At 65.1% G+C, this 50,373-nt stretch carries 49 protein-coding genes and 1 pseudogene; 18 read left to right on the plus strand and 32 right to left on the minus strand.

The window, feature by feature from the left end; translation table 11 throughout:
• Positions 1 to 597: 597 nt before the first annotated feature.
• From BJ122_RS14555 to BJ122_RS14565, 3 genes are read right to left on the minus strand one after another with little or no spacing between them, the layout of a single operon-like run.
• A complete protein-coding gene (locus tag BJ122_RS14555; RefSeq protein ID WP_110781884.1) occupies positions 598 to 1,455 on the minus strand; it encodes an MlaD family protein in 858 nt (285 codons plus the stop codon).
• Between the two features lie 15 nt (positions 1,456 to 1,470).
• Positions 1,471 to 2,247, minus strand: coding sequence for an ABC transporter ATP-binding protein (locus BJ122_RS14560; RefSeq protein WP_110781885.1), 777 nt, complete (start codon positions 2,245 to 2,247; stop codon positions 1,471 to 1,473).
• 15 nt (positions 2,248 to 2,262) lie between these two features.
• Positions 2,263 to 3,393 (minus strand): ABC transporter permease, encoded by a 1,131-nt coding sequence (locus tag BJ122_RS14565; protein ID WP_110781887.1) that lies wholly within the window; start codon positions 3,391 to 3,393, stop codon positions 2,263 to 2,265.
• A gap of 139 nt (positions 3,394 to 3,532) precedes the next feature.
• On the opposite strand from BJ122_RS14565, the gene dgcA reads away from it, so the two are divergent.
• Positions 3,533 to 4,528 (plus strand): N-acetyl-D-Glu racemase DgcA, encoded by a 996-nt coding sequence (dgcA, locus tag BJ122_RS14570; RefSeq protein ID WP_110781888.1) that lies wholly within the window; start codon positions 3,533 to 3,535, stop codon positions 4,526 to 4,528.
• A 4-nt stretch (positions 4,529 to 4,532) separates the two neighbouring features.
• Here dgcA and BJ122_RS14575 read toward each other — a convergent pair whose 3' ends face one another.
• The gene (locus BJ122_RS14575) at positions 4,533 to 5,726 is read right to left on the minus strand and encodes an MFS transporter (protein ID WP_110781890.1); all 1,194 of its coding nucleotides are present in this window, start codon (positions 5,724 to 5,726) and stop codon (positions 4,533 to 4,535) included.
• 75 nt (positions 5,727 to 5,801) lie between these two features.
• Between BJ122_RS14575 and BJ122_RS14580 the strand changes: the two genes are divergently transcribed.
• On the plus strand, positions 5,802 to 7,130 hold the full coding sequence (locus BJ122_RS14580; RefSeq protein ID WP_110781955.1) for a hypothetical protein: 1,329 nt from the start codon (positions 5,802 to 5,804) through the stop codon (positions 7,128 to 7,130).
• Here the strand turns inward: BJ122_RS14580 and BJ122_RS14585 are convergent.
• The 5 genes from BJ122_RS14585 to thiD form a co-directional block, all read right to left on the minus strand.
• Complete coding sequence (locus tag BJ122_RS14585; protein WP_110781892.1) at positions 7,100 to 8,155, minus strand: threonine ammonia-lyase; 1,056 nt, start codon at positions 8,153 to 8,155, stop codon at positions 7,100 to 7,102. The two genes, BJ122_RS14580 and BJ122_RS14585, sit on opposite strands and share 31 nt — an antisense overlap.
• A 124-nt stretch (positions 8,156 to 8,279) precedes the next feature.
• Positions 8,280 to 9,335 (minus strand): glycosyltransferase family 4 protein, encoded by a 1,056-nt coding sequence (locus tag BJ122_RS14590; RefSeq protein WP_110781894.1) that lies wholly within the window; start codon positions 9,333 to 9,335, stop codon positions 8,280 to 8,282.
• A complete protein-coding gene (locus BJ122_RS14595; protein WP_110781895.1) occupies positions 9,335 to 10,132 on the minus strand; it encodes a UDP-2,3-diacylglucosamine diphosphatase in 798 nt (265 codons plus the stop codon). Before BJ122_RS14595 ends, BJ122_RS14590 begins: the two co-directional genes overlap by 1 nt.
• Before the next feature lie 53 nt (positions 10,133 to 10,185).
• Positions 10,186 to 10,842: a class I SAM-dependent methyltransferase gene (locus BJ122_RS14600; protein WP_110781897.1), complete on the minus strand. Its 657-nt coding sequence runs from the start codon at positions 10,840 to 10,842 to the stop codon at positions 10,186 to 10,188.
• A gap of 112 nt (positions 10,843 to 10,954) precedes the next feature.
• Positions 10,955 to 11,761, minus strand: coding sequence for a bifunctional hydroxymethylpyrimidine kinase/phosphomethylpyrimidine kinase (gene thiD / locus BJ122_RS14605; protein WP_110781899.1), 807 nt, complete (start codon positions 11,759 to 11,761; stop codon positions 10,955 to 10,957).
• 125 nt (positions 11,762 to 11,886) lie between these two features.
• On the opposite strand from thiD, the gene BJ122_RS14610 reads away from it, so the two are divergent.
• Positions 11,887 to 12,141 carry an Lrp/AsnC ligand binding domain-containing protein gene (locus tag BJ122_RS14610; protein ID WP_110781900.1) on the plus strand — a complete coding sequence of 85 codons (255 nt, stop codon included), beginning with the start codon at positions 11,887 to 11,889 and terminating at the stop codon, positions 12,139 to 12,141.
• 83 nt (positions 12,142 to 12,224) lie between these two features.
• Here BJ122_RS14610 and BJ122_RS14615 read toward each other — a convergent pair whose 3' ends face one another.
• The 4 genes from BJ122_RS14615 to BJ122_RS14630 all read right to left on the minus strand — a co-directional run bounded on the left by BJ122_RS14615 (position 12,225) and on the right by BJ122_RS14630 (position 16,802).
• A complete protein-coding gene (locus tag BJ122_RS14615; protein ID WP_110781902.1) occupies positions 12,225 to 13,145 on the minus strand; it encodes a cytochrome c in 921 nt (306 codons plus the stop codon).
• Between the two features lie 132 nt (positions 13,146 to 13,277).
• Positions 13,278 to 13,727, minus strand: a complete 450-nt coding sequence (locus BJ122_RS14620; RefSeq protein ID WP_110781903.1) for a c-type cytochrome — start codon at positions 13,725 to 13,727, stop codon at positions 13,278 to 13,280.
• 189 nt (positions 13,728 to 13,916) lie between these two features.
• Positions 13,917 to 16,220, minus strand: a complete 2,304-nt coding sequence (locus BJ122_RS14625; protein ID WP_110781905.1) for a xanthine dehydrogenase family protein molybdopterin-binding subunit — start codon at positions 16,218 to 16,220, stop codon at positions 13,917 to 13,919.
• 273 nt (positions 16,221 to 16,493) lie between these two features.
• On the minus strand, positions 16,494 to 16,802 hold the full coding sequence (locus tag BJ122_RS14630; RefSeq protein ID WP_110781907.1) for a hypothetical protein: 309 nt from the start codon (positions 16,800 to 16,802) through the stop codon (positions 16,494 to 16,496).
• Between the two features lie 436 nt (positions 16,803 to 17,238).
• Between BJ122_RS14630 and BJ122_RS14635 the strand changes: the two genes are divergently transcribed.
• Positions 17,239 to 19,056 carry a carbamoyltransferase family protein gene (locus BJ122_RS14635; RefSeq protein WP_110781908.1) on the plus strand — a complete coding sequence of 606 codons (1,818 nt, stop codon included), beginning with the start codon at positions 17,239 to 17,241 and terminating at the stop codon, positions 19,054 to 19,056.
• Here the strand turns inward: BJ122_RS14635 and murJ are convergent.
• The 6 genes from murJ to rfaD all read right to left on the minus strand — a co-directional run bounded on the left by murJ (position 19,053) and on the right by rfaD (position 26,567).
• Positions 19,053 to 20,582 carry a murein biosynthesis integral membrane protein MurJ gene (murJ, locus tag BJ122_RS14640; protein ID WP_110781910.1) on the minus strand — a complete coding sequence of 510 codons (1,530 nt, stop codon included), beginning with the start codon at positions 20,580 to 20,582 and terminating at the stop codon, positions 19,053 to 19,055. The two genes, BJ122_RS14635 and murJ, sit on opposite strands and share 4 nt — an antisense overlap.
• Before the next feature lie 129 nt (positions 20,583 to 20,711).
• Positions 20,712 to 21,860, minus strand: coding sequence for a DegT/DnrJ/EryC1/StrS family aminotransferase (locus BJ122_RS14645; RefSeq protein WP_110781911.1), 1,149 nt, complete (start codon positions 21,858 to 21,860; stop codon positions 20,712 to 20,714).
• A gap of 71 nt (positions 21,861 to 21,931) precedes the next feature.
• Positions 21,932 to 22,936, minus strand: coding sequence for a Gfo/Idh/MocA family protein (locus BJ122_RS14650; RefSeq protein WP_110781913.1), 1,005 nt, complete (start codon positions 22,934 to 22,936; stop codon positions 21,932 to 21,934).
• A gap of 184 nt (positions 22,937 to 23,120) precedes the next feature.
• Complete coding sequence (locus tag BJ122_RS14655) at positions 23,121 to 24,104, minus strand: SDR family NAD(P)-dependent oxidoreductase (RefSeq protein WP_110781915.1); 984 nt, start codon at positions 24,102 to 24,104, stop codon at positions 23,121 to 23,123.
• Positions 24,101 to 25,573, minus strand: coding sequence for a D-glycero-beta-D-manno-heptose-7-phosphate kinase (rfaE1, locus tag BJ122_RS14660; protein ID WP_110781917.1), 1,473 nt, complete (start codon positions 25,571 to 25,573; stop codon positions 24,101 to 24,103). The genes BJ122_RS14655 and rfaE1 overlap by 4 nt, the downstream gene beginning before the upstream one ends.
• Before the next feature lie 13 nt (positions 25,574 to 25,586).
• Positions 25,587 to 26,567, minus strand: a complete 981-nt coding sequence (gene rfaD / locus BJ122_RS14665; protein WP_110781919.1) for an ADP-glyceromanno-heptose 6-epimerase — start codon at positions 26,565 to 26,567, stop codon at positions 25,587 to 25,589.
• A 174-nt stretch (positions 26,568 to 26,741) separates the two neighbouring features.
• On the opposite strand from rfaD, the gene waaF reads away from it, so the two are divergent.
• Both waaF and BJ122_RS14675 read left to right on the plus strand, forming a co-directional pair.
• Positions 26,742 to 27,830 carry a lipopolysaccharide heptosyltransferase II gene (gene waaF, locus BJ122_RS14670; RefSeq protein WP_110781920.1) on the plus strand — a complete coding sequence of 363 codons (1,089 nt, stop codon included), beginning with the start codon at positions 26,742 to 26,744 and terminating at the stop codon, positions 27,828 to 27,830.
• Positions 27,827 to 28,360, plus strand: a complete 534-nt coding sequence (locus BJ122_RS14675) for a D-glycero-alpha-D-manno-heptose-1,7-bisphosphate 7-phosphatase (RefSeq protein ID WP_110781922.1) — start codon at positions 27,827 to 27,829, stop codon at positions 28,358 to 28,360. The genes waaF and BJ122_RS14675 overlap by 4 nt, the downstream gene beginning before the upstream one ends.
• Here the strand turns inward: BJ122_RS14675 and waaC are convergent.
• Positions 28,347 to 29,297 (minus strand): lipopolysaccharide heptosyltransferase I, encoded by a 951-nt coding sequence (gene waaC / locus BJ122_RS14680; RefSeq protein ID WP_110781923.1) that lies wholly within the window; start codon positions 29,295 to 29,297, stop codon positions 28,347 to 28,349. The two genes, BJ122_RS14675 and waaC, sit on opposite strands and share 14 nt — an antisense overlap.
• 352 nt (positions 29,298 to 29,649) lie before the next feature.
• Between waaC and BJ122_RS14685 the strand changes: the two genes are divergently transcribed.
• The 3 genes from BJ122_RS14685 (at position 29,650) to BJ122_RS14695 (ending at position 32,800) form a co-directional block, all read left to right on the plus strand.
• Positions 29,650 to 31,452, plus strand: a complete 1,803-nt coding sequence (locus tag BJ122_RS14685) for an ABC transporter ATP-binding protein (protein ID WP_110781925.1) — start codon at positions 29,650 to 29,652, stop codon at positions 31,450 to 31,452.
• A 66-nt stretch (positions 31,453 to 31,518) separates the two neighbouring features.
• Entirely contained in the window at positions 31,519 to 32,220 is a 702-nt protein-coding gene (locus BJ122_RS14690; protein ID WP_110781926.1) for a fumarylacetoacetate hydrolase family protein, read from the plus strand.
• 166 nt (positions 32,221 to 32,386) lie between these two features.
• Positions 32,387 to 32,800 carry a hypothetical protein gene (locus tag BJ122_RS14695; protein WP_110781928.1) on the plus strand — a complete coding sequence of 138 codons (414 nt, stop codon included), beginning with the start codon at positions 32,387 to 32,389 and terminating at the stop codon, positions 32,798 to 32,800.
• Between the two features lie 295 nt (positions 32,801 to 33,095).
• On the opposite strand, the gene BJ122_RS19305 is transcribed toward BJ122_RS14695, so the two are convergent.
• The 3 genes from BJ122_RS19305 to BJ122_RS14705 form a co-directional block, all read right to left on the minus strand.
• A complete protein-coding gene (locus BJ122_RS19305; RefSeq protein ID WP_181418964.1) occupies positions 33,096 to 33,251 on the minus strand; it encodes a hypothetical protein in 156 nt (51 codons plus the stop codon).
• Positions 33,252 to 33,410: 159 nt separating this feature from the next.
• Complete coding sequence (locus tag BJ122_RS14700; RefSeq protein ID WP_027278133.1) at positions 33,411 to 33,890, minus strand: MaoC family dehydratase; 480 nt, start codon at positions 33,888 to 33,890, stop codon at positions 33,411 to 33,413.
• A gap of 9 nt (positions 33,891 to 33,899) precedes the next feature.
• On the minus strand, positions 33,900 to 34,355 hold the full coding sequence (locus BJ122_RS14705) for a MaoC family dehydratase (RefSeq protein ID WP_110781956.1): 456 nt from the start codon (positions 34,353 to 34,355) through the stop codon (positions 33,900 to 33,902).
• A 106-nt stretch (positions 34,356 to 34,461) separates the two neighbouring features.
• On the opposite strand from BJ122_RS14705, the gene BJ122_RS14710 reads away from it, so the two are divergent.
• Positions 34,462 to 34,755: a DUF4282 domain-containing protein gene (locus tag BJ122_RS14710; RefSeq protein ID WP_110781930.1), complete on the plus strand. Its 294-nt coding sequence runs from the start codon at positions 34,462 to 34,464 to the stop codon at positions 34,753 to 34,755.
• A gap of 254 nt (positions 34,756 to 35,009) precedes the next feature.
• Here BJ122_RS14710 and ychF read toward each other — a convergent pair whose 3' ends face one another.
• From ychF to BJ122_RS14730, 4 genes are all read right to left on the minus strand, one after another.
• Complete coding sequence (gene ychF / locus BJ122_RS14715; protein ID WP_027278136.1) at positions 35,010 to 36,107, minus strand: redox-regulated ATPase YchF; 1,098 nt, start codon at positions 36,105 to 36,107, stop codon at positions 35,010 to 35,012.
• Positions 36,108 to 36,138: 31 nt separating this feature from the next.
• A complete protein-coding gene (gene pth / locus BJ122_RS14720) occupies positions 36,139 to 36,744 on the minus strand; it encodes an aminoacyl-tRNA hydrolase (protein WP_027278137.1) in 606 nt (201 codons plus the stop codon).
• A gap of 21 nt (positions 36,745 to 36,765) precedes the next feature.
• Complete coding sequence (locus BJ122_RS14725) at positions 36,766 to 37,434, minus strand: 50S ribosomal protein L25/general stress protein Ctc (RefSeq protein WP_110781932.1); 669 nt, start codon at positions 37,432 to 37,434, stop codon at positions 36,766 to 36,768.
• Positions 37,435 to 37,912: 478 nt separating this feature from the next.
• Positions 37,913 to 38,176, minus strand: coding sequence for an accessory factor UbiK family protein (locus tag BJ122_RS14730; protein WP_110781933.1), 264 nt, complete (start codon positions 38,174 to 38,176; stop codon positions 37,913 to 37,915).
• A gap of 240 nt (positions 38,177 to 38,416) precedes the next feature.
• Between BJ122_RS14730 and lgt the strand changes: the two genes are divergently transcribed.
• From lgt to BJ122_RS14755, 5 genes are all read left to right on the plus strand, one after another.
• Positions 38,417 to 39,268: a prolipoprotein diacylglyceryl transferase gene (gene lgt / locus BJ122_RS14735; protein ID WP_110781935.1), complete on the plus strand. Its 852-nt coding sequence runs from the start codon at positions 38,417 to 38,419 to the stop codon at positions 39,266 to 39,268.
• A 71-nt stretch (positions 39,269 to 39,339) separates the two neighbouring features.
• Entirely contained in the window at positions 39,340 to 40,401 is a 1,062-nt protein-coding gene (locus BJ122_RS14740) for a class I SAM-dependent methyltransferase (protein WP_110781958.1), read from the plus strand.
• Positions 40,398 to 41,165: a peptidoglycan editing factor PgeF gene (gene pgeF / locus BJ122_RS14745; RefSeq protein WP_110781937.1), complete on the plus strand. Its 768-nt coding sequence runs from the start codon at positions 40,398 to 40,400 to the stop codon at positions 41,163 to 41,165. Before BJ122_RS14740 ends, pgeF begins: the two co-directional genes overlap by 4 nt.
• Positions 41,166 to 41,334: 169 nt before the next feature.
• Positions 41,335 to 42,042 (plus strand): hypothetical protein, encoded by a 708-nt coding sequence (locus BJ122_RS14750; protein WP_430694786.1) that lies wholly within the window; start codon positions 41,335 to 41,337, stop codon positions 42,040 to 42,042.
• A gap of 171 nt (positions 42,043 to 42,213) precedes the next feature.
• Positions 42,214 to 43,167, plus strand: coding sequence for a ribose-phosphate pyrophosphokinase (locus BJ122_RS14755; RefSeq protein ID WP_027278143.1), 954 nt, complete (start codon positions 42,214 to 42,216; stop codon positions 43,165 to 43,167).
• A gap of 235 nt (positions 43,168 to 43,402) precedes the next feature.
• Here BJ122_RS14755 and BJ122_RS14760 read toward each other — a convergent pair whose 3' ends face one another.
• A complete protein-coding gene (locus BJ122_RS14760; protein WP_181418965.1) occupies positions 43,403 to 43,918 on the minus strand; it encodes a 6,7-dimethyl-8-ribityllumazine synthase in 516 nt (171 codons plus the stop codon).
• A 418-nt stretch (positions 43,919 to 44,336) separates the two neighbouring features.
• Here BJ122_RS14760 and BJ122_RS14765 point away from each other — a divergent pair, with 418 nt between their 5' ends.
• Both BJ122_RS14765 and proC read left to right on the plus strand, forming a co-directional pair.
• Positions 44,337 to 44,837, plus strand: a complete 501-nt coding sequence (locus BJ122_RS14765; RefSeq protein ID WP_110781942.1) for a type III secretion system chaperone family protein — start codon at positions 44,337 to 44,339, stop codon at positions 44,835 to 44,837.
• Between the two features lie 106 nt (positions 44,838 to 44,943).
• Positions 44,944 to 45,780 carry a pyrroline-5-carboxylate reductase gene (gene proC / locus BJ122_RS14770; protein ID WP_181418966.1) on the plus strand — a complete coding sequence of 279 codons (837 nt, stop codon included), beginning with the start codon at positions 44,944 to 44,946 and terminating at the stop codon, positions 45,778 to 45,780.
• Positions 45,781 to 45,823: 43 nt separating this feature from the next.
• Here proC and BJ122_RS14775 read toward each other — a convergent pair whose 3' ends face one another.
• From BJ122_RS14775 to BJ122_RS14785, 3 genes are read right to left on the minus strand one after another with little or no spacing between them, the layout of a single operon-like run.
• Positions 45,824 to 47,212, minus strand: coding sequence for an ATP-binding protein (locus BJ122_RS14775; RefSeq protein WP_110781944.1), 1,389 nt, complete (start codon positions 47,210 to 47,212; stop codon positions 45,824 to 45,826).
• 7 nt (positions 47,213 to 47,219) lie between these two features.
• On the minus strand, positions 47,220 to 47,942 hold the full coding sequence (locus BJ122_RS14780; RefSeq protein ID WP_110781946.1) for a response regulator: 723 nt from the start codon (positions 47,940 to 47,942) through the stop codon (positions 47,220 to 47,222).
• Positions 47,939 to 48,505 carry a MarR family winged helix-turn-helix transcriptional regulator gene (locus BJ122_RS14785; protein WP_110781948.1) on the minus strand — a complete coding sequence of 189 codons (567 nt, stop codon included), beginning with the start codon at positions 48,503 to 48,505 and terminating at the stop codon, positions 47,939 to 47,941. Before BJ122_RS14785 ends, BJ122_RS14780 begins: the two co-directional genes overlap by 4 nt.
• Before the next feature lie 281 nt (positions 48,506 to 48,786).
• On the opposite strand from BJ122_RS14785, the gene BJ122_RS14790 reads away from it, so the two are divergent.
• Positions 48,787 to 49,899 carry a branched-chain amino acid aminotransferase gene (locus tag BJ122_RS14790; RefSeq protein WP_110781950.1) on the plus strand — a complete coding sequence of 371 codons (1,113 nt, stop codon included), beginning with the start codon at positions 48,787 to 48,789 and terminating at the stop codon, positions 49,897 to 49,899.
• Between the two features lie 306 nt (positions 49,900 to 50,205).
• Here BJ122_RS14790 and BJ122_RS19920 read toward each other — a convergent pair.
• Positions 50,206 to 50,373: pseudogene (locus BJ122_RS19920) on the minus strand (IS110 family transposase); the annotation flags it as partial.

Raw genomic sequence — 50,373 nt, forward strand, 5'->3', positions numbered from 1 at the left:
TATCCAGTTAGACGATGATGCCCTCCCTCACAGCCCCCCACCCGACCGGCCTGACGGCCGGCCACCCTCCCCGCGAGGGGGAGGGATGGGAGCGCGTGGCGCTGTCCGTAACGACGATGCGCGTCTGGCGGCAACTCACCGCGCGTTCGGCGACATGGCTGACAGGTGTTCGGCGACATCACCGACAGGTGCTCGGACACATCGCAGTGTTCGGGGACATGTCGGACGGATGTTCGGGGACATCACCGACACATCGGCGGACGGCATCTGACCGCTCAAGGCCAAGTCCATGCTCGGACGAGTCTTTCCCTCCCCCCGCGCAGCGGTGGGGAGGGTCGGCGCGCAGCGCCGGGGTGGGGGGGGCGTTGTGCCCCACCCGCTAAGCTCAAGGTTGATCGTTCGGCGTGAGCGCCAAGCGACGTTCATTCGCGCTTGGAGACGATCCAGTTAGACGATGATGCCCTCGCTCACAGCCCCCCACCCGACCGGCCTGACGGCCGGCCACCCTCCCCGCGAGGGGGAGGGATGGGTGCGCGTGGCGCTGGCCGTAGCGATTGAAGGCGTCGCGGGGCGTCGTCGTGAGTAAACGGCGTGCCGTTACTGCTGGCGGCGCGGCCCGGGCAGCCGCTGCTGCTGCTGAAGTTCGGGCGCCGAAGGCCCGAACAGAATCCGCGTCGGATTGCGGTCGAGATTGATCACCGCGCGGCTGATATCGGCCAAGGTGCGGCGGCCATCGAGGATCAGCGCCGCCGAGCGCTTGTCGAGATTGTCGGCCAGTTCCTTCACCGACTTCACCGCCTGCAGCAATTCACCGCCATCCTTGCCGCCGGCCAGCGCATCAAGGCCGATCATGATGTTGTCGGTGCGGCTGATCATGCTGTCGGTCTTGCGCATGATGCTGTCGATGTGCTCGGCGCTGCGCGCCAGGCCATCGGTAAAGGTCTGCACGTTCTGCAGCGAGCCCTTCACCGCGGATTCGTTGTCCGCGACCATGCGGTTGATGTTCTTCAGCGTGGCGCGGAATGCCTCGGCGACGTCCTGCAGCGAGTTCGGATCGGCGACCAGCATCGGCACGCCATCGTCATCGAGCGGCACCGGCGGCGCTGTTTCCTGGCCGCCCTTGAGCGACACCGCGGCAACACCGGTCAGGCCCTGGAATTCCAGCCCGACCAGAGTGTCCTTGCGGATCGGCGCGCTGCTCTCAACCATCGCCAGCGCCACCACGCGGCGCGGATTATCGAGCTTTACCGAAATCACTTCGCCGACGCGCACGCCGTTGAAATTGACATTGCCGCCATTGCGCAGACCGGAGGCCGAGCCTTCGAACACGATGCGCAGCGGCGTTCGCATCTTGGCGGTGTGCGCGCTCTGGAACCAGAGCACAAACCCCACCGCGCCCGCGATCACCGCAATCGTGAACAGGCCAATCAGAAAATAGTTCGCCCGGGTCTCCATTACATCACTCCGGTACTAGGCGCCGGCCACAGCGCGAGCGCGCTTGCCGTGAAAATATTGACGTAGCCAAGGGTGGCGAGAGGCTTTCATCTCGTCCATCGATCCGGCTGCGATGATCTTGCCGTCGCCGAGCACGGCGATCCGGTCGCAGGCGGTGTGCAGGCTGTCGAGGTCATGGGTGACCATGAACACCGTCAGCCCCAAAGTGCGCTGCAGAGTGCGCACCAGCTCATCGAACTCGCCGGCGCCGATCGGGTCGAGACCCGAGGTCGGCTCGTCCAAAAACACCAGTTCGGGATCGAGCGCCAGCGCCCGCGCCAGCGCGACGCGCTTAATCATGCCGCCCGACAATTCGGACGGCATGCGGTCGGCGACCTCCGGCCGCAGCCCGACCATCGCGAGCTTGGCAATGGTGATCTCGTCGAGCAGCCGCTGCGATAGTTTCAGATATTCGCGCACCGGGAATTGGATGTTCTGCCGCACCGTCAGCGACGAGAACAGCGCGCCCTGTTGAAACAAAATGCCCCAGCGCCGCTCCACCGAGCGCCGCTCGCGGGCATTGGCCTTGTCGAGATCGACGCCGAACACCTCGATGCTGCCGCTGATCTTCGGCACAAGACCGATGATGGTGCGGGTCAGCACCGATTTGCCAGCGCCGGACGGGCCGACGAAGCCAAGGATTTCGCCGCGCTGTACGTCGAGATCAAGGCTATCCAGCACCTTGGTGGCGCCGAACTGCACGGTGACATCGCGCACGCGGATGATCGGCTCGGCCGGTTTTTTCTTCGGCATTGATTTCGCCATTGATCACATCCCGATCGAGGCGAAGATGATGGCGAACAGCCCGTCCATCACGATCACAAAGAAGATGCTCTTGACCACCGACGAGGTGGTGTGGCGGCCAAGCGACTCCGCGCTGCCCTGCACCGCCATGCCCTCGACACAGGCCACCACTGCGATCACCAGCGCCATCACCGGCGCCTTGATCATGCCGACGATGAAATGGTCGATCGAAATCGAATCGCGCAGCCGCATCAGGAACGCATCGGGCTCGACGCCGCCATAGAGCCAGGCCACCAGCCCGCCGCCATAGAGCGCGGCGATCACGCCAAGGAAGGTCAGCATCGGCACGGCGAGCAGCAGCGCCACCAGGCGCGGCATCACCAGCACGTCGGTCGGGTCAAAGCCCATGGTGCGCAGCGCGTCGATTTCCTCGCGCATTTTCATCGAGCCGAGTTCGGCGGTGTAGGCGCTGCCGGAGCGGCCGGCGACCATGATCGCCACCAACAGCACGCCGAGTTCCCGCAGCACCAACACGCCCAGCATGTCGACCACGAACACGTCGGCGCCGAATTTGCGGAAATGGAAGATGCCCTGCTGGGCGACGATGCAGCCGATCAAAAAGGTGATCAGCACCACGATCGGCACCGCGCGCCAGCACACCTGCTCGAGATGATGCACGGTCGAGGTCAGCCGGAACGACAGCGGATGGCGCAGCACCCGCAGCGTCGACACCGTGACCGCGCCGGTCATCGCCACCAGATTGACCATCGTGTCGCCAAAGCCGACCACGCTGCGGCCGATCTGTTCTAGCGGCGCACGCAGCCGCAGCGGCGATGTCGTCGGCGCATCGGAGCTCTGCACCCGGCGCACTTCGTTGACCAGGCTGGCATAGGCCGCCGACAGCCCGGCGATCGGCGGCTCAACGCCGCCATTGGTCAGGCTGCGGCGCAGCCGCTCGATCAGCCAGGCGCCAAACGTGTCGAGCCGCGACACTTGCGAGACGTCGATCGAGATCGTGCCGCCGCCACCGCTGGCCTCAGCCTCGGCCACCATGCGTTCCAGCGCCGGCGCGAAAGGCGCGGTCCAGGGCCCGGCGGCGCACAGCGCCAGCGCATTGCCCTTGGCGACCTTTTCCAATGTCGGATTGCTGTCCAAAGTCGGCTCCTCTGGCGTTCCAGCCGGCGCGGCAGCGCTCGCTCGCAGCATCCAACCGTGCCTTGTGGGGGACGCGCCATACCAGCCATACTTGGCAGGCTGCGGCAACCACTGATTCGACAAATCGCCTGCTACATAAATGACTGAGCAACATCCGCCGCGCCTGTTGGCGCGGATTGAGCGTTGGCCGATCGCCGGCGCGTTCAATATCAGCCGCGGTTCCAAGACCGAAGCGGTGGTGGTGGTGGCCGAAATCCACCATCGCGGCCAGATCGGCCGCGGCGAATGCGTGCCCTATGCCCGCTATGGCGAGACGCCCGAGGCGACGCTGGCGGCGATCGAAGCGCACGCCGAAGCAGTCGCGGCCGGGCTGACGCCGCAGGCGCTGCGCCAGACCATGGCGCATGGCGCGGCCCGCAACGCGCTCGACTGCGCCCTGCTCGATCTCGCCGCCAAGCTCGCCGGGAAACGGATCTGGGACCTGCTCGGCCGCCCGGCGCCGGTGCCCTGCACCACGGCCTACACCATCTCGCTCGGCACGCCGGAGGCGATGGCCGCGGCGGCGGCGCAGGCCGCCCATCGGCCGCTGCTCAAGATCAAGCTCGGCAGCAGCAATGACGCCGCCCGGATCGCGGCGGTAAGGCGCGCGGCGCCAAGCAGCGAATTGATCGTCGATGCCAATGAAGGCTGGAGCGTGGCTTCGCTCGCCGCCAATCTCGCCGCCTGCGCCGAGGCCGGCGTCACCCTGGTCGAGCAGCCGCTGCCGGCCGGCCAGGACGGCGTGCTCGCGTCCCTGCAGCGCCCGATCCCGGTATGCGCCGACGAGAGCGTGCACGACCTCGCCTCGCTGGCCGGGCTGCGCGAGCGCTATGACGCCATCAACATCAAGCTCGACAAGGCCGGCGGCCTGACCGAAGCGCTGGCGATGGCCGATGCCGCGCAACAAGCCGGGCTCGCGATCATGGTCGGCTGCATGGTGGCGACCTCGCTGGCGATGGCGCCGGCGATGCTGCTGGCGCAAGCGGCGCGTTATGTCGATCTCGACGGCCCGCTGCTGCTGGCCAAGGATCGCGATCACGGCCTGCATTACGAGGGCAGCACGGTGCATCCGCCGCCCGCGGCGCTGTGGGGCTGAGCCGCTACGGCGCCACGCCCGGCTGCGCGGCGTGCAGCCGGCGCTGCGCCAGCGCGATCAGCACGCCGCCGCCGAGCGCCATGACCGCCATCATCAGATACACGCCCTGGCCATAGCGGGCGTAGAGCGCGCCGGCGGCAATCGACGCCACCGAGGTCACCAGCCCGGCGCAGGCAATCAGATAACCCTGGGCGCTGGCGCTGAACTGGTGCGGCACATGGCGCACCATCAACGTCATGATGCCGACCTGGGTGATGCCAAAACTGGCGCCGTGCAGCAGCTGCACCGCGGCCAGCAGCGGCAGCGGCAAATCCTGGGTCATGATCGACCAGCGCAGCACCGCGCTCGCCGCGCCGATCATCACCAAGGTCACCGGCGACCAGGTGAACCGCGGCGACAACGCGAACACCACGATCTCGGCGATCACGCCGAGCGCCCACAGACCGGCGATGGTCAGCCCAGCCAGGCCATCGGCCTGCCAGGCGATCGAGGCAAAGCTGTAATAGGCGGCGTGGCTGCCCTGGATCAGCGCTGAAGCGGCGATGATCGCCAGAAAGCCCGGATCGCGCAGCAGCCTGCTGGCGCGCGCCAGCGCGGCGGGCGGCTTGCCGGCCCCCTGCAGCGGCTGCAATCCGAAGCTGACCAGCGCGCCCAGCATCGCCACCGCCACGATCAGCCAGATCAGGCTGGCGACCGGAATACGATCGACCACCAGGCCGCAGCCGATCGCGCCGACGATGAACGCGCCCGAGCCCCACAGCCGCAGCGGCCCATAGTTCAAACCGTAGCGCACCACGCCCTTGAGCGCGTAGCCGTCGGTCAGTGGTACCAGCGGCGTCCAGACGCAGGCGGTCAGCGCAAAGGCAATCAGCAGCGCCAGCGGCTCACGCAGCGTACCGATCAGCGCAAACCCTAGGACGGTTACCAGGGACGCTAGGATCATCGCCGCGCGTAGCGCATGATAGCGCTCAGCAAGGCTGGTAATGAACGGCAGCACGGTGAATCGTGTCAGCGGCGGCGCCGCCAAAATCACGCCGATCCAGGCTGGTTCGATGCCGACGCCCTGCAGCCACACCGGGAAGAACGGCAGATAGACGCCGATCAGCCCGAACACCGCGCCGTAGAACAACGCCAGCCGCGCCGCGAATCGCCGGGATACCTCGTAGGAAGTGATGGGGATTTGTGATTCGCGGGGCATCAATTCAATTGCGATTCGGTGCGGTTCATGGTGATCGTTAACGGATTGCGTTTCAATTTGCGTCACGAGTTGGCCATGTCCGAAGAAGCTTTTGCCTTGTCGCCGATCGCGGCTCGTCCATCGCTGCCCAGCGAGGCCGATTATGACGCGATCCGCGAAGCGTTCATGGAGACTTCTCGCGGACGCTGGTTTCTCAGCGAATACGCCAAGCGCAACCGCAATGCCGACACCCGCATGGTGCTGGATGCGGTGGAACGCATCGAACAAAGCATCGCAGCGCAGAAGCAATCATCGCAAGGCGGGCTGATGGAGGCGCTGGGCCCGATCAGTTCGCTGATCGGCGAAACCCGCAATGCCGTCGCCAAGGCGCTGCCCGATCCGCTCGACGTGCTGGCGCCGGTGCGCGAAGGCGCCAGGGTCACGCGCGAGGTTGCCGTCGCGCTGCGCGACTGCGGCGCCGATGTGCGGATTTGCGATCTGCTCGACGCCCAGGTTGAAGCGATCGAGTCCGGCCACCGGCAGATGGTGATGTCGTCGGCGCGCGATGTGGTGCTGGCCGCATTCGACCGGCTGCTGCAGGACGTGATCGACCTCGCCAGCGCCGATGGCCAACCCAACGCGGGTTCTGACGACAACCCCACCGCCGCAGCGCCGCGCGCCGAACCGCCCTCGCCTCCTGCTCCGCCCGCGCCGCCCGCCGCTCCGGAAGCGGCCGTGGCCGTGCAGCCCGTGGCCGATGAGATCGTGGCGGAACAGATCGCGGCAGATGAAATCGCGGCAGTGGTCGAGCACGTGCCGGAGCCGCAGCCGGCAGCGGAGGCTGAAATCGCGGCCGCAGCCGTGATCGCGGCCACCCCGGCCATCGATCTCGACGACGAGCCGGAGGCCGATGACGATTCGTTGTTCGACGAGCCGGAGGTCAGCCCCCAGCCAGCCGCGCAGCTTGCGCCCGAGCTGCCGCAGGATGACGAACCGCCGGCGCCGACGCTGGAGCAGATCATCGCCGACGAAGCGGTGAGCGACGCCGCGTTCGCGCATGACATTGCGGTGCTCGATCTGGTGGCCCAGGAAATGGCCGCGCCGGACGACGATGATCTGTCCGACCTCGAATTCGCCGATCCGGAACCGGTGGACGACGATGAGCCGGTCGCGCAGGCGGATGGCGTGCCGGCCGTGGCCGTGGCCGCCGCCCCGGCGCAAGCGATCGCTGCCGAACCGGCTGCTACCGCGAACGCCAGCCGCGCGTCCGCGCAGGCCCCGCAGCAGATGCAGGCCGCGGCGCCGGCCTCGGTTGGAGCTGCCGTGCTGGCCCAGGGCGTGGTGCGCAAGCCGGTGCTGAGCAGCGATCCGTTCGCCGCGCTGCGCCGCATGACTCAGGCTGAAAAGCTGGCGTTCTTTTCCTGAGCGGCGCTGGCGCCGACCAGCGGCGCCATGGTGTCGTCTTCGATCAGCCGGGCGTACATGTCCGGGTCGACATTGCCGCCCGACAGCACCACCGCCACGGTCTTGCCACGCGCCTGAATGCGCCCGGCCAGCAGGGCCGCCAGCGCTACCGCGCCGCTTGGCTCGACCACCAGCCGCAATTCACGGAACACCAGCCCGACGGTCGCGGCCACCTCGGCGTCAGAAGCGGTGACGCCGCGCGCCAGCAGCCGCTGATTGATGGTGAAGGTGAGCTGGCCGGGGATCGGCGCCATCAGCGCATCGCAAATGGTGTGCTTGTCGGCATGATGCGGTTCGCGCTGGCCGGCACGCAGCGAGCGGGCGTGATCATCAAAACCATCGGGCTCGGCGCAGACGATCGCCGCTTGCGGGCGGCGCGATCGCACCGCCACCGCGATGCCGGCACAGAGCCCGCCGCCCGAGGCCGGCGCCATCACCAGATCGGGCGACAGCCCGATCTGCTCGAGATCATCGACGATCTCGCGGCCGATCGTGCCCTGCCCGGCAATGATCTTGGTGTCGTCATAAGGCGGCACCAGCGTCGCGCCACGCTCCTCGGCAATGCGGCGCGCAATCGCCTCGCGGTCTTCGCGCAGCCGGTCATACAGCACCAGCTCGGCGCCATAGGCTTTGGTGCGTTCGCGCTTGGAGGCCGGGGCATCGGCCGGCATGACGATGGTGGCACGCAGCCCGAGCAATTGCGCCGCGGCGGCGACGCCCTGGGCATGATTGCCGGACGAGAACGCCACCACGCCGCGCGGCCGGGCCTCCTCGGGGATCGACATCAGCTTGTTGAAGGCGCCGCGGAACTTGAACGAGCCGGTCCGCTGCAGCATCTCCGGCTTGAGCAGTACCCGGGCGCCGCTGAGCGCGTCGATCACCGGCGACGACACAAGCGGCGTGCGCACCGCATGGGGCGCCAACACCTGGGCCGCTTGCTCGATATCTGCGGCACTGACGGGCAGCGAAGTCAGACCCTCGTTCATGTCTGACTCATAGGCTCACCGCAACATGCGAGCAAGTGGCGGTGATCACGCCACTTGCCGCAGTGACTTGCTGCAGTGACTGACTTGGCGAATGATCTGCCCGCCTGATGTGCCGCAGCGGCGCTCAAATCGCCGCGTGCGGCGCTTCGGCCGATGGCAGAACAGTTGCGGCGCGAACTTCCTTGTGCTGCACGCCGGTGACATTGTCGATGAAGGCCTTGGCCGACGCTTCCCAGGTCTGGCGCGCGGCGAATTCCTGGCACGTCTGCCGCGACAGAGTCAGCGCCTGCAGGCAGGCGCTGCGCAGATCCTCGCTGAGCGCGCCGACCGGGGCGTCGCCGATCACGTCGCGCGGCCCGGTAACCGGGAACGCGGCAACCGGCACGCCGGTCGCAAGGGCCTCCAGCAGCACCAGCCCAAATGTGTCGGTGCGGCTCGGGAACACGAACACGTCGGCCATCGCATAGGCCTCGGCCAGCGCCGCGCCATGCATCGCGCCCAGAAACACCGCGTCGGGGAACCGGCGTTGCAGCTCGGCGCGCGCCGGGCCATCGCCGACCACCACCTTGGTGCCGGGCAGATCGAGCGCCAGGAAGGCGTCGAGATTCTTCTCGACCGCAACCCGGCCGACGCACAGAAAAATCGGCCGCGCCAGATCGGTCGACACCGAGCGCGGGTGGAACAGTTTGGTATCAACGCCGCGTGGCCACAGCACCACATTGCGGAACCCGCGACCGCGTAGTTCGTCGGCCAGCGCCGGCGTTGCCGCCATCACCGCCTGGCTCGGACCATGGAAGCGACGCAGCCAGGCCCACACCCAGGATTCCGGGATCGGCGCCCGCGCGGACACGTATTCCGGAAAGCGGGTGTGAAAACTGGTGGTAAAGCGCAGGCCATGCTTGCGGCAATAGCGCCGCACCAAGACGCCGATCGGCCCTTCGGTGGCGATGTGGATGCTGTCGGCGCGCGCCTGCTCGATCAGTTGCGCGATCTTGCCCGGCCCCGGCAGCGCCACCCGCAGATCGGGGTAGCTCGGCAGCGCCACGGTGCGGAACGATTGCGGCGTCAGGAACACGATTTCGACGCCGAGCGATTTGGCGGCGTCGGCCATCATATTGAGGGTGCGCACCACGCCGTTGACCTGCGGGTGCCACGCATCGGTTGCGATCAGAATACGCATCAGGCAGCCCGCGCGGCGATGGTGGGCAACGAAGCCGGCTGGTTGGCGACTTCGGTCCAGGTGATGATTTCAAAGCGGCCGTCTTCATGCTCGGCGAGCGCCGTGCAGCTTTCGACCCAGTCGCCGCAATTCATGTAGCGGATGCCATGCTCGTCGCGGATGGTGGCGTAGTGGATGTGGCCGCAGATCACGCCGTCGGCACCATGGCGGCGCGCTTCATTGGCGAGCGTTTCCTCAAAGGCGCCGATGTAATTGACGGCGTTCTTGACCTTCTGCTTGGCCCATTGCGACAGCGACCAATATGGAAAGCCGACCAGGCGGCGCAGCGCGTTCACCAGCCGGTTGGCCTTGATCGCGAAGTCATAGGCCTTGTCGCCGAGATGGGCGAGCCAGCGCGCGTGCTGCACCACGAGGTCGAACATGTCGCCGTGGATCACCAGATATTTGCGGCCGTCGACGCCGGTGTGCATCGCGTTTTCCACCACTTCGATGCCGCCGAAATGGGTGCCGTAGTAGTTGCGCAGAAACTCGTCATGATTGCCGGGCACATAGACCACGCGGGCGCCCTTGCGCGCCTTGCGCAGCAGTTTTTGCACGAAGTCGTTGTGCGCCTGCGGCCAGTACCAGTGTGACTTCAGCGCCCAGCCATCGACGATATCGCCGACCAGATAGATGGTGGCCGCGTCATGGACCCGCAGGAAATCGAGCAGCTTGTTGGCTTGGCAACCGCGCGCGCCAAGATGAACATCGGAGATGAACAACGTTCGGAAGCGCCGTTCGGGAATGTCGTCGCTCATTGCGTCATACCCCTTCTACAGCCGCCATCATCAATGATGATGGTCTTGTCGTCTCATGCCGCCAGCGGCGTGGGTGTCTTTTCAAAGCAAACCAATGTGTAAAGACCGAAGGGGCGGAGCTTGCGTCGCTCGATCAGCACCGCTTCCTTGGTGGATTGCGCCCAGGCCTGCAGCCGGGCGAATGGAAATTCCGGACGCAGCCCGAGATTGCGGGTGCGCTGCGCCGTCCAGCGCTCGACCGCTGCGGCGACGCCGACTTCTGAGTACAGATGATTGACGAGAATGATGCGGCCGCCGGGCTTCACCACGCGGTGGCATTCCGACAGCACCAGCTCGGGATTCTCGACCAGCGTGATCACGAATTGCGCCACCACGCAGTCGAAACTGGCGTCGGCAAAGCTCATGCGGTGCGCATCCATCTGCAACACCTGCTTGACCCAGGGATAGCGGCCGCTGTCCATCTTGGCGCGGGCCTTCTCCAGCATCGGCGCGCTAAGATCGATGCCGGTGACCTCGGTCGAGGCGTCGTAATCGTCGAACGACAGGCCGGTGCCGACGCCGACCTCCAGCACCTTGCCGCCGATCGCCCGGGCTTCCGCAGCGGCCGCGCGCCGCCCCTTCAGCATCACGGGTCCGCAGATCACGTCGTAAATGGGAGCCCAGCGGGCATAGGCGGTTTCAATAGTGGATCTGTCGAGGTCGGGTGTCATCAATTCAGCCGTCGAATCTCAACTTGCAACAGGACTGCGGATAGCAGCCCTGTGCGACGGCTAGACGACAGCGCCCTCATCCTTGCGGACGACAGCGCCGTCAGCAGCCGGTTCAGGCGGGATTGATGCCGTAGAAATGATGGATCGGGCCGTGGCCATGGCCGACCGTGACGCGGTCGGCGGCGGCAATGGCGCCGCTGATCCAGGTCTTGGCGTTGCGCGCGGCGGTTTCGATATCGGCGCCCTTGGCCAGTTCCGCGGCGATCGCCGAGGACAGCGAACAGCCGGTGCCGTGGGTGTTCTTGGTGGCGATCCGGGGTGCGGCCAACGCCAGCGTGCCGGCGGCGCTGACCAGATAATCGGTGCTGGACGGCCCCTGGCCGTGGCCACCCTTGATCAGCACCGCGCCGCAGCCAAGCTGCAGCAGCCGGCGGCCCTGCCCTTCGATCTCGCCGACGCTGGTGGCGACCTGCTCGCCGAGCAGCGCGGCGGCTTCCGGCAGATTGGGCGTAATCAACTGCACCTTCGGCACCAATCGCAGGCGCAGCGCGTCGATCGCATCCGGCGCCAGCAGCTTGTCGCCGGAGGTGGCGATCATCACCGGATCGAGCACCAGCTGCGCCGGCTGCCAACGCGCCAGCCCGGCGGCGATCGCCTCGATCGCCTCGCGCCGCGACACCATGCCGATCTTGACCGCGCCGACTGCGAGATCCGAGAACACCGCATCGATCTGCGCGGTGATGAACTCCGGCGGCACGTCATGAACGCCGGTCACGCCTTGGGTGTTTTGCGCCGTGAGCGCGGTGATCACCGAGGCGCCATAGACGCCGCGCGCCGCAAAACTCTTCAGGTCAGCCTGAATGCCGGCGCCGCCGCTGGAGTCGGAACCGGCGATGGTCAGAGCGATCGGTGTGGGCATCTGCGGCTCATGGGCGTGACAATGACTGGCTGGTGGTATCGTGCCTCCCGGCTGCCGGCAAGCCGGCTTGCCACGGCCTACGGTTTTGGGCTTGATGGCCGCAACAGACGTCCCGGAGAGATGCGATGATTCCCTTCTTTGTTCAGTTCAAATGCGAGCTCGGCAAATCCTACTCGGTTGCCAATGCGATTGCAGAAGCTGAGATCGCCTCCGAGATTTACTCGACCGCCGGCGACTATGATCTGCTGGTCAAATTCTACGTCGAGAAGGAAACCGATATCGGCCACTTCATTGCCGAGAAGGTGCAGACCATTCCCGGCATTCGCGACACCTACACCATCATTACCTTCAAGGCGTTCGGCACGCGGCGTCAGAGCTGACCGGCATCACGGCCGGCACTCCGCCGACCGTTGGTGGCTTCCCCGCCTGACGGCTCGATTTCAGCCAGCCGCGTTTGGCCGGCTCATTTCGCGCGCGGCGGCCGCGGCGGGCCGTCTACCGCCGGCAGCGATTTCAGATACAGCGCCATCGCCTTGCGATCCTCGGCGCTGAGCAGCGCGGTGTTGCGGATCACCCGCGCCATCGAGCCGCCCGCGGTGTCGCCTTCCGGGGTCTGTCCGGTCTCGAGGAAATAAGCGAGATCGTTCTCGCTCCAATCCGCCAGCCCCTTTTGGGTGATGTTCGGCACCCAGCCCTTGCCTTCCGGATTCGGCCCGCCGGCGAAGCGCTGCGCGGCGATGATGCCGCCGAGCGCATTGCGCGGGCTGTGGCATTCGGCGCAGTGGCCGAGCCCGTTGACCAGATAGGCGCCCCGGTTCCAGGCCGGCGACTGCGCCGGGTCCGGCGCAAAAGGCTGGTCGTTGAAGAACAGCAGCTTCCAGATGCCGATATTGCGGCGGATGTTGAACGGAAACGGCAGTTCATGATCGGGCGCCTTGCCGCTGACCGCGGGCAGCGTCTTCAGATAGGCGTACAGATCGCGGGCGTCGTCGAGCTTGACCAGGTGATAGGAGCCATAGGGAAACGCCGGATAGTAATGCGACGCCGCTGGCGAAGTGCCCTTCAGCACCGCGTCGAGAAAATCCCGCTCGCTCCATTTGCCGATGCCGTCGCGCGGATCGGATGAGATGTTGGGCACATGGAAGGTGCCGAACGGCGAAGTCAGCGCCAGGCCGCCGCCGAGGTGGGTGCGATCGGACTGCCCCGGCGAGGCGTGGCAGGAGGCACAGCCGCCGGCGTTGAACACGGTCTCGCCATTGCCAAGATCGGCGCTGCGCGCCGTCAGTTTGCTGGTGTCGATCATGGCCGGGGCGGTCGCGACCCAATAGAAGCCAAATCCCAGCAGGGCCGCCACAATGGCGATCGAGAGAATGCGTTTGGTCACGGCAGCTCCGAACTCAGTTGGCGCGGAGCGGTGCTTAATCAGCCCGCTCCGCCTCTTGCTCGCCTGCAGGGCCGGGGTGATCGCCGCGCCGCCTTGCACCTCGCCCGGCCGCGCGCCGTCACCCCGCTCGCGTTACAGGTTCTTCACGCGGAAACCCTCGTGGCAATTGCCGCATTGTTTCGTGATGGTCGGCAGCGTCGCCTTCAGGCTGTCGAGATCCTTGATCTTGCCGGTGGCATCGCTGACCGCCTTGGTGAAGCTGGCGATCTGCGCGTTGAACTCGGTGCGATTGGTCCAGATCTTCGGCGAGGCGCTATAGTCGCCATCGGTCTCGATGCCCTTGACGCTGTCGGGGAATTGATCCGGCAGTTTCTTGGCGAGATCACTCAGCTGGCTGAGCGCGCCATCGACGGCGGCTTGATCATACGGCTTGTCGCCCTTGACCATGGCGCCCAGCACGCCGCCGAGGCTCTTGCCGCTGTTCTTCATCAAGGTCTGGGTCTGCGCCACCACATTCTGCTGCGCGACGACAACGCTGGTACCAAGCAACAGGCTGCCTACAACGACGACGGTTCGCAACATTCGATCGCTCCCTGATGATGACGACAAGTTGGATGACGCAGCGCAGCGGACTGGATCATCCACCGCTGCGTAGCACGGCGCTTAGTCGGTAGCAGATAATCGCCGCTGTCAACAGTGTGGCAGATCGCGCCACGCAGCGCAGCCAGATGACGATACCACCGTCGCACGAGCGTCATGATGGCGAGCCTCCTACAGCCGATGCAGCCGCTGCTGGTCGCGGATCGCCATCCACACCCGCTCCGGCGTCGCCGGCATATCGATGTGGTCGATCCGATATTCCCGCCACAGCGCATCGATGATGGCGTTGATCAGCGCCGGGCAGGAGCCGATCGCGCCCGCTTCGCCGGCGCCTTTGACGCCGAGCGGATTGGTCTGGCACGGCACGTTCTGGGTCTCGAAGGTGATCGAGGGCGCATCGGCGGCGCGCGGCAGCGCGTAGTCCATCAAACTGCCGGTGACTAACTGGCCGTCCTCGTCATAGACCGCGCGCTCCATCAAGGCCTGGCCGATGCCCTGCACGGTGCCGCCATGCACCTGGCCGGCGAGCAGCAGCGGATTGAGCGTGACGCCGAAATCATCGACCACCACGTAATTGACCACCACCACCTGGCCGGTGTCCGGATCGATCTCGACTTCGACCAGATGGGTGCCGTTCGGAAAGGTGCCATCGGCGCTGGAGAATTTTTCGGATGCGGTCAATTTCGCCGGATCGACGCTTTTGCGCTGCGCCAGCTCGGCAAAGCTGATGATGCGATCCGTGCCGACGATGCGGATCGCGCCGTCCTCGATTTCAAGATCGCCGGCGCCGACTTCCAGCAGATCAGCCGCGATGTCGCGTAGTTGCGCGCCGAGCTTGTGGCTGGCGCGCGCGACACTGACGCCGCCCGAGGGGATCGAGGCCGAACCGCCAGTGCCGAGCCCGGTGGCGATCCGGTCGGTATCGCCCTGCACGACATGAACCCGTTCCGGCGGCAATCGCAATTGCTCGGCAACGAGCTGCGCATAAGCGGTGTGATGGCCCTGGCCGCTCGACTGCGTGCCGATCAGCACGATGACGTCGCCATGCTGATCGAGCTGCACCTGCGCGGTTTCCTCGCCCATGGTGCCGCATACTTCGACATAGCTCGCCAAGCCCATGCCGCGCAGCCGGCCTTGCTTCTTCGCCGCCTTGAGGCGCTTTGGAAACTGCTTCCAGTCGCCCAGCTCCATGGCGCGTTTCAGATGCGCGGCGAAATCGCCGGAATCATACACCTTGCCGGTCGCGGTGGTGTAAGGCAGCGCGCGCGGCGGGATGAAATTCTTGCGGCGGATGGCGTCCGGCGTCATGCCGAGCTTGCGCGCGGCGGCATCGACCAGCCGCTCGATCACATAGGCCGCTTCGGGACGGCCGGCGCCGCGATAGGCATCGACCGGCACGGTGTTGCTGAACACGGTGCGCACCCGGCAGTGAAAGGCTTGGATGTCGTACAGCCCCGGCAGCATGTTGGCGCCCGCAAACGGGATGTAGGGTCCGAAGGTCGACAGATACGCGCCCATATCGGCGACGAGATCGACATCCATCGCCAGGAACCGGCCATCGGCGGCAAGTGCCATCTTCGCGGTGGTGACATTGTCGCGGCCCTGGGCATCGCCGACGAAATGCTCCATGCGCTCGGCATTCCATTTCACCGCGCGGCGCAGACGTTTGGCGGTGACCGCCAAGAGCGCATATTCGCGATACGGAAACAGCTTGGTACCAAAGCCGCCGCCGACATCGGGGCAGATCACCCGCATCTTCTCGGTGGGGATTTTGAGCACCTGCTGGCAGAGAATATCGCGCAGCCGATGGCTGCCCTGGCTGCCAGCGGTCAGCGTCAGCCGGTCGCGCTTGCTATCATATTCGCAAACCGCGGCGCGCGGCTCCAAGTAGTTGGTGACGATGCGCGGATTGACGATGCGGATTTCAGCGACCGCATCGGCGGCGGCAAACGCGGACTCCACCGCGGCCTTGTCGCCGATCCCGACATCGAACAGCACATTGCCGGAAAATTGCGGCCAGACCTGCGGCGCGCCCGGCTGCAGCGCGCTGACGCTGCCGGCCACTGCCGGCTGCGGCGTCCATTGCACGTCGATCGCTTCCAGCGCATCGCGCGCCTGCGCCTGGGTTTCCGCAACCACGAACGCCACCGCATCGCCGACATGGCGCACCTCATCGGCGGCCAGGATCGGATAGTGCGGCGCCTTGAACGGTGCATTCGGCAGATTGAACAGACACGGCAGGCCGCCAAGATCGGCGACGTCGGCGGCGGTGAACACCGCCAGCACGCCCGGCATAGTGCGAGCGGATTCAACATCGATGGTGAAATGGGCGCGGCCATAGGGCGAGCGCAGCATCAGCGCGTGGGCAACGGCGGGCGGCGCGAGGTCGTCCGTGTAGCAGCCCTGGCCGCGCAGCAGCGCGTCATCCTCCTTGCGGCGCACGCTTTGCCCGACGCCGAACTTGATCGGTGCCATCGCTCCTCCGCCCTCATTGCTTATCGTTGGCGTTATCTTGCGATGGATCGCAGCGGTGTGCAAATCCGGCTTGGCCGCGCTGTCGTCATGCAGCGCATCACAATTTTGACGACGCGCTCACAAGATCATTGCAGCCACGGTTTCGTGATCCGCAAAGTGCCGCTTCAGAAGCAAGCGGGCAGATGCAAAACGGGTGCGCTCGACAGCGTCGGCGCACCCGTTGCGGTTCCTGGTAATGTTACGAGCCGGACCGGATCGGACCGGCTGCAAGCATCAATACGGGCAGACCACCCGGCCCCAGCGGCGGCTGAAATAGCAGCCCGGGCGCACGATCGGCGCGCCATAGAAGCCGTAGCCACGACCCCAGCCACGGCCATAACCGCGACCATAGCCCCGGCCATAGCCGCGACCCCAACCGCCACCGCGACCACCCCAGCCACGGCCGCGCTGCGCGTCGGCAGTAGTGGTGCTGGCGGTGAGGAACAGCGCCGAGGTACCGACGAGGCTGACGCAATACACGCCAACCAGCGCTACCGCAGCCAAGCAGCGTGCAACGATGCTGCGAGGGACAGTCTGAGCCATAATCTCATTCTCCCGAAATTTTTGAAGCACTGAAACCGCAACGCGTCCCATGAACAGAGGATGCAGGCCGTTCGCCAGTGCGCTCCAAATCGGCCTTGTTCTGTCTGTGGCTCAACGCGAAGACTACGTTCAAGCCATTCTGACGGTCAAGCAGGGAATGATGAACGTCCGTTCAAAGTAGGACGCCATTAATGTTACCTCACCAGTTATCTAAGTGATGTCGGTAACCGCGGCGGGCAACATCGCTGCCACGAACCCTGCGAGCGGCATTGCCATCATTTGGCCCGGTTCTGACCGCGCTCCCCCGCTAGGAATATCGCGGGCTTCGGCTTGCCCGGCTATGGACGGCGGCGCGCCAGCTTGTAAGGTCGGAGCGTTCGATGCGGTGCCGCCGCCACGGTGATTTCCTGCCCTGGCCTATTTCAGCAGATGGTTCATGTCCAAGCAGCACAACTACATTCTCGGCCTCAACACCTATGATCACGACGTCGCCGCGTGCCTGTTGCGAGACGGCGAAATTGCTGTCGGCATCGCCAAGGAACGGCTGACCCGCGAGAAGCACGCCAGCGGCTTCTACAAGGAGGCGATCGACTATTGTCTCGACGCCGAAGGCATCACGCTGGACGACGTCGATCTGGTGGTCCGCAATTGCTACATCCTGCCGGTCCCGGAGATGGAAGAGCGGCTGATCTACCAGGACATGCCGGGTTTCCTGCCCGAATACGAACGCGGTGAAGCCGAACGGCATCCCTGGTTTCGCAGCAATTCCGCCAAAGTCACCACGCTCTCGCACCACCTCGCGCACGCTTACAGCGCCTTCGCGGTTTCGCCTTTCGACGAAGGTGTGATCATGATTGTGGACGGCGTCGGCAGCTATCGCTCCGATGTGATGGAGCCGGTCCCGGCCGGCGACAAAGCCTCGCAACTGGCGCGGGAATCGGAGAGTTACTACAAGTTCAGCGGAACCAAACTGGAGTGCCTGAAGAAGGTCTGGATGGAGCCGGACCGCGGATTCTTCAGCGACGAATTCTACAACATGCCCGGGCTCGGCGCGTTGTACAGCCGGGCCTCAACTTACGTGTTCGGCGACTGGAACAAATGCGGCGAGCTGATGGGGCTGGCGCCCTATGGCCGACCCAACCAGATCAAGTCGCTGATGCAGATCGCGAACAACAAGCTGGAAGTGCCGCGCTGGACCGCGCAGGAGCTGAACCAGCCCTACATCATGGAACGCGCCGGCAAATGGGAAGCCAGCCCCTCGATGCGCCATTGGGAAGACGTGGCGTGGCGGGTGCAGGACGACACCGAACAGGTGCTGCTGGCGCGCGCGCGCTGGCTGCGCGAAACCACCGGCGCGAAGAACCTCTGCATCGCGGGCGGCGTGGCGCTGAACTGCGTCGCCAATGGCAAGATCGCGCGCGAAGCCGGCTTTGAGAATGTCTGGATTCAGCCGGCGGCGGGCGATGACGGCATCGCGATCGGCTGCGCCTATTACGGCCTTCATGCCATCCAGAACAAGCCGCGCAGCTTTGAGATGAAGCACGCCTATATCGGCAAGCGCTATCCGGAGAGCGAGATCGAACAGGCTACGCAGCGTTTCCTGGTGCGGATCCAGACCAACGCGGTGCGCAGCGACAATATTTGCCGCGACACGGCAAAACTGCTCGCGGACCAGAAGGTGATCGGCTGGTTCCAGGGATCGTCGGAATTCGGGCCGCGCGCGCTCGGCAATCGCAGCCTGATTGCCGATCCGCGCCACCCGGAGATGAAGGACATCCTCAACGCGCGGGTCAAGCACCGCCAGCCGTTCCGGCCGTTTGCGCCGATCGTGCTGGAGGAACGCGCCGACGAGATCTTTGAGGGCATCGGCGACTCGCCATTCATGCTGATGGCCAAAAACGTGCGGCCGGAGTGGCGCGACAAGATCGCCGCGGTGGTCCATGTCGATGGCACCGCGCGCATTCAGACTGTGCGCGAAGATACCAACCCGATCCTGTATCGGCTGCTGAAGGAGTTCGAGGCGCTGACCGGCGTGCCGGTGCTGATCAACACCTCGTTCAACATCAAGGGCGAGCCGATCGTGGAAACGCCGCGCGACGCGATGGCGTGCTTCATCAACACCGGCATCGACCATCTGGTGCTGCACGACACGCTGGTGTCGAAGACCAAGGCGCACAAATTCGTGGCGCCGCTGGTGCGGGTCTATGTCGACGTCGCGACCCTGGTGCTGAGCAACGTCAAGGCCACCAGCTAACCGCGGATCAGCGCTTTCAGACCGCGCAGGCCGAACAGCGTGAAGATCGCGGCGCCGTACACCACGGCGCCGACCACGATCAGCAGCGCCAGCGCCGCTTCATCGCGGAACGAGGCGAGCTGCGCGAGATAAGGCTGCGCAAGATACGCGCTGCCCCACAGCGCCGCGCCGAGCAGCAGCCCGGCGCTCAAGAACTTGAGCAGCGAGCGCAGCAGCGGCCGGTCGAGTTCCAGATAGCCGTAGCGCACTGCAAAGCCGAGCACGAGCAGCAGATTGATCCAGGCGCCGACCGCAGTGGCAAGCGCCAGCCCGACCTGCGCCAGCGAGCCGACCAGCGCGAATTTCAGCGCGACATTGACGGCGACGCCGGTCAGCGCAGCCTTGACCGGCGTTGCGGTGTCCTTGCGCGCGTAGAAGGTCGCCACCGCGCTGCGGATCAGCACAAAGGGAATGAGCCCGATCGCATAGGCAGCGAGCGTGCTGCCGGCCGCCAGCGCATCGGCCTTGGTGAAGGCGCCGCGCGCAAACATCGCGCGCATGATCTCGTCCGGAACCGTGAGGAACGCCGCGACGAATGGCACCGACAGCAGCAGCGTGAAATCGAAGGCGCGGCGCTGCGAGGCTTTGGCGCCGGCCTCGTCGCCCGAGGTCAACAGCCGCGACATTTCCGGCAGCAGCACGGTGCCGATCGCGATGCCGATCACCCCGATCGGCAGCTGATTGAGCCGGTCGGCGTAATACAGCGCCGACAGCGCGCCGGCGGCCAGGAAAGTGGCGATGATGGTGTCGGCAAACAGTGCGATCTGGGTGCCCATCGAGCCGAGCGTCGCCGGGCCGAGCGCGCGGAAAAACGAGCGCACATCCTCATCGAGCTTTGGCCAGGAGAAACGCGGCAGAATTTTCTGCCGCGCGGCATCCTGCGCCAGCAGCAGAAATTCCAGCACGCCGGCGACCAGCACGCCCCAGGCGGCGGCGTGGCCGGCACTCGGGAAAAACGCCGCCAGCGACAGCGCCATCATCATCGACAGATTGAGGAAGATCGGCGCGGCCGCCGCGGCCGCAAAGCGCCGCATCACGTTCAGCATGCCGCCATAGAGCGTCACCAGCGTGATCAGCAGCAGATAGGGAAAGGTGATGCGCGTCAGCTCGACCGCCAGCGCGCCGCGCTGTGGATCATCGGCAAAGCCCGGCGCCAGGATCGCGATCACCTGCGGCATGAACAACAGCGCGATCACCAGCAACACCGCCTGGGTGACAAACAGCAGCGTGAAGATGCGATTGGCAAACAGCCCGGCGGCGGCCGCGCCCTTCTCGCCGCTGACATGGGCATAGGCCGGCACGAAGGCGGCGTTGAACGCGCCCTCGGCAAAGATCGCACGGAAATGATTGGGCAGCCGCAGCGCCACGAAGAAGGCGTCGGCCACCGGCCCGGCGCCAAGAATCGCCGCGAGCATGATGTCGCGCGCGAAGCCGGTGATGCGCGACAGCAGGGTGAAGCCGCCGACAGTGAAGATGCGCCTGAGCATGCGCCGCTTCTACAGCATCAGGCGGCGCCGCAAAATGGAGATTCGCAGGCGCCGCGATCGCCGCTGCCCAAGGGGCGGCAGGCCGGACCGGCCGCAGCAAAGCGGCCGGGGACCGATTAACGGCGCGGCTTACGCCAGCGCGGCGCGCACCGCGTCGATCACCCGCTGCTGGGTCGGGGCGTCGAGATAGGCGTGCATCGGCAGGCTGATCACCTCGGTCGACAGCTTTTCGCTGACCGGCAGCCCGCCATCGGCCGCCGGATAGTGGCGATAAGCGGTCTGCTGGTGCATCGACTTGACATAGTACACCGCGGTCGGAACGCCCTTAGCCTTGAGGCTCGCGGCAAAGGCGTCGCGATCGGTGCCGGCCGGCAGGCGGATGGTGTATTGCGCCCAGGTGGAATTGCCGAACGGCGCCACCGCCGGCACCGTGACCACATCGGCCAGGCCCTGCGCATAGCGATCGGCGACGCGCTGCCGGGCGGCAATCTCGTCGTCAAAGATCTTGAGCTTCTCGATCAGGATCGCGGCCTGCATGGTGTCGAGCCGCGCGGTCAGGCCGAGCCGGACATTGTCGTATTTGTCAGAGCCCTGGCCGTGGACGCGCACGCTGCGCAGCGTCTCGGCGAGGTTGGCGTCGTCGGTGAAGATCGCGCCGCCGTCGCCATAGCAGCCGAGCGGCTTGGCCGGGAAGAAGCTGGTGGCGGTGGCAAGGCCGCAGGTGCCGAGCCGCCGTCCCTTGTAGCTGGCGCCAAAGCTCTGGGCGGCGTCGTCGAGCACGAACATGCCCTCTTCAGCAGCGATCGCGGCGATCGCATCGTGATCGGCCGGCTGGCCGAACAGATCGACCGGGATCACCGCCTTCAGCTTCAGGCCGTGTCGCTTGGCGGTGGCGATGCCGCGCTTCAGCGACTCGATATCCATGTTGAAGGTGACTTCATCGACATCGACAAACACCGGCGAGGCGCCGGTGAGCGCCACCACTTCGCCGGTGGCGCAGAATGTGAAAGTCGGGCAGATCACCGCGTCGCCCGGGCCGATGCCCTTGGCCATCAGCACCATCAGCAGCGCGTCGGTGCCGCTGGCGCAGGCCACCACATGCTTGGCGCCGCTGAATGCCGCAAGATCAGCCTCGAACTGCATGACCTCAGGACCGTTGATGAAATGACAGTGCTCGAGCACCCGGCCGACCGCCTGGTCGATCAGGTTGCCGAGACGGCGGCGCTGCGAGACAACATCAATGAAAGGCACGGGTTCGATGCGGAGCTGCTGATTCATGTCTCTTCGGGGGATAGAGGAATGGGAACGCCGGTTCGACGCTATCGCAGATAGTGAAGTGGCGGGCGGCGCTAACTGGCCACCCGCAAGGTGCCCTTGCGCGGATCGGCGCTCTGATCGGCCGGCAACGGTTCGAGGCACTTGATGGCGATCTCGAGGCTGGCGACGCCCTCCTCGCCGGTCACCGGCGGCACCTTGCGGTTACGCACTGCGTCGGTGAACGCGATCAGTTCGGCGCGCAGCGGCTCGTCATGGCCGACCGGCAGATGGCGCATCGAATAGCTGCCGTCCGGCTGGAAGCCGAAGCACTCGGTCACCTGGCGGGTCAGCAGATCGCCCTGCACATATTTGCCGCGGGTCGCGATCGTGACATTGCGCGCCTTGAACGGCGTCAGCCAATTGGTGTTGATATGCGCCAGCACGCCGGAGGCGGTGCGGAATTGCAGCAGCGCGATATCCTCACGCTCGGCGACCGCGCTGGAAAGCTGCGGCTGCACCTGCACAATGTCCGAGTCGGTGAACCAGCGGATCAGGTCGATATCGTGGACAGCGAGATCGATCACCACACCGACATTGGACATGCGCGGCGGGAACGGACCGACCCGGGTGATGCCGATCGACAGAATATCTTCGCCCGCGATCGCCTTCTTGATCGCCACCACGGCGGGATTGAAGCGTTCGACATGGCCGACCATCAGCGTGACATTGGCGCGATGCGCGGCGGCGACGATCTCGCGGCCCTGCTGCACCGTGGACGCCACCGGCTTTTCCACCAGCACATGAATGCCGCGCGCGATGCAGTCGAGCGCGATCTCGTGATGCAGATGGGTCGGCGCCGCGATCGTCACCGCCTCGACGCCAGCCGCGCACAGCTCATCGAGCCGCGCAAAGGTCGGACAGCCGATCACGTTAGCAGCGTGGTCGCGATGATCGAGCAGCGGATCGACGATCCCGACCAGTTCGATGCCAGGCAAGCCGGCGAGCACCCGGCCATGATTGAAGCCCATCACACCGGCCCCAATCACACCGACGCGCAATAGGCGCTCCTTGCCCAGATCGAATTCACGGGAAGTCATGCTTTGCCTCAACTTTGTTACCATCCACCGCGCCGCCGGTCGGCGTCGCGAAACTCCAGAAGACCTCCTAGCACGCCGTGGCGGGCCAGGCGAAACCGCGATCAAACACGTTTTGATTCAATTGATTACAATTCCATGGCGTCACGGAACCATCGGAAATTACAGCTTTTTCCGATGATGTCCGTCATACCTGGTAATGATACCGATACCAGGCGACGAACTCGCGCAGCCCGTCCGCGATCGGCGTCGAGGGGCTAAAGCCAACATCGCGAATCAGATCATCGACATCGGCGAAGGTCTCGGGCACGTCGCCGGGCTGCATCGGCAGCATCTCTTTGACGGCGGTGCGCTGCAACTCGCGCTCCAGCAAAGTCACCACGTCCATCAGTTCTTCGGGGTGGTGATTACCGACATTGTAGATGCGCGCCGGCGCCGAGCCGAACAGCGCCTCGCCGGCCTGCGGCACGTGATCGATCAGCCGCGCGATCACGCGCGTGACATCATCGACATAGGTGAAGTCGCGGCGCATCCGGCCGTGGTTGAACAGCTTGATCGGCTCACCGGCGACAATCGCCTTGGTGAACAAAAACAGCGCCATGTCCGGCCGATACCACGGCCCATAGATGGTGAAGAACCGCAGCCCCGTGGTCGGCAGCCGGTACAGATGGCTGTAGGAATAAGCCATCACCTCATTGGCCTTCTTGGTGGCCGCATAGAGGCTGACCGGCTGATCAGTGCGATCGCTCACCAAAAATGGCAGCTTGGTGTTGGCACCATAGACCGAGGACGACGACGCATAGATCAGATGGCCGCAGCCATGCTGGCGGCAGCCTTCCAGAATATTGGCAAAGCCCTGCAGATTGGCGTCGATATAGGCGTGCGGATGTTTTAGCGAGTAGCGCACCCCGGCCTGCGCGGCGAGATGGATCACCACCGGAAAGCGATGCTTGGCAAACAGCGCCGCGGTGGCGTCGCGATCGGCAAGATCAAGCTGCACGAATTCAAAGCCCGGCAGATCGCGCAGCTGCGCCAGCCGCGCCTGTTTGAGCGCCGGATCGTAGTAATCATTGAGGCTGTCGACCGCGATCACGCGCTGACCGGCGCGCAGCATCTCGCGGGCGACATGAAAGCCGATGAAGCCGGCCGCGCCTGTGATCAGCATCGTCATGATTGACCATCGCGGGCGCGCGCCACCAGCGAGGTGGTGGAATGGCCGGGCAGAATGTCAATCAGCAGCACCTCGCCGCCATAGCTATCGACCACTTCGTGGCCGACCACCTGCGCGCGGGTGTAGTCGCCGCCCTTGACCAGCACGCTCGGCCGGATGCGCTTGATCAGTTCAAGCGGCGTATCCTCAGCAAAGATCGCGACCAGATCGACCGCCTCCAGCGCAGCGAGCACCTCGGCGCGCGAACGCTCGTCCTGCACCGGGCGGCTGTCGCCCTTCAGCCGCTTCACCGAGGCATCGCTGTTCAGCCCGACGATCAGCCGGTCGCAGGCGGCGCGCGCCGCGGTCAGCACCTTGACGTGGCCGGGATGCAGAATGTCGAAGCAGCCATTGGTGAAGCCGACCCGCAGCCCTTCGGTGCGCCATTCGGTGAGATGCGGTTCGAGATCGCCGCCAGCGGCGACGATCTTCTCCTCGGCGGCCAGGAAAGCGTGCGGCAGAATCTTGCGGCGCAATTCGGCCAGCGACACGCTGGCCGTGCCCTTCTTGCTGACCGCCACCGCCGCCGCGGCATTGGCGGCGCGCAGCGCGATGTCCCAGCTCGCGCCGGCCGCCAGCATCACCGCCAGCACCGCCGCCACGGTGTCGCCGGCGCCGGACACGTCGCGCACCTTGACCGGATGCGCCGGCACATGGATCGCCTCGCCCTGGCGCGGCACCAGCGTCATGCCGCGCTCGCTCTGCGTCACCAGCAGCGCGGCGCAATCCGCCGCCGCCATCGCCTCGCGCGCCGCGCGGGCGATCTCAACTGGGGTATCGGCACGGCTGCGCGTCGCCTCGCAAAATTCCTTGCGGTTCGGCGTCAGCAGCGTGGCGCCGCGATACAGCGCGAAATTCGGGCTTTTCGGATCGACGATCACCCGCTTGCCGAGTTTCTGGGCGGCGTCGATGGTTTCGCGGATCAAGCGCGCGGTCAGCACGCCCTTGGCGTAGTCCGACAGCAGCACGATATCGACGCGCGGCAATTGCGCCAGCACCGCATCGATCAGGCGCTGCTCGATTTCGGCTGAGGCCGGCGCCGCGGTTTCCCAATCGGCGCGCAGCATGTGGGTGGAGAAATGCTCGGAGACGAACCGTACCTTGCGGGTGGTCGGCCGCGACGGATCGCACACCAACACCGGGGTGATGCGCGCATCGGCGTCGAGCGCGGCATTGAGCGTGCGCCCGGCGTCGTCATCGCCGATCAGGCCGACGAAGATGCAGCTCGCGCCGAGCGCGGCGATGTTGCGCGCGACATTGCCGGCGCCGCCGACGTCGATCTCGCTGCGCTGCGCGGCGATCACCGGGGCCGGCGCCTCCGGCGAGATGCGCGACACCTCGCCATAGACGAATTCATCGAGCATCAAATCGCCGACGCACAGCACGGTCTGGCGTGAGATCGCCGGCGTCAGAGTATCGAAATCGAGCATGGCACCGATCCTGTCAGCGGTAGCGATCGGCGGCGTTGAGATAGCCGTTGACGTAAGCGGCCACCGCCTCTTCCAACGCCGTGAAGCCGCCATTGTAGCCGGCCTGGCGCAGCCGATCGCCTTCGCTCTCGGTAAAATACTGATAGCTGCCGCGGATCTGCTCCGGCATGTCGATATATTCGATATTGGGCTGCTGATTGAGCGCGCTATAGGCCGCCAGGATCAGATCGCGGAAGCTGCGCGCATGGCCGGTGCCGACATTGAACAGCCCGCTGACCGACGGCGTTGCGAGCAGCCAGATGATCACCCGCACCACGTCATCGACATAGATGAAGTCGCGGCGTTGATCGCCATCGGCGATGCCCTCGCGGTGCGACTTGAACAGCTGCACCACCCGGCCGCTCTTGATGTCCTCAAAGCGCCGCTCCAGCACGCTGGCCATGGTGCCCTTGTGATATTCGTTCGGCCCGAACACGTTGAAGAATTTCAGGCCGGCCCATTGCGGCGGCAGCTTCTGGCCTTTGGCGACGCGCTCGGCGACCAACAGGTCGAATAGATGCTTGCTCCAGCCATAGAGATTCATCGGCCGCAGCTGCTTGAGGGCCTCCAGCGAAGGATCGTCAGCGAAACCCTGCTCGCCATCGCCATAGGTCGCGGCCGACGAGGCATAGATCAGCGGCACGCCATGGTCGGTGCACCAATCCAGCAGCCGCAGCGACAGCCGGAAATTGCTGTTCATGACGAGATCGCCGTCGGTGGCGGTGGTCGCGGAAATCGCGCCCATATGGATCACGGCATCGAGCCGCCGGCCCTGCAGCCACGCGGCAAGTTCCTCAGGCGGCACGAAATCGGCGAGCTGGCGCTTGGCCAGATTGCGCCATTTGCCGTCTTCCCCAAGCCAATCGCAGACCACCACATCGCTGCGGCCGGCCTCGTTGAGCGCGGCGACGACATTTGATCCGATAAAACCGGCCCCTCCGGTCACCAGCAGCATGGCATGTCCTGTCGTGATTGAGCGCTGCAGGTTTGCCCCACTCCGCCCCGGCAGGCAACCCGAGCCCGGCAGGTTTGCCAACAGGATTAACGGCCAAATCCGGCTGGACGCCGTGATTGCCAAGCGCTATCGGGCTTGCGCAAGCGCCCGCGCTGACGATCGGACCCCGATACAATGAATTATGAATCATTGCTAGCCGAGCTGGCCCAGCGGCCAGATCGTGCCGAAACCAGCCCGGTGCTGCTGGTGCCCTATATGTGGATCGGCGATTTCGTGCGCTGCCATACCGTGGTGCGGGTATTGAAGGACCGCTGGCCGCAGCGGCCGGTCGATGTTTTGACCACCAGCCTGTGCGCGCCGCTGGTCGATTACATGCCCGGCGTGCGCCAGGGCATCGTGTTTGACCTGCCGCGTGGCAAGATTTCGCCCACCCACGAGCGCGCGCTGGCGGCGCGGCTGCGCGCCGAGCAATACGGCGCCTCGCTGGTGATGCCGCGCACCTTCAAAGCGACGATCGCGCCCTGGCTGGCCGGCATTCCGCAGCGAACCGGCTTCATCGGCGAGATGCGCTTTGGGCTGCTCAATGATTGGCGGCGCGGCGAACGGGCGCTGCCGCGCATGATCGACCGCTGCGCCGCGCTGGCGCTGCCCGCCAACATCGAATTGCCGATGGATTGGCCGGAGCCGCAGCTTGAGGTGCCACAGGCCGAGATCGATGCCTGGCGCCAGGCGCGCGGCCTGACCGGCAAGACCGTGGTGGCGCTGGCGCCCGGCGCGGTCGGCCCGGCCAAGCGCTGGAGCTATTATCCGGAAACCGCCAAGGCGCTGACCGCGAAGGGGTTTGAGGTCTGGGTGATCGGCGGGCCGAACGAGACACCAGCCGCGCAGGCGATTGTCGCCGCGGCCGGTCCCGGCGCGCGCGACCTGACCGGGCGCGACCTGCGCGACGGCATTTTGGCGCTGGCCGCCGCCGATCTGGTGATCTCCAACGATTCCGGGCTGCTGCACGTCTCGGCCGCGATCGGCTCGCCGACCATCGGCATCTTTGGGCCGACCAGCGCCTGGCATTACGCGCCGCTCAACCCGATCGAAGCGATCATCGAAACCAAGACCACGGTTGAGTGCCGCCCGTGCCACAAGCCGGTGTGCCGGGTCGAGCATCACCGCTGCATGCGCGACATCCCCGAGGCCGAGGTGACCGCGACCGCGCTGCAAGTGCTGAGCAAGGCCGGGCTCGCCGCCGCCGAGCTGCGCGCGCCATGACCGCACGGCAGCCGCGGCCGGCGGCGTTTCTCGATCGCGACGGCGTCATCAATTACAACGATCACTATGTCGGCTCGCGCGAGCGCTTTCGCTGGATGCCGGGCGCGGCGTCCGCGATCCGCCGGCTCAACGACGCCGGCTACTACGTGTTCGTGATTTCCAATCAGTCCGGCGTGGCGCGCGGCATGTTCACCGAGGACGATGTGCGCACGCTGCACGCCTGGATGTGCGACGAGCTGCTACGCCAGAAGGCGCGGATCGATGATCTGCGCTTTTGCCCCTATCACCCGGACGGCGTGGTCGAGGCCTATCGCCGCCACAGCGAGCACCGCAAGCCGCAGCCGGGCATGATCCTGGATCTGATGGCGAATTGGCCGGTGCTACGCGAGCGCAGTTTTGTGATCGGCGATAGCGACAGCGACATCGAAGCCGCGACCGCCGCCGGCCTGCCCGGCCATCTGTTCGCGCCAGGCGATCTCGATGAATTCGTTGCCAAGGTGTTGGCCAGCAGCGCGGTCACGCCGGGCTAAGTAATCGCTCGGCGGCAGCAATTGCATCTTGAGCGCTCGGCTGCGCGCCCTTGCCGCCGATCACCGTCATCGGCCCAGCGCCGACCGGCCCGGTCAGTCCCGGTTCAGTGGCGAGAAACACCGCAACCAGCGGCACCCGATACGCCGCCGCCAGATGCAGCAAGCCAGTATCGACGCCGATCACCAGCGCGGCATTGCCGATGGTCTGCGCGGTGCGATCGAGCGATTGCCGCGGCAGCACCCGGCTATTTGGAATCGCCGCGCATAGCCGCTCGCTGCGCTGCCGTTCCAGCTCCGTGCCCCAGGGCAGCACCACTTCAAGGCCATGACGCTGCAGCCAATCGCCGACCGCGATCCAATGCGGCTCGCCCCATTCCTTGCTGACGCGCGAGGTGCCATGCAGCAGCACCGCATAGCGCGCCTGATCGGTGTGCGGCTGCGGCACCAGCCCGTAATCGACCTCGCCATCCAGCTGATAGCCGAGCGACAATGCGGTGAGCGTGCGATTGCGCGTCACGGCATGCAGCGACCGGCTCACCGTGTGGGTGACGTCATAAAATTTTGCGGCCAGCGGCTCGCGGATGCTGCCGGCGTCATAGCCATGGCGCAGGCCGGCGGCGAGCTTGGTCATCAACCCGGAGCGGATTAACCCCTGGGTATCGACCACCAGATCGAACTCGCCCTCGCGCAGCGTGGTGACGAATTCGGCGACCTCATGCCAGGTCGAGCGCTGAACTAACTGCTTGCGCCAGCGCCGCGTTGCCACCGGAATGACGTCGGTGATCGCCGGATGCAGCCGCGCCAGCGGCGCAAAGGCTTCTTCCACCACCCAGGACAGCCGCATGCCGGGACGATGGCGGGCGGCATCGCTGATGGCCGGCATTTGATGCACCACGTCGCCGAGCGATGAGGTCTTGATGAAGAGAATCCCAGTCATCCGATCGACCGTGAACGTGGACACAAGCGGGGCCGCGGTTCCACGCGGCCGTTCCCTCGTAACGGCTGGCCGCCGCAAAGTCGATTCCGCCGAAGTGTGAGGGCGGCGCGCGGCACGCGATCCAAGCGTGACGCCGCGACGACGCGCCTGAAACAATGGCGATTTTTGGCTGTTCGCCACCTTTGCCAAGGCGTTCGACGTTGGTGGCATGGTTTCGTTTCAAGGCGCGGGACAAGCGGATAACTCTCGGATTTGGCTTGAAAATCTCAAGCATCGCAGGCAAGGAAACGCAGTTTCCCGGCGGCTGATGCGCGGGCGGATTTGCGGCGTTGCGCCGTCTCATGGAGCGCGGATGACCGATACGCCACGCAAACTGACTGACGATCCCTATGGCGCCGCCATTCTGATCCGGCGCCTGGTGATGGAACAGGGCGCGCTCTATTGGCGCCGTTACCTGGTCGCCTTCATCCTGATGGGCGTGGCCGCAGGCGCCACCGCGCTGTCGGCCTATCTGCTCGGCGAAGTGATCAACAAGGCCTATGTCGATCGCAACGTGCATGGCATCGCCATGCTCTCGATCGCGACCATTGTGATCTTCACCGCCAAGGGCGCGGCCACCTATGGCCATACGGTGATCCTGTCGCAGATCAGCAATGCCATTCTCGCCCGCAATCAGCGCCAGCTATTTGCCAAGCTGATGCGCGAGAGCATCGGCTTCTTCTCCGATCGCCACTCCTCGGAATTCCTCGCCCGCCTGTCCGCCGGCGCCACCTCCGTGACGCAGGTGCTGAGCCTGCTGATCAACGCCGTCGGCCGCGATTTGTTGTCACTGATCGCGCTGGTGACGGTGATGGTGATACAGGACCCGTTCATGGCGCTGTTCGGCTTCCTGATCGCGCCGCCGGCGCTGCTGATCATCCGCAAGCTGGTGCGGCGCATCAAGGGCCTCGCTCATCAGCAGTTCACCGGCAATGCCGACATTCTGGAGACCATGCAGGAGTCGCTGCAGGGCATCCGCACCGTCAAAGCGTTCACGCTGGAAGACACCATGCGCGCGCGCATCGACGCCAATATCGCGGCGGTGCAGCAGACCGCCGACAAGATGGCGAAGGTCTCCAATCGCTCCAGCCCGCTGATGGAGACGCTGGGCGGCGTCGCGATCGCCAGCTGCCTGATGTATGCCGGCTACCGGGTGGTGGCGACCGGCGCAACGCCCGGTCAGTTCTTCTCGTTCCTGACCGCGTTCCTGCTGGCCTATGAGCCGGCCAAGCGGCTCGCCCGTCTCAATATCGAGCTGAATTCCAGCCTGGTCGGCGCGCGCAAACTGCTCGAGATCATCGACGCGCCGGCAAGCGAGCCGGACGACAGCGACAAGCCGGCGCTGCGGCTCAGCGAAGCGCGCGTGGAAATGCGCGATGTCGGCTTCGCCTACCGCACCGACGAGCCGGTGCTGAAGAACATGAGCTTCGTCGCCGAGCCGGGCAAAGTCACCGCGCTGGTCGGCCCGTCCGGCGGTGGCAAGTCCACGGTGCTGTCACTGCTGCTGCGGCTCTATGAAGTGCGCTCGGGCACCATCACCATCGATGGTCAGCCGATCGCGGATGTGTCGCGGCAGTCGCTGCGCCAGCAGACCGCTTATGTCGGCCAGGACGTCTATCTGTTTCGCGACACGATCCGCGCCAATATCGCGTTCGGCAAACCCGGCGCCAGCGACGACGAGATCATCGCCGCCGCCAAGGCGGCCTACGCCCATGATTTCATCATGAGCTTTCCGCACGGCTACGACACCCCGGTCGGCGAACACGGCGCGCAACTCTCCGGCGGGCAGCGGCAGCGTATCGCGATCGCCCGCGCGCTGGTGAAGAACGCGCCGATCATTCTGCTCGACGAGGCCACCGCAGCGCTCGACTCCGAGTCGGAACGGCTGGTGCAGGCGGCGATCGATCATCTGTGCCAGAACCGCACCACCATCGTGATCGCGCATCGGCTGCACACCATCACCCATGCCGATGCCATTCTGGTGGTCGAGGGCGGCGAGATCGTCGAACGCGGCCGCCATGACGATCTGCTCCAGCGCAATGGTCGCTACGCCTCATTCTTCCGGCTGCAACAGCACAACGCGACGCCGCTGGCGCCGCAGGCCGCCGCCGTCTAAGCTCGCACCATGGCGCTCCGCTGACGCGGGGCGCAGCCATGGCCCCCATACGTTGCGAGCTGATTGATGAGCGAGACGTGCTACGTGATCCCCGCTTTGTCCCAACCGAGCCTGGCCGTTCAGGGGGACAGCCGGCGCTTTCCAGTGCGCCGCATCTGGTGCGTGGGCCGCAACTATCTCGAACACGTGCGCGAGATGGGCAATGACGAGCGGCAGCCGCCGTTCTTCTTCGCCAAACACGCCGACATGGTGGCGGCCGATGGCGCGACCATCCCCTACCCGCCGCTCACCAACGATCTGCACCACGAGGTCGAACTGATCGTGGCGCTGAGGAGCGGCGGCCTTGGCATCGCGCCGGGCCAAGCGCTCGATCATGTGTTTGGCTATGGCGTCGGCATCGATCTCACCCGCCGCGATCTGCAAATGGCCTCGCGCAAGAAAGAGCAGCCCTGGGAGATCGGCAAATCATTCGACCAATCGGCGCCGTGCAGCGCGCTGCGCCCCGCCGCCGAGATCGGCCATCCGAGCCGCGGCGCGATCTGGCTCAAGGTCAATGGCACCGAACGGCAACGCGGCGACCTTGATCAACTGATCTGGAGCGTGCCGGAAGTGATCGCGCGGCTGTCGCAGCAGGTGGCGCTCAGTGCTGGCGATCTGATCATGACCGGCACGCCGGCTGGCGTTGCGGCGCTGGCGGTCGGTGACAGCATCGAATGCGGGGTCGATGGCGTCGCCACGCTGCAGGTGCGTATCGGCCCGCGCAGCTAGCCGGTTAGCGTTCCCAATAGCTTAATTCAGCCGCGGTTCTGCCCGGTTTTCACACGGCATCGGCACTTCCCTGGAATCACCGGCAACCTGCCGCGAATTGGTCGTGGTGCGGTCAAAAAGCGCTGAACTGATAGGCGCCGAATGAACCAGCAACGGGGAACTGCTGATGAACGCCATGCCATCCGAGAAACTCGAGACCAAGACCTCCGACAGCGAGCACGCAGCCGCCGCTGCGGCCGATGTCGAAGCCGGCATCCGCGAATTCGTGCGTAACGATGTCGCCTATCTGCGCCGGCCGCTGCAGAACGCCGACGGCACGCTCGATCCGAGTGCGGAAGCCGCCGTCAACAACGTCAATTCGCTGATCCAGCGCGTCGCGGGCGCTTCGCTCGCCGAGATCGAAGGGCTGATCACCGAGCTGCAAAGCTTGCGCGACCTGCTGCACTCCGAAGGTCAGCGCGTGCAGCGTGAGATTGCCGGCTATGCTCAGCTCAGCCAGGCTGCGATGCAGTCGACGCGGCTGATTTCCGACAATGTCGCGCAGTGGAAACAGGCAGCGCAAAAGATCGGCCGCGACTGACGTCGCGCCGGTCATCGCTGCGATACTTACTGCGATACTTGCGCCTGCGATATTTGCGCCTGCGATACTTGCGCCTGCGATATTTGCGCCTGCGATATTTGCAACAGAAGCGATTGACGGCCGGAAATTTCAGCGCGCGATTTGCCCGGCGCCTGGAATTTCCAAGGCCGACAATTTCACAGCGCGAAATTCAAAGCGCACAATTCAATGCGCGCGTTCAGAGCGCGCAACAACGCCGAAATTCACAAGCTGCGCTGGCCGCGCAGCATTCAATGGCTGCTGAGGGGCTGCGGCGTTAGCGAACGCCGCTGTTGATCTGTTCTGGCAGGTCGAGGGTATAGGCGCCATCGGCGTACCCCTTGACCACCATCCCGGTGGTGATCATCACCATCACGGTCACCGCCGCAAAGACGAAGCCCACCACCTTCAAGCCAATACGATCCGCCGTCATCGTCCCACGTCCACCCGTCGTCCACAACTTCCAGCAAGCCCGCGGAAGGTTAACAACCCTTTAACGGACTGCTTTGCATTTTGCCTTTGTCGTAAAAGGCTTGCCAACTGTTTAAGAAGGCGCCGCCGCCACCGGCCCGCAAATCGGGGCCTCAGCAAATCACGGCACAGACCGTCGTGGCACAAAAGCGGAGGCAAGGAAAGAGAACACCAGCTCTCCGCGCTGATTTGTACCTGTGTTTCGGCCTTGCAGAATAGCCCATTGTGGACGGGATTCCGAAATCCGGATCGATTCGACTTCGCTGGCGAATCGGATGGTGTCGCCGGCCAATACCGGCTTGATCCAGCGCAGATCCTTGAAGCCGGGCGACGGCCCGCCGACCGCCGGCAATTCGCCACGCGCCATCGCCTCGGCCGCCTCGCGCTGGCCATCGGCGACCAGCAGCCTCATGCACACCGCGCTGACATGCCAGCCCGAGGCAGCGAGGCCGCCGAACAACGAGCGCCGGCCGGCCTCTTCATCGAGATGAAAGGGCTGCGGGTCGAACTTGCGGGCGAATTCCTTGATCGCTTCCGCCGTAAAAGTGAAGGAGCCGAGTTCGCGGCGCTGACCTACGGCAATGTCTTCGTAGTAACGCATGCGGACGACCTATGCCGTGTGCGGATGACGGAGTTTCATGATGATCGGGCACACCGCCTGCAGCAGCGGCTGATTGGCAGCGTTGCGCACCCTGAAGCCGAACGTCACAATTCCGGTTTCCGGCCGGCTTTGCGACACACGGCTATGCTTGACCTCGACATCGAGCATCAGCTCATCATCGGGGCGCAGCGGCGACAGCCAGCGCACTTCCTCCACGCCGGGCGAGCCGAGCGTGTCCGAGCGCAGCAGAAATCCGTCGACCATCATGCGCATCATCAGCGCGCACAGATGCCAGCCAGAGCCTGACAGCCCGCCCAGCATGCTGTGCCGGGCGGCCTCATCATCAAGATGCATCGGCTGCGGGTCAAACTCGGCCGCAAATGTAATGATGTCATCGCGGCTGACCTTCAACGGGCCGAAGCTGCCAAACGGACCTGGAGGAAAATCTTCAAAGGTAAGTATCATGTTGAGGAAACTGCCGGAGAGAGCCTGATTGTGGCCGTTATTGGCAGCAATCACAAGCGGCAACACGCGCCATGGCGCCGCACCTATCCTCCCTCAGGAGATCTGAATGTTCGAGCTTCGCGATCTGTTCCAGTGGGATCGGTTCATCACCGTTCACATCATCAAGATTTTCTACTGGCTGGCGATCGCGTTGATAGCACTGCTTGGTATTTCCGGCATGTTGTCGGGGCTGACTGCGATGGCGATCAGCCCGTTCGGCGGCTTGATTACCATTCTGGTCAGCCTGGCCGGCATTTGTGTCGGCGTGGTTTTCTCGCGGATTCTCGCCGAATTCATCCTGATCGTGTTTCGGATCAACGAACATCTCGGCGCGATCCGTGACCAGGGCACGATGCGCTGAGCGCGCCGCTCAGCTGCTACGGCACATGCACAAAAGTGCGTAACCAGTCACGCCGGCCGCTCCCGCTGTGGGGCCGGCTCATTCGGCCATTCATACCAACGGCGATTGATACCAACCACGTCATGGCCGGGCTCGTCCCGGCCATCCACGCCTTTGATCTTGCGACGATTTCAAGACGTGGATGCCCGCGACAAGCGCGGGCATGACGTGTCACAATTGAAGGCCGTTGATATCAGCGACCGGCTGATCGTGTTTTAGGTGTTGAAGCGGAAGTGCATCACGTCGCCATCGGCGACCACATATTCCTTGCCTTCCAGCCGCAGCTTGCCGGCATCGCGCGCGCCCGCTTCACCGCCCAGCGACACGTAATCGTTGAAGGCGATGGTCTCGGCGCGGATAAAGCCCTTTTCAAAGTCGGTGTGGATCACCGCCGCGGCCTGCGGAGCCTTGGTGCCCTTGGTGATGGTCCAGGCGCGGGCTTCCTTGGGGCCGACCGTGAAGTAAGTGATCAGGTGCAGCAGCTCGTAGCCGGCGCGGATCAGCCTGTCGAGACCAGCTTCATGCAGGCCGAGCGTATCGAGGAAGTCGGTGCGCTCCTCGCGCGACAGCGTCGCGATTTCCGACTCGATCTTGGCGGAGATCACCACCGCGACCGCGTCTTCTTCCTTGGCGCGCGCCATCACCGCTTCAGAGAAGCTGTTGCCGGAGCCGGCGGAGCCTTCCTCGACGTTGCAGACATAGAGCACCGGCTTGGAGGTCAACAGGCCGAGCATGCGGAACGCGCGCTCTTCTTCCGGCTTGCGCTCCAAAAAGCGCGCCGGCTTGCCATCGCGCAGCAGGCTCAGCGCGCGGTTAACCAGATCGAGCTGTTCCTTGGAATCCTTGTCGCCGCCCTTGGCTTTCTTGCTGAGGTTGTCGACGCGCTTTTCCAGGCTTTCGAGATCGGCGAGCATCAGCTCGGTCTCGATGGTGTCGATGTCGGCGATCGGCGCCACCTTGCCATCGACATGGGTGATGTCGGAATCCTCAAAGCAGCGCACCACATGGGCGATGGCATCGACCTCGCGGATGGTGGCGAGGAACTGATTGCCAAGACCTTCGCCCTTTGAGGCGCCCTTCACCAGACCGGCGATATCGACAAAGGTCAGGCGGGTCGGGATGATCTGCGCCGACTTGCCGACTTCGGCGAGCTTGTCGAGCCGCGGATCCGGCACCGCCACTTCACCGACATTCGGTTCGATGGTGCAGAACGGATAGTTCGCAGCCTGCGCGGCCGCGGTTTCGGTCAGCGCGTTGAACAGCGTCGACTTACCGACATTCGGCAGTCCGACGATTCCGCATTTGAATCCCATGAACCTGTCCTGAATTCGTTAGGCCGGCGCGTCATGCGCCGGGCTTGTCGTCCTTCGCGCCAAAACCCTTGGCCTGCAGTGCCAGATGCACCTTGTTCTGGAACTGCGAGTCGCGGCCACCGATCAAGAGATCGGCGTTGTCGGCGATCGCATCGAGCATGGCTTCGACCCAGGGCCGTTCGGCCTTGGCAAAATCGTTCAGCACGTGGCTGTGCACCAGCTCCTTGACGCCGGGGTGCCCGACCCCGACCCGGACCCGGCGATAATCATTGCCGACATGAGCGGAGACCGAACGCAGCCCGTTATGTCCGGCGATGCCGCCGCCAACCTTGACGCGCATCTTGGACGCCGGCAGCTCGATCTCATCATGCACCACGATGATATCGGGCAGCCCGATCTTGAAGAAGCTCGCGGCATCCTGCACCGCGCGCCCGGACTCGTTCATGTAGGTAAGCGGCTTCAGTAGCGTGACGCGGTCGCCGCCGATCGTGCCGTCTGCGGTCTCGCCCTGAAAACGACGGCGCCATGGCGAGAAGCCATGACGCCGTGCGATTTCGTCGAGCACCATGAACCCGATATTGTGCCGGTTGCCCTGGTACTTGCTGCCAGGATTGCCGAGCCCAACAAGGAGGCGCATGACGCGGCGCTCTGCGCCGGATTACTTCTTCTTCTCGGCGGCGGGCTTGGCAGCCGCGGGCGCCTTGGCAGCAGCGGCGGGCGCAGCAGCCGGAGCAGCAGCGGTCGCAGCCTTGTCCTCGTTGTAGCCCGACGGCGGCACCACGGTGACCAGGGTCACGTCGTCGCGCGACACCGGCTTGACGCCCTTGGGCAGCGCGATGGTCGACAGGTGCAGCGAGCTGCCGATGTCGAGCGTGCCGACGTCAGCCTCGATGAACTGCGGAATGGCGTCCGCCTCGGCTTCCAGTTCGACCGTGTGGGTCACGATGTTGATCGTGCCGCCACGCTTCACGCCCGGCGCGGTTTCGGTGTTCTTCAGGTGCAGCGGAACGCTGACGCGGATCGTGGTGCCCTGGCCGAGGCGCAGGAAGTCCACGTGGATCGGGAAGTCGCGCACCGGATCGAGGTGGAAGTCGCGCGGAATCACGCGATGCTTGGTGCCGTCGAGGTTGACGTCGAAGATGGTGGTGAGGAACCGGCCAGCGGCAATGCGCAGCCGCAGTTCGCGATCATCGAGCGAGATCGCCAGCGGGGCCTTGTTGTCACCATAGATCACAGCCGGAACACGGCCGGCGCGACGCTCAGCCCGTGCGGCCCCCTTGCCGACTGACGGACGCGCGGTCGCCTTCAATTCCTTGACGGTCGTCATTTCAATAAGCCCTTGTTTAAACGAGACCTTTCGAGAGCACCGCGAGCTTGCGCCGCGCCTCCGAGCCGTCTCTGGGTTGTAAAAGTTATGGGCCGCGGAGCGGCCCATTGGCACGACACAGCAAGCCTCCAGGGGTGCGGGGGCTGTGCGCGTGCCGGGCTTTTAGCGCCAAAGCCCGGGAAACACAAGAAAATGGGCGGGGTTTTCCGGCGCCGATCGCCGGTGCCGGCCCCAGGCATAGGGCCGGCCGGCGGCGCTGGCAGCCCGCCGCGTAAGCGGGCGGGGACTTGGACGATCCGGACTTACGAGGCCGGACTTAGGAGGCCGGACTTATACCACCGGGTCGTACCAATGACCGTCATGCCCGCGCTTGTCGCGGGCATCCACGTCTTAAAATTGCAGCAAGATCAAAGACGTGGATGGCCGGGACGAGCCCGGCCATGACGTGCGGAGTGGTTGGTATCAATCGCCGTTGGACTTAGACGGTCGGCGTGCCGCCGAGCTTGGCTTCCAGCGCGGCGATCCGGGCCTTGAGCGCGTCGTTCTCTTCGCGGGCGAGCTTGGCGATGTCCTTGACCACCTCGAACTCCTCGCGCTTGACGAGGTCGAGATCGCGCAGCACCCGCTCGGCCTGGGTGCGGACCACGGTCTCGATCTCGCGCTTCACGCCCTGGGCGGCGCCGGCGGCATCATTCATCAGGCGTCCGATCTCGTCGAAAAGCCGGTTGCTGGTCTGAGTCATGTCGTACTCCGGTGCTATCCCTGTTGGCGGCGCCCGCCCAAAATGGCGACGCCGGCTTTGTCCGACAAGGCCGCAGCGGCGGCAGATCGCACCGCGGGCCGTCGAATTCCGGGGTTCCTTGTAACGGCGGGCGCGGCCTTGGCAAGCGACCGCTGCGATCTGCCAGCGTATATCGGCCTGCCCCAGCCGAGCACGGATGCGCGCTGTACCGCGCCCGGCTTTCGTCGTAAGTGGTGCGCAATGTCGTTTGTGCTCGCCTTCCCCGTCTTTGATCCTGTGGCGATTGCGGTCGGACCGATCGTGATCCGCTGGTACGCGCTCGCCTATATCGGCGGCATCGTGATCGGCTGGTTCTATGCCCGCGCGCTGCTGAAGAATCAGCGGCTGTGGGGCGGCACCTCGCCGATCCCGCTGGTGGCCTGGGATGACTTCATCCTGTGGGTGACGCTCGGCATCATCCTCGGCGGCCGCATCGGCTATGTGCTGTTCTACAATCTCGACTTCTTTATTCAGCACCCGCTCGAAATCTTCGAATTGTGGAAAGGCGGCATGTCGTTCCACGGCGGCTTTTTGGGCTGCGTGATCGCGGTGCTGGCCTTCGCCTGGAAGCGCGGGCTGCCGATCGCCTCGCTCGGCGACCTGACCTGCGCGGTTGGCCCGATCGGGCTGCTGCTCGGCCGGATCGCCAATTTCATCAATGGCGAATTGTGGGGCCGCGCCGCCGATCCGAGCCTGCCCTGGGCGATGGTGTTTCCGACCGGCGGCCCGGTGCCGCGCCACCCAAGCCAGCTCTATGAAGCCGCGCTGGAAGGCGTGGTGCTGTTTCTGGTGCTGGCGCTGATGATCCGCGCCAAGGCGCTGAGCCGCCCCGGCCTGATCATGGGCGCGTTCATCGGCCTCTATGGCGTGGCGCGCATCATCGGCGAATTGTTTCGCGAGCCCGACCCGCAGCTCGGCTTCCTATGGGGCGGCTGGACCATGGGCATGCTGCTGTCGGTGCCGATGATCGTTGTCGGCCTGGGCATTGTGGTGTGGGCGCTGCGGCGGCCACCGTTGACCGCCAAGGCGGCGACGGGCCACAGTTCACACTGAGCCGGAGTTCAGCCGTGACCGACACGCTGCTGCAAGCGCATATCAAGCACCTGATCAAGACGGCCGGGCCGATGCCGGTGTGGCGCTACATGGAGCTGTGCCTCACCCACCCGGAGCACGGCTACTATGTGGCGCGCGATCCGCTCGGCCGCGACGGCGACTTCATCACCTCGCCGGAAGTCAGCCAGATGTTCGGCGAACTGCTCGGGCTGTGGGCGGCGTCGATCTGGAAGGCGATCGGCTCGCCGCAACTGGTGCGGCTGGTCGAGCTTGGCCCCGGCCGCGGCACCATGATGTCGGACGCGCTGCGCGCGCTGCGCGTGCTGCCGCCGCTGTTCCAGTCGATCCAGGTGCATCTGGTCGAGATCAACCCGGTGCTGCGCGAAAAACAGCGCGCCGCGCTCGGCCATCTCGATAATGTCAGCTGGCACGACAGCATCGACGAGGTGCCGGGCGGCACCACGATCCTGTTCGCCAACGAATATTTCGACGTGCTGCCGATCCACCAAGCGGTGCGCAAAGAACAAGGCTGGCACGAGCGCGTCATCGAGATCGATGACGCGGGCGAGCTGGTGTTCGGCGTCGCCGCTGAACCGATCCCGCGCTTTGAGGCGCTGCTGCCGTCCTGGGTACGCGCGGCGCCGATCGGCGCGGTGTTCGAATGGCGCCCGGATTCGGAAATCATGAAGATCGCCACCCGGGTGCGCGAAGAAGGCGGCGCGGCGCTGATCATCGACTATGGTCATCTGCGCAGCGACGCCGGCGACACTTTTCAGGCAATCGCCCAGCACGCTTATGCCGATCCGCTGAAACATCCCGGCCAGGCCGACCTGACCGCCCATGTCGATTTCCAATCGCTGGCGCGGGCCGCCGAGAGCATCGGCGCCCGGGTGCACGGCCCGGTGACCCAGGGCGAATTCTTGAAGCGGCTCGGCATCGAGACCCGCGCGCTGGCGCTGATGGCCAAGGCCAGCCCCGAAGTGTCCGAGGATATCGCGACCGCCCTGCAACGCCTGACCGGCGGCGGCCGCGGCGGCATGGGCTCGATGTTCAAGGTGATCGGCGTCTCGGAGGCCGACCTCAACGAGATCGCCGGTCTGACCGACGTGGCGCGCAGCGAGGCCAGCGCATGATCCTGACTTCGCCGCGACTGGCCGAACTGCCGGGGCTCCGGCACGCCTTCTTCACCCGCGCGGGCGGGGTCTCGACCGGAATCTATGACAGCCTCAATGGCGGCATCGGCTCGAAGGACGATCCGGCCTGCGTCGAGGAGAACCGGCGCCGCATGGCGAGCGCGCTCGGCGTGCCCGCCAGCCATCTGCTGACCGCCTATCAGGTGCACTCGCCCGACGTCGCGATCGTCGACGAGCCTTGGGAGATCGCCGCGCGCCCGCAGGTTGACGCGATCGTCACCCGCACTGAAGGGCTGGCGATCGGCATCACCACCGCCGATTGCGGCCCGGTGCTGTTTGCCGATCCGGCCGCCCGGGTGATCGGTGCCGCCCATGCCGGCTGGAAGGGCGCGCTGACCGGCGTGCTGGAGACCACGCTCGCCGCGATGGAACAGCTCGGCGCCAGCCGCGCCGGCATCGTCGCCGCGATCGGGCCGCTGATCCGGCAGCCGAGCTATGAGGTCGGCGCCGAATTCGTGCAGCGCTTTCTGGCTGACGACCCGGCCTATGCCGCGTTCTTTATACCCTCGAGCCGCGAGGGCCATTCGCTGTTCGATCTGGCCGGCTTCATCCGGCAGCGGCTCGAAAACGCCGGGGTCGGCACCATCGACGATATCGGGCTCGACACCTATCCGGACCCGCGGTTCTTCAGCTATCGCCGCACCGTGCACCGCCAGGAGCCGGATTACGGCCGGCACGTCCACGCGCTGGCGCTCATCCCCTGATTTCTTTAAGTCCCTAAAATTTTTAGATAATTTTCCCAGGCGCGGCAGTCTTGCGCTGACTTTACCGGACGGTTGCGACTTTCCTGCCCTAGACCTTAACGGATTTTAACGATATCGCTCGCTCCGCACGGCCCGCTTCGTCGGCCATCAGGAGACGTGATTCGGTCCCATGCTTGGTCTCTCGCCAGGTCTTCAGCCTGCTGGTCTTCAGCCTGCGCAATCGCGCCCCGCTCGAACCATCCTTGGTCGAGCCCCCGCTTGGCGTCTGGTTCGCGCCGTGACTGCCCTGGCGATCGCCAGCGCCGCCGCCGGCTGCGTCTCCAACGGCAACTCCCCGCAAAATGCCTTCGCGCAGATGGGCGGTGCCGGTGGCACCACCGTCGCCTTCGAGTCGATCGACGGCCCGCCGCCGCAGGTGTTCGACCGCCTGGTTGGCGCGCTCGACAGTGAATCCAAGCTGCGCAACGTCTCGGTGGTGTCGCGCCAGGGCGCGGCCGCGTACCGGGTGCGCAGCTATCTGGCCGCCCATATTCGCGGTGGCCGCACCAGCATCGCCTGGGTCTGGGACGTTTATGACCGCGATCAGCAGCGCGCGCTGCGGCTGTCCGGCGAAGAAGCGGCCGGCAAGGCCGGACGCGACGCCTGGGCGCAAGCCGATGATGTCGTGCTGCGCCGGATCGCGCAGGCGGGCCTGACCGGCCTGACCCAGGCGCTGAACGGCAATGCACCCGAGCCGAGCGCGCCCGCCCGATCGGCCGGCACCGCGGTCGCCGCCACCCAGCCGCCCGCCAGTGAGGCGCGCAGTGCCGAGGTGCGCAGCTCTGACAGCCCGGCGCCGACCATGAGCCTTGCCGCCGCGGATTTCAGCGCGCATTAACAATTCGGATCATAACCGGCGAAAAGCACGGTCTGATCCGGCAATACGGTACCCGATGGGTTGCCAGTGCCAACGTGTCCTTGTTATGAGGACCCCCGTCCAGATGGCCTGTTCTGTGAGTATTCCGATATGTTGAACGTTGTATCCACCAAATCCGGGGGGGAGGCGTCGATGTCGGGCAAGAACGGCTCCGTCAAGCTGGTCGCCGGCAATTCCAACCGCGCGCTGGCGCAGGAAATCGCCAACTGGCTCGGCATGCCGCTCACCAAAGCGGTGGTCCGCCGCTTTGCCGACATGGAAGTATTCGTTGAGATTCAGGAAAACGTCCGCGGTTCGGACGTGTTCATCCTGCAATCGACTTCGTTCCCGGCCAATGACCACTTGATGGAACTGCTGATCATCACCGATGCCTTGCGGCGTGCTTCCGCGCGTCGCATCACCGCGGTGATCCCGTATTTCGGCTATGCCCGGCAGGACCGTAAAGCCGGCCCGCGCACTCCGATCTCGGCCAAGCTCGTCTCCAACCTGATCACCCATGCCGGTGCCGACCGGGTGATGACGCTCGATCTGCACGCTGGGCAGATTCAGGGCTTCTTCGATATCCCGACCGACAACCTGTACGCCTCACCTGTGATGGTGCGCGACATCCGCGAACGCTTTGACCTCAGCAAGGTCATGGTGGTGTCGCCGGACGTCGGCGGCGTGGTCCGTGCCCGTGGTCTTGCCAAGCGCATCAATGCGCCGCTGGCGATCATCGACAAGCGCCGCGAGCGCGCCGGCGAATCCGAAGTGATGAATGTGATCGGTGAAGTCGACGGCTACACCTGCATTCTGGTCGACGACATCGTCGATTCCGGCGGCACGCTGGTCAATGCGGCCGAAGCGCTGCTCGGCAAGGGTGCCACCGAGGTCTATGCCTACATCACCCATGGCGTGCTGTCGGGCGGTGCCACCACCCGCATCATCAATTCCAGGCTCAAGGAACTGGTGATCACCGACTCGATCCAGGCCACGGAAGCCGTGCGCAACGCGCCCAACATCCGCTCGCTGTCGATCTCGTCGCTGATCGGTGAAGCGATCGGCCGCACCGCGGCCGAAGAGTCGGTGTCGAGCCTGTTCGATTAAACAGCGCTGACCCTTCTGATCTTGCAGGCCGCCCCTGAGTTCCCTCAGGGGCGGCCTGCTTTTTGGATGCCTGCTTTTTGAATTAACAGCGCCGCGGCTCATACCATCGGGTCGTACCAATGATCGTTAGCGCGGGCATCCACGTCTTGAAAGCGCTGCAAGATCAAAGACGTGGATGGCCGGGACGAAGCCCGGCCATGACGTGCGGACAGGCTGATATCAATCGCCGCTCATGTCACATGATGCCGGCGGCAACCTGGCTGCGCAGCCGCTCGAAGCTCGCCAAGGTATCGGCGCAAGCCTGCGCCACTTCGCGTCCCTTGCGGACGAAATGCTCGCGGATAAAGGCGAACTGCTCCTCGGTCTCGGCAAAGCCCTGCGGGGTCGAGATCGCGGAAAACACCGGCACCTCCGTGCGCAGCTGCACGTCCATCAAAGCCCGGATCACGGTTTCTGCGACATAGCCGTGCAAGCCGCTGTCCACGACTAGGCCGGCCGCGACCAGCGCGGTGTAACGGCGGGTCTTGGCCAGCGTCTGCACATGCAGCGGGATCTCGAACGCTCCCGGCACTTCAAAGCGATCGACCTGCGCCGGCAAGATGCCGCAGGCCTCGATCTCGGCGCTGAAGGCGTCCCAACAGCCCGCCACCACATCCTGGTGCCAGGACGATTGCACAAAGGCGACGCGCTGCGGCTTGGCAAAGCGAACCGGCGTGCGGGGCCCCGTGGTGACGATATCGCGGCTCGACATGAACATACTCTCTGGTTTGGACTTGCGCGGGGGCGACTATGCCGAAAGCGAATTGCGGCAACAAGATCGCCCGCGGCATGCCGTATGGCGGAATCAGCGGGTGGAAACGCGCTGGGACTCGCCTGACGGGAATGACGCCGCCAGACTCGGGCACCGTGCATTTGATTCCGGTTTGTTCTAGGCACGAATGTCACACTTGTGGACGGCCCTGGGTTTGCCTGTGGATGGGCAGGTCATGCCGTTGCACAGATTCCGCAAATCACATCATCTCACTCCTGCAAGCCTTCGATCAGTAACTCACATCCGATCAGTAACGGCTGGCGTAGTTGCGTCATGATCCGCAGCGCGGCGTTTCCTTCGCAGCTGACGGTCCCTCAGCGTGTGTACCAATCATTTCAAAACGTAAGGTCGCGACGGCATGCCCTTGCTGGAAGGCATCTTTGAATCAAAAAACAATCCGCTGGCGGCGGTGGAAGACATTGCCGCCTCGAATGATCTGTCGTTTGAACGCTCCGGCGACGACGAAATCGTCATGCTCTCGAAGGGCACCTGGACCGATTATCAGCTGTCTTTCACCTGGATGAACGAGATCGAAGCGCTGCATCTGGCCTGCGCGTTCGAGCTCAAAGTGCCGTCGGCGCGTCGCGCCGAGGTGCAGCGTCTGGTGGCGATGATCAACGAGCAGATGTGGATCGGCCATTTCGACATTTGGACCCACACCGGCACGGTGATGTACCGCCAGGCGCTGCTGCTGCCGGGCGGGCTGAACGCCACCACCGCCCAGTGCGAAAGCATGTTGATCGGCGCGCTGCACGCCTGCGAGCGCTACTACCCCGCGCTGCAATTCGTGGTCTGGGCCGGCAAGTCGGCCGAGGAAGCGATGCAGAGCGCGATGTTCGACACCGCCGGCGAGGCGTAACCGCCGCGCCGCGGCGACGAAACAGGTGGATGCCGGAATGAATTCGGCCCCCGCCACCGACCTTGGTGCTATGGTCCCGGCCGTTTCGCTATCCGGGATATTGCCAATGTCGATCACGTCCAAGACCAGCCCTCTCGCGCAACTCAGCGGCACCATCTTATTGGCCGGTGCCGGCAAAATGGGTGGCTCGCTTCTCACCGGATGGCTGGCGCAGGGGCTCGACGGCTGCAACGTTGCCGTGCTCGAGCCGGCACCCTCCGACGACATTGCCGCCCTCACCGCGCGCGGCGTGCGCTTCAACCCGGCGCCGCAGGACCTCGGCACGGTCGACGCGCTGGTGATCGCGGTCAAGCCGCAGATGTTCCGCGAAGCCGCCGCCCAGCTGAAAGCCTATGTCAGCCCGTCGACGCTGGTGGTGTCGATCATGGCCGGCATCACCGTCAGCGCGCTGCAGGACGCCTGCGGCGGCGCCGTGGTGCGCGCCATGCCCAACACCCCAGCTGCGATCGGCCGCGGCATCACCGTGGCGGTGGCTGCCGCCGAAGTCAGCGCCGGCCAGCGCAGCACCGCCGACGCGCTGCTGCGCGCCACCGGCGCGGTGGAATGGGTCGATGACGAACAGCTGATCGACGCCGTCACCGCGGTATCGGGCTCGGGCCCGGCCTATGTGTTCCTGCTGGCCGAAGAACTGGCGCGCGCCGGCGTCGAGGCCGGCCTGCCCGAACAACTCGCGATGAAACTGGCGCGGGCCACCGTCGCCGGCTCCGGCGAGCTGCTGCATCGCTCCGAACTCGACGCCGCCACGCTGCGCAAGAACGTCACCTCGCCGAACGGCACCACCGCCGCCGCGTTCGATGTGCTGATGGCCAATGACGGGCTGCGGCCGCTGATGATCCGCGCGGTCGCCGCCGCCAAGAAGCGCTCGGAAGAACTGGCGAAGTAATCGATCATCGTCCCTCCCCGCAAGGGGGAGGGATCAAACCGGACTACACCGGCACGCGCACCGTGGCGCGCAAGCCCCCCATCGGGCTGTCGCTGAGCAGAATGTCGCCGCCATGCGAGCGGGCGATATCGCGCGCGATCGCAAGGCCCAGCCCGGTTCCGCCCTCATCCTGATTGCGGGCAACATCGAGGCGCAGGAACGGCTTGAACACCTCCTCGCGCATCGCATGGGGAATGCCCGGCCCGTCATCATCGACCGTGACCGTCAGATAGCGATGGTCGCGGTGGCCGGTGATCGCGATATTGTCGGCATAGCGCGCGGCATTCGACACCAGATTGGCCAGGCAGCGCTTGAACGCCGCGGGCTTGACCGTCACCACCGGCTCGCCGTGGAACTGGACGGTGGCGACGTGGCCGTGCCGTTCGGCATCGCTGCGCAATTCTTCCAACGCCGCCGCCATGTCGGTCGGCTGCGCCTGCTCGCCACTGTCGCCGCGCGCGAACGCCAAATAATCCTCCAGCATCCACGCCATCTCGTCGACGTCCTTGCGCATCGCCTCGGTTTCCGGGCTGTCGCCGAGCAGCGCCAACTCCAGCTTGAAGCGCGTCAGGATGGTGCGCAGATCGTGCGACACGCCGGCCAGCATCGCGGTGCGCTGCTCCATGGCGCGTTCGACGCGCGACTTCATTTCGATAAAGGCATAGGCGGCGCGGCGCACCTCGCGCGCCCCGCGTGGCCGGAAGTTCGGCACCTCGCGGCCCTTGCCAAAACTCTCGGCGGCATCGGCGAGCCGCAGGATCGGCCGGATCTGATTGCGCAGAAACAGCACCGCCACCACCAGCAGGATGGTCGAGGTGCCGAGCATCCAGAACAGAAATATCTCGGAATTGGAGGCGTAGGCCGCGCTGCGCTGGGCAAACACCCGCATCACCGCGTCATCGAGCTGAATGCGGATCTCGACCAGATTGGAGCGGCCCACGGTGTCGATCCAGAACGGCCGTGCGACACGGCGGCTGAGCTGCCGCGAGATCGATTGATCGAGCAGCGAGAAGAACGGTTTGGGACCCGGCGGCGGCATGTCGTCCGGCCCGAGAAAATCCACCACCAGGCCAAGCCGCTCCTGGGCGATGCGGCGCAATTGGCTGCGGTCCTTGTCCTGCGGATAGCCTTTGTAAACATCGATCAGCGCCGCGATGTCCTGCACCACCGCGGACGACAGCCGGCGCGTCACCGTGTTCCAGTGCCGCTCCATGAACACGAACGCCACCACCGATTGCAGCACCACCATCGGCACGATCATGATCAGCAGCGAGCGGGCATACAGCCCCTTGGGCATGAAATCGTTGAAGCGCCGCCACGCCTGATCGTGGAACGCCACCACCCGCCGCGACACGGTGCGGATCATCGACAGCCCAACGTCGAGAGAACTCATGACAGCCTCAAGGCACCGCGATCAGCCGGTAGCCGATGCCCCGCACCGCTTGCAGGAACAGCGGGTTGGCCGGGTCCTGCTCGATCTTGCGGCGCAACCGGTTGATCTGCACATCGACCGCGCGCTCATTGACGTCGCCGCCGCCGGTGAGATCGCCGCGCGCCACGGTCTCGCCCGGCGTCGAGGCCAGCAGCCGCAGCATGTCGCGCTCGCGGTCGGTGAGATGCACGATCTCCTCGCCCTGGCGCAGTTCGCCGCGCTCAAGGTGAAACACGTAAGGCCCGAACGTGACCTGCTCGATGCGCTGCGCGGCATTCGGCATCGCGCGCTTGAGGATATTGCCGATGCGCAGCAGCAATTCGCGCGGCTCGAACGGTTTTGCGACATAATCGTCGGCGCCGATCTGCAGCCCCTCGATGCGGTTCTCCGGCTCGTGCCGCGCGGTCAGCATGATGATCGGCACCGCCGACTCGGTGCGGATCGCACGCGCCAGATCAAAGCCGCTCTCGCCCGGCATCATCACATCCAGGATCAGCAGATCGAAATGCAGCCCGTGCAGCTTGGCGCGGGCGTCGGCGGCGCATTTTGCGGTGGTCACCCGATAGCCTTCGCTGGCCAGGAACCGCGACAGCAGATCGCGAATCCGGCGGTCGTCATCGACCAGCAGCAGATGCGGCGCATCGTCCGCTGGCCGCGGCGGCTTCTTCGGCTGGATCGCGAATTCCGTCACCGTCCATCCTTTGATTGGGGCCCACCTGATGGGGGCGCGCCGGCCAGGATGCTTTGCAGCACCTTGTCCGGATCATCCTGATCGATCATGCCGCGCAGAAATGTCAGCACGGTCGCGGCGTCGCCTGTGCCAAGACCGGCGAGCGCATGGTTGATGCGGCCGGTCTGCAGCCGCGCCAGCTCGGTGACCAGCGCTTCGCCCTTGGCGGTGGCGAAAAGAAGCCGCTGGCGGCGATCGGTGTCGCCGGCCTTCTGCACGATATAGCCCTCGTCCAACAGCTGTTTCAGCACCCGCCCGAGCGATTGCTTGGTGATGCGCAGCACGTCGAGCAGATCGGCGACCTTAAGACCCGGATAGCGCGACACGAAATGCACGACCCGGTGATGGGCGCGGCCGAAGCCGAAGGTTTCGAGCACGTGGTCGGCATCGCCGACAAAATCGCGGTAGGCAAAAAACAGCAGTTCAATGATGTCCCAACGCGGCGTCGGCGCCGCGTCAGCCACAGCGGCGACCTCGCTCTGCGGGGCGGCCGGGGCAAGCTCGGTGCAATTTATGTCAGCCATATTGACATATCTGGGTTTTATGTTACAAAACCAACGATCAAGACGAAATAATCGACTATTCCGCTTGCGACACTCGCCCTTGCAGTCCGATAAGGAAGCGGACGGCGACGCGCACCCGCAGGTCGGACAGTAGCCCGGAACATAGCGGAGTTCATGCATTCCGCCAAAGCATGTCTCCCGGCCATTCCGGGATGTAGAACCCACCTGCGCCGGCATGTTGGCCGGGCTCGCATAACCATGACGGCCACCGTTTTGGCGCGCCGTTCCAGGAGATTAAGTCCATGGGCGTTTCGTTCGACAAGATCGATGGCTCGCTTTGCTTGAAATTCGATATCCAGCCGAAGGCGGACCCGACGCCCGATCAGGAGCGCGCCGCCAAATTGGTGTCCCCGGGTTTTGGCCGGGTGTTTTCCGATCACATGGCCGTGGTGCGCTACAGCGCGGAACAGGGCTGGCACAACGCCACCGTCGAGGCGCGCGGCGCGTTCCAACTCGATCCAGCCGCCGCGGTGCTGCACTATGCCCAGGAAATCTTTGAGGGCCTGAAGGCCTATAAGCGCGACGACGGCGGCGTGAACCTGTTCCGCCCCGACGCCAACGCCAAGCGCTTCCGCGACTCGGCCGACCGCATGGCGATGCCGCCGGTGCCGGAGGCGGTGTTCATCGAAGCGGTCGAGCAATTGGTGCGCATGGACCGCGAATGGATTCCGAGCGGCGACGGCAGCCTGTATCTGCGGCCGTTCATGATCGCCAGCGAAACGTTCCTCGGCGTCAAGCCGTCGCACGAATACATCTTCGCGGTGATCGCCTCGCCGGTCGGCTCCTATTTCAAGGGCGGCCCGGCCCCGGTGTCGATCTGGGTGTCGCGCAACTACACGCGCGCCGCGGTCGGCGGCACCGGCGCGGTGAAATGCGGCGGCAACTACGCGGCCAGCCTGCGCGCGCAGGCCGAAGCGATCGATCACGGCTGCGATCAGGTGGTGTTCCTCGATGCGCGCGAGCACCGCTACGTCGAAGAACTGGGCGGCATGAACGTGTTCTTCGTGTTCGAGGACGGCTCGTTGTCGACGCCGCCGCTTGGCACGATCCTGCCCGGCATCACCCGCAACTCGATCATCGCGCTGGCCCGCGAATCCGGCGCCATTGTGCGCGAGGAGCCCTACACGATCGAGCAGTGGCGCGCCGATGCCGAGAGCGGCAAGCTCAAGGAAGCGTTCGCTTGCGGCACCGCCGCGGTAATCTCACCGATCGGCAAGGTGTGCTCGGCCAATGGCGAATTCGCCATCAATGGCGGTGTTGCCGGTCCGGTGGCGATGGGGCTGCGCAAGAAGCTGGTCGATATCCAGTACGGCCGCGCCGCCGATACCCACGGCTGGATCAAGAAGGTGTTTTGAGACCCGCCGCCTGCCTCTCTACGCACGCGGGGAGAGGTGAACAGGTCGCGACCTCAACGACACAACAGCTCTAGATAAACTAAGCGTTCTGAAGCACGGCCTACTCCCTCTCCCCGCTTGCGGGGAGAGGGTTGGGGTGAGGGGTTGATGAGCTACGGCGCGTTGATGCGCCCCCTCACCCGGATCACCGCTGCGCGCTGATCCGACCTCTCCCCGCACGCGGGGAGAGGTGAAGAAGCCGCGCCTGTTACGAGACACCAACACGAGTCATTCCGGGGCGCGCGCAGCGCGAACCCGGCGACTGTCTCAGGTGTCAAGGGTCTTACCTTGATATGGCGTGTCGGCTTTGACGAGTGCGTTGGCTGTGACGAGCAGTTTTCGGGCGATTGCGATGAGCGCGACCTTTCCGGGTTTTCCTTGCAGGCGAAGGGCGTTGTAGTCGTCGCGGAGCTTGGGGTGGTGGCGGGCGGCGAC

Origin of the sequence: Rhodopseudomonas faecalis (assembly GCF_003217325.1) — a bacterium.
Classification (GTDB): Bacteria; Pseudomonadota; Alphaproteobacteria; order Rhizobiales; family Xanthobacteraceae; genus Rhodopseudomonas; species Rhodopseudomonas faecalis.

Bases quoted from the DNA above. Each gene is read 5' to 3' on its own strand.
- BJ122_RS14700 (WP_027278133.1), bottom strand. From the start codon at position 33,890: ATGCGTTACTACGAAGACATTGCCGTAGGTCAGCGCCGCGAACTCGGC.
- BJ122_RS14785 (WP_110781948.1), bottom strand. From the start codon at position 48,505: ATGGCTGACATAAATTGCACCGAGCTTGCCCCGGCCGCCCCGCAGAGC.
- BJ122_RS14675 (WP_110781922.1), top strand. From the start codon at position 27,827: ATGACCGCACGGCAGCCGCGGCCGGCGGCGTTTCTCGATCGCGACGGC.
- BJ122_RS14610 (WP_110781900.1), top strand. From the start codon at position 11,887: ATGATTCCCTTCTTTGTTCAGTTCAAATGCGAGCTCGGCAAATCCTAC.
- BJ122_RS14655 (WP_110781915.1), bottom strand. From the start codon at position 24,104: ATGACGATGCTGATCACAGGCGCGGCCGGCTTCATCGGCTTTCATGTC.
- BJ122_RS14620 (WP_110781903.1), bottom strand. From the start codon at position 13,727: ATGTTGCGAACCGTCGTCGTTGTAGGCAGCCTGTTGCTTGGTACCAGC.
- BJ122_RS14760 (WP_181418965.1), bottom strand. From the start codon at position 43,918: ATGTCGAGCCGCGATATCGTCACCACGGGGCCCCGCACGCCGGTTCGC.
- BJ122_RS14740 (WP_110781958.1), top strand. From the start codon at position 39,340: ATGCCGGTGTGGCGCTACATGGAGCTGTGCCTCACCCACCCGGAGCAC.
- rfaD (WP_110781919.1), bottom strand. From the start codon at position 26,567: ATGCTGCTGGTGACCGGAGGGGCCGGTTTTATCGGATCAAATGTCGTC.
- BJ122_RS19305 (WP_181418964.1), bottom strand. From the start codon at position 33,251: ATGACGGCGGATCGTATTGGCTTGAAGGTGGTGGGCTTCGTCTTTGCG.
- BJ122_RS14710 (WP_110781930.1), top strand. From the start codon at position 34,462: ATGTTCGAGCTTCGCGATCTGTTCCAGTGGGATCGGTTCATCACCGTT.
- BJ122_RS14630 (WP_110781907.1), bottom strand. From the start codon at position 16,802: ATGGCTCAGACTGTCCCTCGCAGCATCGTTGCACGCTGCTTGGCTGCG.
- murJ (WP_110781910.1), bottom strand. From the start codon at position 20,582: ATGCTCAGGCGCATCTTCACTGTCGGCGGCTTCACCCTGCTGTCGCGC.
- pth (WP_027278137.1), bottom strand. From the start codon at position 36,744: ATGCGCCTCCTTGTTGGGCTCGGCAATCCTGGCAGCAAGTACCAGGGC.
- BJ122_RS14725 (WP_110781932.1), bottom strand. From the start codon at position 37,434: ATGACGACCGTCAAGGAATTGAAGGCGACCGCGCGTCCGTCAGTCGGC.
- waaF (WP_110781920.1), top strand. From the start codon at position 26,742: ATGAATTATGAATCATTGCTAGCCGAGCTGGCCCAGCGGCCAGATCGT.
- BJ122_RS14645 (WP_110781911.1), bottom strand. From the start codon at position 21,860: ATGAATCAGCAGCTCCGCATCGAACCCGTGCCTTTCATTGATGTTGTC.
- BJ122_RS14635 (WP_110781908.1), top strand. From the start codon at position 17,239: ATGTCCAAGCAGCACAACTACATTCTCGGCCTCAACACCTATGATCAC.
- waaC (WP_110781923.1), bottom strand. From the start codon at position 29,297: ATGACTGGGATTCTCTTCATCAAGACCTCATCGCTCGGCGACGTGGTG.
- BJ122_RS14765 (WP_110781942.1), top strand. From the start codon at position 44,337: ATGCCCTTGCTGGAAGGCATCTTTGAATCAAAAAACAATCCGCTGGCG.
- BJ122_RS14600 (WP_110781897.1), bottom strand. From the start codon at position 10,842: ATGACACCCGACCTCGACAGATCCACTATTGAAACCGCCTATGCCCGC.
- BJ122_RS14750 (WP_430694786.1), top strand. From the start codon at position 41,335: ATGCTTGGTCTCTCGCCAGGTCTTCAGCCTGCTGGTCTTCAGCCTGCG.
- BJ122_RS14580 (WP_110781955.1), top strand. From the start codon at position 5,802: ATGTCCGAAGAAGCTTTTGCCTTGTCGCCGATCGCGGCTCGTCCATCG.
- thiD (WP_110781899.1), bottom strand. From the start codon at position 11,761: ATGCCCACACCGATCGCTCTGACCATCGCCGGTTCCGACTCCAGCGGC.
- rfaE1 (WP_110781917.1), bottom strand. From the start codon at position 25,573: ATGCTCGATTTCGATACTCTGACGCCGGCGATCTCACGCCAGACCGTG.
- BJ122_RS14755 (WP_027278143.1), top strand. From the start codon at position 42,214: ATGTCGGGCAAGAACGGCTCCGTCAAGCTGGTCGCCGGCAATTCCAAC.
- BJ122_RS14650 (WP_110781913.1), bottom strand. From the start codon at position 22,936: ATGACTTCCCGTGAATTCGATCTGGGCAAGGAGCGCCTATTGCGCGTC.
- ychF (WP_027278136.1), bottom strand. From the start codon at position 36,107: ATGGGATTCAAATGCGGAATCGTCGGACTGCCGAATGTCGGTAAGTCG.
- BJ122_RS14790 (WP_110781950.1), top strand. From the start codon at position 48,787: ATGGGCGTTTCGTTCGACAAGATCGATGGCTCGCTTTGCTTGAAATTC.
- BJ122_RS14595 (WP_110781895.1), bottom strand. From the start codon at position 10,132: ATGAGCGACGACATTCCCGAACGGCGCTTCCGAACGTTGTTCATCTCC.
- BJ122_RS14590 (WP_110781894.1), bottom strand. From the start codon at position 9,335: ATGCGTATTCTGATCGCAACCGATGCGTGGCACCCGCAGGTCAACGGC.
- BJ122_RS14575 (WP_110781890.1), bottom strand. From the start codon at position 5,726: ATGCCCCGCGAATCACAAATCCCCATCACTTCCTACGAGGTATCCCGG.
- BJ122_RS14775 (WP_110781944.1), bottom strand. From the start codon at position 47,212: ATGAGTTCTCTCGACGTTGGGCTGTCGATGATCCGCACCGTGTCGCGG.
- proC (WP_181418966.1), top strand. From the start codon at position 44,944: ATGTCGATCACGTCCAAGACCAGCCCTCTCGCGCAACTCAGCGGCACC.
- dgcA (WP_110781888.1), top strand. From the start codon at position 3,533: ATGACTGAGCAACATCCGCCGCGCCTGTTGGCGCGGATTGAGCGTTGG.
- BJ122_RS14690 (WP_110781926.1), top strand. From the start codon at position 31,519: ATGAGCGAGACGTGCTACGTGATCCCCGCTTTGTCCCAACCGAGCCTG.
- BJ122_RS14560 (WP_110781885.1), bottom strand. From the start codon at position 2,247: ATGCCGAAGAAAAAACCGGCCGAGCCGATCATCCGCGTGCGCGATGTC.
- pgeF (WP_110781937.1), top strand. From the start codon at position 40,398: ATGATCCTGACTTCGCCGCGACTGGCCGAACTGCCGGGGCTCCGGCAC.
- BJ122_RS14555 (WP_110781884.1), bottom strand. From the start codon at position 1,455: ATGGAGACCCGGGCGAACTATTTTCTGATTGGCCTGTTCACGATTGCG.
- BJ122_RS14705 (WP_110781956.1), bottom strand. From the start codon at position 34,355: ATGATACTTACCTTTGAAGATTTTCCTCCAGGTCCGTTTGGCAGCTTC.
- BJ122_RS14585 (WP_110781892.1), bottom strand. From the start codon at position 8,155: ATGAACGAGGGTCTGACTTCGCTGCCCGTCAGTGCCGCAGATATCGAG.
- BJ122_RS14695 (WP_110781928.1), top strand. From the start codon at position 32,387: ATGAACGCCATGCCATCCGAGAAACTCGAGACCAAGACCTCCGACAGC.
- BJ122_RS14625 (WP_110781905.1), bottom strand. From the start codon at position 16,220: ATGGCACCGATCAAGTTCGGCGTCGGGCAAAGCGTGCGCCGCAAGGAG.
- lgt (WP_110781935.1), top strand. From the start codon at position 38,417: ATGTCGTTTGTGCTCGCCTTCCCCGTCTTTGATCCTGTGGCGATTGCG.
- BJ122_RS14730 (WP_110781933.1), bottom strand. From the start codon at position 38,176: ATGACTCAGACCAGCAACCGGCTTTTCGACGAGATCGGACGCCTGATG.
- BJ122_RS14685 (WP_110781925.1), top strand. From the start codon at position 29,650: ATGACCGATACGCCACGCAAACTGACTGACGATCCCTATGGCGCCGCC.